At 67.0% G+C, this 53,409-nt stretch carries 41 protein-coding genes and 1 tRNA gene (1 of these 42 cut by a window edge); 16 read left to right on the forward strand and 26 right to left on the reverse strand.

Features of this window, described 5'->3' with window-relative positions; translation table 11 throughout:
• Positions 1–1,298: the final stretch of an aminopeptidase N gene (gene pepN, locus WFP78_RS11805; RefSeq protein WP_336962370.1), read on the forward strand. 1,303 nt of this gene lie to the left of the window's left edge; 1,298 of the gene's 2,601 nt are visible here — the last part of the coding sequence; its start codon lies beyond the left edge, outside the window; the stop codon is at positions 1,296–1,298.
• Positions 1,299–1,390: 92 nt separating this feature from the next.
• On the opposite strand, the gene WFP78_RS11810 is transcribed toward pepN, so the two are convergent.
• Genes WFP78_RS11810 through WFP78_RS11825 form a run of 4 tightly spaced genes read right to left on the reverse strand, consistent with a single transcriptional unit; the run spans position 1,391 to position 5,049 of the window.
• Positions 1,391–2,065: an ABC-type transport auxiliary lipoprotein family protein gene (locus WFP78_RS11810; protein ID WP_336962230.1), complete on the reverse strand. Its 675-nt coding sequence runs from the start codon at positions 2,063–2,065 to the stop codon at positions 1,391–1,393.
• Between the two features lie 11 nt (positions 2,066–2,076).
• Positions 2,077–3,039, reverse strand: a complete 963-nt coding sequence (locus WFP78_RS11815; protein WP_336962232.1) for an MlaD family protein — start codon at positions 3,037–3,039, stop codon at positions 2,077–2,079.
• Positions 3,040–3,046: 7 nt separating this feature from the next.
• The gene (locus WFP78_RS11820; RefSeq protein WP_336962235.1) at positions 3,047–3,922 is read right to left on the reverse strand and encodes an ABC transporter ATP-binding protein; all 876 of its coding nucleotides are present in this window, start codon (positions 3,920–3,922) and stop codon (positions 3,047–3,049) included.
• 14 nt (positions 3,923–3,936) lie between these two features.
• A complete protein-coding gene (locus WFP78_RS11825; RefSeq protein ID WP_336962237.1) occupies positions 3,937–5,049 on the reverse strand; it encodes an ABC transporter permease in 1,113 nt (370 codons plus the stop codon).
• Between the two features lie 99 nt (positions 5,050–5,148).
• Here WFP78_RS11825 and WFP78_RS11830 point away from each other — a divergent pair, with 99 nt between their 5' ends.
• A complete protein-coding gene (locus WFP78_RS11830) occupies positions 5,149–5,859 on the forward strand; it encodes an HAD family hydrolase (RefSeq protein ID WP_336962239.1) in 711 nt (236 codons plus the stop codon).
• A 194-nt stretch (positions 5,860–6,053) separates the two neighbouring features.
• Here WFP78_RS11830 and WFP78_RS11835 read toward each other — a convergent pair whose 3' ends face one another.
• The 10 genes from WFP78_RS11835 to WFP78_RS11880 form a co-directional block, all read right to left on the reverse strand.
• Positions 6,054–7,004, reverse strand: a complete 951-nt coding sequence (locus tag WFP78_RS11835) for an NAD(P)-dependent oxidoreductase (RefSeq protein WP_336962242.1) — start codon at positions 7,002–7,004, stop codon at positions 6,054–6,056.
• 4 nt (positions 7,005–7,008) lie between these two features.
• A complete protein-coding gene (locus WFP78_RS11840) occupies positions 7,009–8,325 on the reverse strand; it encodes a cystathionine gamma-synthase family protein (RefSeq protein ID WP_336962244.1) in 1,317 nt (438 codons plus the stop codon).
• A gap of 70 nt (positions 8,326–8,395) precedes the next feature.
• A complete protein-coding gene (pgeF, locus tag WFP78_RS11845; RefSeq protein ID WP_336962246.1) occupies positions 8,396–9,163 on the reverse strand; it encodes a peptidoglycan editing factor PgeF in 768 nt (255 codons plus the stop codon).
• Complete coding sequence (locus tag WFP78_RS11850; RefSeq protein WP_336962249.1) at positions 9,160–10,260, reverse strand: class I SAM-dependent methyltransferase; 1,101 nt, start codon at positions 10,258–10,260, stop codon at positions 9,160–9,162. The genes pgeF and WFP78_RS11850 overlap by 4 nt, the downstream gene beginning before the upstream one ends.
• Positions 10,250–11,137 (reverse strand): prolipoprotein diacylglyceryl transferase, encoded by an 888-nt coding sequence (gene lgt / locus WFP78_RS11855; protein ID WP_336962251.1) that lies wholly within the window; start codon positions 11,135–11,137, stop codon positions 10,250–10,252. Before lgt ends, WFP78_RS11850 begins: the two co-directional genes overlap by 11 nt.
• A 90-nt stretch (positions 11,138–11,227) precedes the next feature.
• On the reverse strand, positions 11,228–11,734 hold the full coding sequence (locus tag WFP78_RS11860) for a sterol desaturase family protein (RefSeq protein WP_336962254.1): 507 nt from the start codon (positions 11,732–11,734) through the stop codon (positions 11,228–11,230).
• Between the two features lie 438 nt (positions 11,735–12,172).
• The gene (locus WFP78_RS11865; protein WP_336962257.1) at positions 12,173–12,898 is read right to left on the reverse strand and encodes a TorF family putative porin; all 726 of its coding nucleotides are present in this window, start codon (positions 12,896–12,898) and stop codon (positions 12,173–12,175) included.
• Positions 12,899–13,228: 330 nt separating this feature from the next.
• On the reverse strand, positions 13,229–14,470 hold the full coding sequence (gene metC / locus WFP78_RS11870) for a cystathionine beta-lyase (protein WP_336962260.1): 1,242 nt from the start codon (positions 14,468–14,470) through the stop codon (positions 13,229–13,231).
• A complete protein-coding gene (locus WFP78_RS11875) occupies positions 14,467–15,312 on the reverse strand; it encodes a sulfurtransferase (RefSeq protein WP_336962263.1) in 846 nt (281 codons plus the stop codon). The genes metC and WFP78_RS11875 overlap by 4 nt, the downstream gene beginning before the upstream one ends.
• Positions 15,313–15,390: 78 nt before the next feature.
• Positions 15,391–16,665: a hypothetical protein gene (locus tag WFP78_RS11880; RefSeq protein ID WP_336962266.1), complete on the reverse strand. Its 1,275-nt coding sequence runs from the start codon at positions 16,663–16,665 to the stop codon at positions 15,391–15,393.
• Between the two features lie 99 nt (positions 16,666–16,764).
• On the opposite strand from WFP78_RS11880, the gene queF reads away from it, so the two are divergent.
• A complete protein-coding gene (queF, locus tag WFP78_RS11885) occupies positions 16,765–17,211 on the forward strand; it encodes a preQ(1) synthase (protein ID WP_336962270.1) in 447 nt (148 codons plus the stop codon).
• Positions 17,212–17,430: 219 nt separating this feature from the next.
• Positions 17,431–20,082: a M1 family metallopeptidase gene (locus WFP78_RS11890; RefSeq protein WP_336962273.1), complete on the forward strand. Its 2,652-nt coding sequence runs from the start codon at positions 17,431–17,433 to the stop codon at positions 20,080–20,082.
• 200 nt (positions 20,083–20,282) lie between these two features.
• Here the strand turns inward: WFP78_RS11890 and WFP78_RS11895 are convergent, their stop codons facing one another.
• Entirely contained in the window at positions 20,283–21,392 is a 1,110-nt protein-coding gene (locus WFP78_RS11895; RefSeq protein ID WP_336962275.1) for a phytase, read from the reverse strand.
• 208 nt (positions 21,393–21,600) lie between these two features.
• Between WFP78_RS11895 and WFP78_RS11900 the strand changes: the two genes are divergently transcribed.
• Complete coding sequence (locus WFP78_RS11900; RefSeq protein WP_336962278.1) at positions 21,601–23,952, forward strand: TonB-dependent receptor plug domain-containing protein; 2,352 nt, start codon at positions 21,601–21,603, stop codon at positions 23,950–23,952.
• 71 nt (positions 23,953–24,023) lie between these two features.
• Here the strand turns inward: WFP78_RS11900 and WFP78_RS11905 are convergent, their stop codons facing one another.
• Positions 24,024–25,991 carry an OPT family oligopeptide transporter gene (locus WFP78_RS11905; RefSeq protein ID WP_336962373.1) on the reverse strand — a complete coding sequence of 656 codons (1,968 nt, stop codon included), beginning with the start codon at positions 25,989–25,991 and terminating at the stop codon, positions 24,024–24,026.
• Between the two features lie 112 nt (positions 25,992–26,103).
• On the opposite strand from WFP78_RS11905, the gene WFP78_RS11910 reads away from it, so the two are divergent.
• A complete protein-coding gene (locus WFP78_RS11910; RefSeq protein WP_336962281.1) occupies positions 26,104–27,423 on the forward strand; it encodes a PAS domain-containing sensor histidine kinase in 1,320 nt (439 codons plus the stop codon).
• A gap of 124 nt (positions 27,424–27,547) precedes the next feature.
• On the opposite strand, the gene WFP78_RS11915 is transcribed toward WFP78_RS11910, so the two are convergent.
• The 4 genes from WFP78_RS11915 to hflK form a co-directional block, all read right to left on the reverse strand.
• Entirely contained in the window at positions 27,548–29,191 is a 1,644-nt protein-coding gene (locus tag WFP78_RS11915) for a helicase HerA-like domain-containing protein (protein ID WP_336962284.1), read from the reverse strand.
• 161 nt (positions 29,192–29,352) lie between these two features.
• Positions 29,353–30,870 carry a Do family serine endopeptidase gene (locus WFP78_RS11920; protein ID WP_336962288.1) on the reverse strand — a complete coding sequence of 506 codons (1,518 nt, stop codon included), beginning with the start codon at positions 30,868–30,870 and terminating at the stop codon, positions 29,353–29,355.
• A gap of 127 nt (positions 30,871–30,997) precedes the next feature.
• Positions 30,998–31,843 (reverse strand): protease modulator HflC, encoded by an 846-nt coding sequence (hflC, locus tag WFP78_RS11925; RefSeq protein ID WP_336962291.1) that lies wholly within the window; start codon positions 31,841–31,843, stop codon positions 30,998–31,000.
• Positions 31,843–32,997 carry an FtsH protease activity modulator HflK gene (hflK, locus tag WFP78_RS11930; protein ID WP_419722955.1) on the reverse strand — a complete coding sequence of 385 codons (1,155 nt, stop codon included), beginning with the start codon at positions 32,995–32,997 and terminating at the stop codon, positions 31,843–31,845. Before hflK ends, hflC begins: the two co-directional genes overlap by 1 nt.
• Before the next feature lie 280 nt (positions 32,998–33,277).
• Here hflK and WFP78_RS11935 point away from each other — a divergent pair, with 280 nt between their 5' ends.
• The 9 genes from WFP78_RS11935 (at position 33,278) to WFP78_RS11975 (ending at position 43,333) form a co-directional block, all read left to right on the forward strand.
• A complete protein-coding gene (locus tag WFP78_RS11935; protein ID WP_336962378.1) occupies positions 33,278–34,045 on the forward strand; it encodes an Mrp/NBP35 family ATP-binding protein in 768 nt (255 codons plus the stop codon).
• A 224-nt stretch (positions 34,046–34,269) separates the two neighbouring features.
• Positions 34,270–34,707: a CoA-binding protein gene (locus WFP78_RS11940; RefSeq protein ID WP_336962293.1), complete on the forward strand. Its 438-nt coding sequence runs from the start codon at positions 34,270–34,272 to the stop codon at positions 34,705–34,707.
• Between the two features lie 112 nt (positions 34,708–34,819).
• Positions 34,820–37,099, forward strand: coding sequence for a xanthine dehydrogenase family protein molybdopterin-binding subunit (locus WFP78_RS11945; protein WP_336962295.1), 2,280 nt, complete (start codon positions 34,820–34,822; stop codon positions 37,097–37,099).
• Positions 37,096–38,103, forward strand: coding sequence for a ferrochelatase (gene hemH, locus WFP78_RS11950; protein ID WP_336962298.1), 1,008 nt, complete (start codon positions 37,096–37,098; stop codon positions 38,101–38,103). Before WFP78_RS11945 ends, hemH begins: the two co-directional genes overlap by 4 nt.
• 26 nt (positions 38,104–38,129) lie before the next feature.
• Positions 38,130–38,852 (forward strand): acetoacetyl-CoA reductase, encoded by a 723-nt coding sequence (gene phbB / locus WFP78_RS11955; RefSeq protein ID WP_336962301.1) that lies wholly within the window; start codon positions 38,130–38,132, stop codon positions 38,850–38,852.
• Positions 38,853–38,879: 27 nt separating this feature from the next.
• Positions 38,880–39,149: a ribbon-helix-helix domain-containing protein gene (locus WFP78_RS11960; protein ID WP_336962304.1), complete on the forward strand. Its 270-nt coding sequence runs from the start codon at positions 38,880–38,882 to the stop codon at positions 39,147–39,149.
• A 103-nt stretch (positions 39,150–39,252) separates the two neighbouring features.
• Positions 39,253–41,607, forward strand: a complete 2,355-nt coding sequence (locus WFP78_RS11965; protein WP_336962307.1) for a TonB-dependent receptor — start codon at positions 39,253–39,255, stop codon at positions 41,605–41,607.
• A gap of 271 nt (positions 41,608–41,878) precedes the next feature.
• Entirely contained in the window at positions 41,879–42,637 is a 759-nt protein-coding gene (locus tag WFP78_RS11970; RefSeq protein WP_336962311.1) for an energy transducer TonB, read from the forward strand.
• A gap of 12 nt (positions 42,638–42,649) precedes the next feature.
• The gene (locus WFP78_RS11975) at positions 42,650–43,333 is read left to right on the forward strand and encodes a Fe2+-dependent dioxygenase (protein WP_336962314.1); all 684 of its coding nucleotides are present in this window, start codon (positions 42,650–42,652) and stop codon (positions 43,331–43,333) included.
• A gap of 53 nt (positions 43,334–43,386) precedes the next feature.
• Here WFP78_RS11975 and WFP78_RS11980 read toward each other — a convergent pair whose 3' ends face one another.
• The 6 genes from WFP78_RS11980 to WFP78_RS12005 form a co-directional block, all read right to left on the reverse strand.
• Complete coding sequence (locus WFP78_RS11980; protein ID WP_419722958.1) at positions 43,387–44,286, reverse strand: FAD:protein FMN transferase; 900 nt, start codon at positions 44,284–44,286, stop codon at positions 43,387–43,389.
• Between the two features lie 95 nt (positions 44,287–44,381).
• Positions 44,382–45,284 (reverse strand): DUF4198 domain-containing protein, encoded by a 903-nt coding sequence (locus WFP78_RS11985; protein ID WP_336962317.1) that lies wholly within the window; start codon positions 45,282–45,284, stop codon positions 44,382–44,384.
• Positions 45,285–45,316: 32 nt separating this feature from the next.
• Positions 45,317–45,850 carry a DUF2271 domain-containing protein gene (locus WFP78_RS11990; RefSeq protein WP_336962319.1) on the reverse strand — a complete coding sequence of 178 codons (534 nt, stop codon included), beginning with the start codon at positions 45,848–45,850 and terminating at the stop codon, positions 45,317–45,319.
• Between the two features lie 26 nt (positions 45,851–45,876).
• The gene (locus WFP78_RS11995) at positions 45,877–46,524 is read right to left on the reverse strand and encodes a PepSY-associated TM helix domain-containing protein (RefSeq protein ID WP_336962384.1); all 648 of its coding nucleotides are present in this window, start codon (positions 46,522–46,524) and stop codon (positions 45,877–45,879) included.
• Positions 46,525–46,632: 108 nt separating this feature from the next.
• The gene (locus WFP78_RS12000; RefSeq protein ID WP_336962322.1) at positions 46,633–51,288 is read right to left on the reverse strand and encodes an NAD-glutamate dehydrogenase; all 4,656 of its coding nucleotides are present in this window, start codon (positions 51,286–51,288) and stop codon (positions 46,633–46,635) included.
• Positions 51,289–51,580: 292 nt separating this feature from the next.
• The gene (locus tag WFP78_RS12005; protein WP_336962324.1) at positions 51,581–52,942 is read right to left on the reverse strand and encodes a PAS domain-containing protein; all 1,362 of its coding nucleotides are present in this window, start codon (positions 52,940–52,942) and stop codon (positions 51,581–51,583) included.
• A gap of 194 nt (positions 52,943–53,136) precedes the next feature.
• Here WFP78_RS12005 and WFP78_RS12010 point away from each other — a divergent pair.
• Positions 53,137–53,212 (forward strand) — tRNA-Thr (locus WFP78_RS12010).
• Positions 53,213–53,409: the final 197 nt, after the last annotated feature.

Below are 53,409 nucleotides of genomic sequence, written 5' to 3' on the forward strand. Positions count from 1 at the left end.
AGGATGGGGGGAAGATCGACCTCACGCAGTTCCGCCGCTGGTATGAACAGGCCGGCACGCCGCGCGTCTCCGCCACGCTCGCCCATGACGCGGCGAAGGGCGAGGCGGTGCTGACCCTGCGCCAGAGCGTGCCGGCGACGCCGGGGCAGGCCCACAAGCTGCCCATGGCGATCCCGCTGCGCACCGCTTTGTTCGACCGCGCCACCGGCACCCATGGCGGCGAGCAGTTGCTGATGCTGACGGAGGGGGAGCAGAGCTTTGCCTTCCCCGGCGTCGGGTCCGCGCCGGTGCTGTCGATCAACCGCGGCTTTTCCGCGCCTGTCGTCGTGGAAACGGACAGGAGCGCGGCGGACCTCGCCTTCCTTTCCGCCCATGATGACGACCCCTTTGCCCGTTATGAGGCGATCCAGCAGCTCATGGTCGACACGCTGGTCGGCACGATCGCGGGCCATGCAGTGGACGATGCGGCGGTGATCGAGGCCATCCGCCATACGGCCAGCGATCCCGCGCTCGACCCGGCCTTTGTCGCGGAGGCGATTCGCCTGCCGAGCGAGGCCTATATCGGCGACCAGATGCTGCTGGTGGACCCGGACGCGATCCACGCCGCGCGCGACAGGCTGCAGCGGGAGATCGGCCGGCAGCTGGAATCGCTGTGGCGCGATATCCATGCCCGCACCGTCGCCAATGGCTTTTCGCTGTCCCCCGCCGCGCGGGGCGCGCGCAAGCTGCGCAATGCGGCGCTCGTCTATCTCGCCGCATCGGGCGTGCCGGATGGTGACGCCATCGCCTTTGCCCAGTTCGACCGCGCCGACAATATGACGGAGCGACAGGCCGCGCTGGCGACGCTCGCCAATGGCAACAGCGACGAAAAGGTGGCGGCGCTCGACATCTTCTACAATCGCTATGCCGGCGATGCGCTGGTGCTGGACAAATGGTTCCAGACCCAGGCGCTGGCCTTCACCGACGATACGGTGGAGCTGGTGGAGGCGCTGGGCAGGCATCGCGACTTCACCCTCTCCAACCCCAATCGCGTGCGGGCGCTCTATGGCGCCTTCGCGGCGAACCAGTGGGCGTTCAATCGCGCCGACGGCAAGGGATACCGGCTGATCGCCGATCTCATCATCGCACTCGATCCCCTGAATCCGCAGACTGCCGCCCGCCTGGTGCCGCCGCTTGGCCGCTGGCGCCGCTTCGGCGAACAGCGCGGCGGGATGATGCGGGCGGAACTACAGCGCATCCTCGCCCATCCGGGCCTGTCGAAGGATGTGACCGAGCAGGTGACGAAGAGCCTGGCTTGAAGGGGAAGGGGAGAGTTACCCCTCCGCCGTTCGGCCTGAGCGTGTCGCAGCCCCTCCGCAAATATCGATCCGTGCCCCAGGGGTGAGCGCCCCTAATTCTGCGCCACCCATGCCGCCACGTCCGCCGCGACCTTGTTTGCCGCCCGGTTCAGCGGTTCGCCCACGGTTGCCGCATCGACCTCGCCGACCGGCACGCTGGCGGAGAAGCGCTTGCGGGTGATGGCGCTGCCGTCGGGCGAGGCGAGGGTCGCGTCATAGGTGACGGTGGCGGTGCGCGATCCTGCGTCCACGCCGAAATCGACCAGTTCGCCCAGCAGGCGGCGGCCCGGATCGGCGGAATATTGGCCGGGGTCGAGCACGATCATGTCGCCGCTCGCCGCAATCGTTTCCGCCAGCAGCTTGCGGAACAGGTGGCGGGGCGTGTCCACCCATTGCGTGCCGGTGAGATAGGCGACCGAAGTCGGCGTCACCTGAACGGGGATGCGCACGGTATCCAGCGTCCTGGGTGTTTCGGGGTCCGACACGGTGATGCTCTTGCCCTTGGCGGCGGTGCGGGTGGTGCCGGCGGCCACCTTGCTGTCCGCGCTCAGCGACAACAGGCTCTTGGGCGGCTTCGATCCGAAGGAGACGCAGCCGGAAAGGCCCAGCAGCAGCACAGGCAACAGCGGCAGGGCGCAGCGGGACAGCAGCGACGTGCGGCGAGCGCGGATTGGGCGGGCGCTGGCCGGGCGGATGGAGGCTGGGCGGGCGCGGGCGGGGGTCGTCATACGGGCGTCCTTCATGGCTTGTAGTCCGGCAGCTTGGGCGATCCGATCAGCGATCCCGCGCCCTGCTGGTCCAGCTTTTCCGCGACCGAGCGGAAGGACCGGGACATTTCACGCAGGTCGCGGAGCAGCTGGCCGACTTCCGGCATGGTCTGGTTGGAGAAAGCCTGCACGCCGGGGCGCGCATCGGCGATCGTCGCGTTCAGCGTGTCGATGCTCTGGTTGGCCGACTGGATCGACTTGCGCAGGTCCGACATCAGCGGTCGTCCCTCGCCATCCAGCAGGCTGTTGGTGGTGCCGGCGAGCTTGCCGATCTCTTCCGCCGCGATGCCGGCCTTCTGCACGGCCATGCGCGTTTCGGCGAGGGTGGCGGCGATTTCCGGCCCGCGATCGGCCAGCGCGCCCGACACCCGTTCGATATTGGAGAGGATGCTGGCAAAGGAGCGCTGGTTCTTGTCGTTGAGCAGTTCGGTCAGCCGCTCGGTCAGGGTCGACAGCCGTTCCAGCAGCTGCGGCGCATTGTTGAGCAGTTCGCCCAGCGCGCCCGGCTTGGTCGGGATCACGGGCACGCCGTCAGGACAGGAGGCGAGCATATTGTTTTCCGGGCAGGTGATGGGCGGCGCGCCCTTCACCGCGCCATCCAGCACGATTTCCGAAACGCCGGTAAAGCCGACGCCGGCGATGGTGGCGGTGGTGCCCTGCAGCACCGGCGTCCCATCCTTCACCGCGATGCGGACCTTCACGAAGCTGGGGTCTTGCTTCCACAGCGCGATCTCCTTCACCTGGCCCATCGGCACGCCGGAAAAGTTGACGCCGGACCCCTTGGCGAGGCCGTTCACCGACTGCTTGAAATAGATGTCGAACAGCTTGTCCTGCCCATCGGAAATGCGCGAGAACCAGAAGGCCGCCAGCATCACCGCCGCGAGCAGGATCAGCACGACGCTGCCGACCAGCACATGGTTGGATCGTGTCTCCATTGCGTTCCTACTGCCTTTCCGGCGCGTTGCCGTCCACCTGATCGCCCTTGCCGGGGCTGCGGGCGGCTGCAACCTTCTTTTGCGCCGCCGTTGCCGCCCGCCCGCGTGGGCCGTTGAAATATTCCTGAATCCACGGATGATCGAGCGCCAGCAGCTCGTCGATGGTGCCCACCGCGATCACGCGCCTGTCCGCCAGCACCGCCACCCTGTCGCAGATCGAATAGAGCGTATCGAGATCATGGGTGATGAGGAAGACGGTCAGCCCCAGAGTCTTCTGCAATTCCTGCGTCTGCTCGTCGAACGCCGCCGCGCCGATGGGGTCGAGCCCCGCGGTCGGCTCGTCGAGGAAGAGCAGGTCGGGATCGATGGCAAGCGCGCGGGCAAGGCCGGCGCGCTTGCGCATGCCGCCCGACAGTTCGGAAGGGAATTTCGGCCCGGCATCGGCGGGAAGGCCCGTCATCTGGATCTTGTAGGCGGCAATCTCGTCGCGCAGCTGGGCGTCGATATTGGGATAATATTCGCGCAGGGGCACCTCGACATTTTCCGCGACGGTCAATGTCGAAAACAGCGCGCCGCCCTGGAACAGCACGCCCCACCGCTTGCGGATGGCCAGTGCCTCGTCATCCAGGCGGCCGATCATCGATTCGCCAAAGACGGTGATCTCGCCATGGTCGGGCGTCTGCAGGCCGATGATGGACCGCATCAGCACCGACTTGCCCGTGCCCGATCCGCCGACCACGCCCAATATCTCGCCCTTGCGCACGTCCAGGTCGAGATGTTCGTGGACCACCTGATCGCCGAAGCTGTTGCGCAGGCCGCGCACGGAAATGGCGATGTCGGCATGCGCGACCGCTTCGTTCAGGCGCCGTTCCTCGGCAGCCATATGTTCCGGCCCGATCAATTCCAGCCTACCCAGGTGAAGAAGACCGCGAAAAAGGCGTCGATCACGATCACCAGGAAGATCGCCTGCACCACGGCCGATGTCGTGCGCAGGCCCACTTCCTCGGCATTCGCCTTCACCTGCATGCCCTGGTAGCAGCCGGAAATGCCGATGATGAGGCCGAAGACCGGCGCCTTGAGCAGGCCCACCCACAGGTCGGTGATCGGCACCACCTCACGCAATCGCTGCACGAAGGTGACGGGCGGGATGTCCAGCGCGACCGCGCACAGGAAGCCGCCGCCGATGACGGCGATGACCGAGGAATAGAAGCCCAGCAGCGGCATCATGACGACGCTGGCAAGCACGCGCGGCAGCACCAGCGCCTCCATGGGCGACACGCCGATGGTGCGCATGGCGTCGATTTCCTCGGTCAGCTTCATCGTGCCGAGCTGCGCGGCGAAGGCGGAACCGGAACGGCCCGCGACCATGATCGCGGTCATCAGCACGCCCAGTTCGCGAAATGTCAGCCGGCCGACAAGGTTGATGGTCAGCATTTCCATGCCGAACTGGCGCAGCTGCACCGACCCCTGCTGGGCGATGACGATGCCGATCAGGAAGCTCATGAGGCCGATGATGCCGAGCGCGGAGACGCCCACGACCTCGAACCGCTGGATCACGGCGTTGATGCGGAAGCGGCCGGGGTGGCGGATCAGCATCCATGCCGCCACCAGCACGCCGCCGAAAAAGCCGAGCAGGCCGAGCAGGGTTTCGCCCGCAATCGCCGTCGCCGCGCCGATCTCGCCCAGCACGCGCCGCATCGGGCTGGTCATTTCCGGCCGGATGGCCACGGGGCCGCTGGCCTTGCCGACCACCCCGATCAGCCGTTCCGCATCCGCGCTCGCGCCGATGATGGTCGCGCCATGGCGATCGGCGAATCGATGCACCAGCCAGGCGCCGACCGTGTCGATATGCGCCACGGCCGAAAGATCGACGCTGCGCACCGCGCCCGCCACGGCGTCAAGCCGCGCGGGCATGTCTCCCAGGCAGATGAGTGACAGATTCCCCGAAAGGCGCACGATCGTGCCGCCGTCGTCGCTCGGCGTTTCGGTGATATCGGCTTGCCGGTTCATGAGGGGGGAATAAGTGGTCCATTATCGGTTGCACGGCAAGCCGAAACGGCCCATCCGCGAGACAGAACGGCAAGTGAGCGGAAAAGTTTCGAATCCGGCATGACAGGCAAGCAGGAACAGGCCCCCGGCGCACATGCGCCCATCCGCCTCGCCATCTACGACATGGACCGCACGATCACCGTGCGGGGCACCTATACGCCCTTCCTGCTGCATGTCGCGCGGGCGATGGCGCCCTGGCGGCTCATCCTCGCGCCGTTCGTGCTGCTGGCGATGCTCGCCTATGTCATCAAGCTGATCAGCCGAAAGACGCTGAAGGAAGTCAACCAGTCGCTGATGATGGGACACAAGGTCAGCATGGCCCGCCTGACCCCGCATCTGGAAAGCTATGCCGACACGGTGATGCGGGGCAATGTCAGGGCCGGCGCGCTGGAGCGGATCGCGGCCGACCGGGCGGAGGGCTATACGCTCGTCCTCGCGACCGCATCCTACCGGCTGTATGTGGAGGCGATTGCGCGGCGGCTCGGCTTCGACGCGGTGATCGCGACCGATCATCTGACGCAGGGCCTGCCCTATGTGCGCGCGAAGATCGCGGGCGAGAATTGCTACGACACCGGCAAGTTGCGGATGATCCAGGCGTGGATGCGCGGGCAGGGGATCGCGCGGGCCGACGCCCATATCCGTGCCTATTCCGACCATGTGTCGGACGCGCCGATGCTGGAATTCGCCGACGAACCCTATGCCGCCAATCCCCACCCGCCCCTTGCCCGGATGGCGAGCGCGCTGGGGTGGACGCGGGTCGACTGGGGTTAGGGCGGGAACCCCGCAGACCGGGCAATCGCAATAGAACAAACCCATGATATTATGCGTTTAATCTGATCCGTTTGGGCTGAGCTTGTCGAAGCCTTGTCCTTACTTCGGAAGAGAAGCACGGCCCTTCGACAAGCTCAGAGCCTGCCCTGGACCCGATCCGGGGGGCGAACGGGGATATGTAATCCACAGATATTTCACGGCACCGGGCTGGGGAGCGCCTCGCCGGCGAAATGCGCGGCGAGGTTGGCGAGCAGCATCTGCGTCATGCGCCCCACTGCCTTGTCCGTCGCGCCGCCGCCATGGGGAGCAAGGACGGTGCCGGGCACATCGGCCCAGCGGGCGGGCGGCGTCGGTTCCTGCGCGAAGACATCCAGCGCCGCGCCGCCCAGGCGGCCTTCCTTCAGCGCCGCGATCAGTGCGTCCTCATCCACCAGCTGCCCGCGCGCGACATTGACCAGCAGGCCCTCCGGGCCCAGCGCGTCGATGATCGCGTGGGAGATGAGGCGGCGATTGGCATCCTGCGCCCGCGCCGCGACGACCAGGATTTCGCTGTCGCGCGCTAGCGCCTCCAGACTGGGCGCACGGGGGAAGGGGGCGTCGGCCTTGTCCCTTGGCCCCCACCAGCCGACCGCCATGGTCATCGCCTGCGCGCGCCGGGCGATGGCCATGCCGATCCCGCCAAGGCCGACGATGCCGATCGCCGCGCCGCCGAGCGACCGGGTCAGCCGCTTGTTACCCACGCCCCAGCTGCCCTCGCGCACCATGCGGTCGCCGCTGACGATCCCCCGGCGATGCGCGATGATGAGGCCGATCGCCTGATCCGCCACATCGTCGGCATTGGCTTCCCGCCCATGGGTGACGGCGATGCCGCGTGCGCGCATGGCGGGCACGTCCACGCCGTCATAACCCACGGTGAAGCAGGCGATGAGGGCGAGGCGCGGCATCGCCTCGACCAGTGCCGGCTCCAGCCGGGCCTCGCCCGCCCAGACGAGCGCCCCGGCCTGCGCCAGCCGCTGCTTACCCCGCTCCTCCCACAGCGGCAGGGCGTCATAGCCCTGCGCCGCCAGCAGCGGGATCAGCGGCGCAAGCAGCGGCTGGCCCACCAGAACCGGCGGGCGCACGGCGCCGTCTTCCCTGCCCGCCATCGCGTCAGCCGATCGCCGCCAGCGCCTGCGCGAAGTCGGCGATCAGGTCGTCGGCATCCTCGCAGCCGATGGAGATGCGCACCATATTGTCGCCGATGTCGAGGGCCCGCTTGCGTTCTGCCGGCACGGACAGATGCGTCATCGCCGCCGGGTGGCTGGCCAGCGTCTCTGTGCCGCCCAGGCTGACGGCGAGCTTGGCGATCTTCAGCGCGTCGAGAAAGGCGAAGCTCTCCTTCTCCCCGCCCTTGAGATAGAGCGAGAAGGTGGAGCCGGCGCCGGTGCAGTGCCGGGCATAGATGTCGCGCTGCCGCGCGCTTTCCAGGAAGCCCAGATAGACGATTCGCTCGACCTGCGGCTGGTCCTTCAGCCATGCGCAGACCTTCGCGGCGCTCTCGCCCGCGCGCGTCATCCGCAGTTCCAGCGTCTCCAGACTGCGCAGCAGCATCCAGGCGCTGTGCGGATCGAGGATGGTGCCGATGGTGTTGCGCATCATCCGGATGCTGTTGATCAGCGCGTTGGAGCCCAGCACGCCTCCCGCCACCAGATCGCTGTGCCCGCCGGCATATTTGGTGAGGCTGTAGATGACGAGGTCGGCGCCATGGGCCAGCGGCTTCAGCCATAATGGCCCGAGGAAGGTATTGTCGATGGCGATGGGCGGCATCTTCTCCGCGCCTGCGAACAGAAAGTCGCGCCGCGCGACTACGGCGTCGATATCCACCAGCACATTGGTGGGGTTGGCGGGGCTTTCGAGGTAGATGAGCGCGACCCGGCCCAGCCCCTTCGCCTTCTCCAGCACCGCGCCGATCTCCTCCTGCGTCGCGCCCGCCGGGAAATCGAGCCACTGCACGCCGAAGCTGCCCAGGATGCGGCCGATCAGCGATTCGGTCGCGGCATAGAGCGGGGCGGAATGCACGATCACGTCGCCCGGCCGCACCAGCGCCAGCAATGTCGTGGCGATGGCGGACATGCCGCTGGAAAAGATCAACGCGTCCTCCGCATCCTCCCACAGGGCCAGGCGATCCTCGGCGATCTCCTGATTGGGGCCGTTGAAGCGGGAATAGACAAGCCCCTCCGACCCGCCGGGCCGAATGCCTGTCACCCCCTCGAAATGCCGCTTGCCCGCCGCCGCGCTTTCGAAGGCGAAGGTGGAGGTGAGGAAGATCGGCGGTTTCAGCGATCCTTCCGACAGCGCGGGGTCATAGCCATGGCCCATCATCAGGGTCGCGGGCTTCAGCCGCCGTCCGCCAATCTCCATGATGTCGGCGCGGGGGCGGCGGCGCGGGGTGACGCCGGTCAGCTCGGCTTCGGTTTCGCCAGTCATGTCTTCATCCTCATGTTCTTGTGCCGCGATGCGCGGGTGATGAGGAGAAGCTAGGGCGGGGCGGCGGACGCTACAAGCCGGGCAGGCCGATCAGCGAAATCTGCCGGCCATAGCCGGGCTCGCCCCGCAGGCAGGAGCGGCGATAGCTGTAGAAACGATCGGACTGGGCGCAGGTGTCCTCGCCCAGCAGGTCGACCCGCGCGATGCCCGCGCCGGCAAGCCTTGCGGCGACATAGGCGGCGATGTCGAACATGCGATGGCCGGGGCGCCCGCCGGCGAAGAAGCGCTCATTGGCCGGGTCGTCCGCCTCGAAGCGTTCGGCGAAATCTTCGCCCACCTCATAGGAGGCGCGGCCGATGCACGGGCCGATGGCGGCGCTGATGCGCGCCCGGTCGGCGCCCAATGCTTCCATTGCCGCGATGGTCGCATCGGTGACGCCGGTGATCGCGCCCTTCCATCCGGCATGGGCCGCGCCCACGACGCCGGCCTGCGCATCGGCCAGCAGCACGGGCACGCAATCGGCGGTGAGGATGCCCAGAAGCAGCCCCGGCGTCGCGGTGACGAGGGCGTCAGCGGCGGGGCGATCCTCTTCCTCGATGGGTGCGGAGACGGTGACGACATCGGGCGAATGCATCTGCCGCACCGTCACCAGCGTCGCGCCGGGCAGCACCGCGTCGCGCGCGATGTCGCGGTTGCGCAGGATGGCGCTGCGGTCATCGTCCGATCCGAGGCCGACATTCAGGCCCGCATAGAGCCTGGTCGAAACCCCGCCCCTGCGGCCCAGAAAGCCATGCGGCACGCCCGCCAGCGCGGCGCTCTGGAGCTTCTCGACGGTCATGCAAATCCTTCCGGGGCAAATCCTTCGGGTGTCGTCCAGTCCGGGTGGACGAAGGCCATTACCTTGAACAATGTGCCCATCTGCGCGGGGGCGACCAGTCGTGCCCGCGCCGCTTCCACATCGGCGGCGCGCTGGGGCTGTGCGCGGGCAAGACTGGCTGCGCGCGCGTCGATGCCCAGCGCCGTCAGGAACGCGCCCTGTCCCACGGGGCCGAGCACGGTCAGTCCTTCCTGCCGGCCGATATTGCCGATGGTGCCGAAGTCGACATGGGCGGTCAGGTCGCTGTCGCCGACATCGGCGAAGGGATCGCTCACCCGATGGTTGCGCACGGCCTGCAGCGTGTCGCCGACCGCCGGGCCTGCATAGGCATAGTCGATGAACAGGGCGCCGCCGCCCTGCTTTTTTATCCGGTGCGCAATGGTGAAGGCCACCGTGGCGCAGGCGGGCGATGTTTCGAGGATGGACCCTTCCGGCGCCCCGGCCAGATGGGCGGGGACGGCCGCATCCATCACGCGATAGCCGGGCATCGCCTCGAACCGTTCGCCCGGTTCGCCCTCGCCGCCGATGACGACCCGCTCGCGCCAGCCCGCCTGCGTGCGCACCAGCTGGCGTACGGGCAGCGCATCGAAAAACTCGTTGGCGACGATCAGCAGCGGGCCCTGCTCCGGCACGCTGTCGAAATCGTCATGATGGGTGGCATGGGACAGCAGGGCCGATTGCCGCTCGCGCAGCGTGGGGCTGGTTTCCACCAGATGCACCTGGGGGGCGAGCGCCGCGGCCTCCATCGCCCGCAAGGCGTCGGCGGCCAAGGTGCCGCGCCCCGGCCCCAGCTCGACATAAAGCGGATGGGGGCGCCGGCCCGATCGCATCCAGAGATCGGCCAGGCACAGGCCGACCAGCTCGCCGAACATCTGGCTGATCTCCGGCGCGGTGGTGAAGTCGCCCGCCGCGCCCAGCGGATCGCGCGTGCCGTAATAATAAGCGTTCGCCTCCGCCATATAATGGGCGATGGAAATCGGCCCGCCCGCCTCGATCTGCCGCGCCAGCCGCTGGCCCAGCGTCAGGCCGGCGGCATGGCCAAGCGGATCAGCTGACACTCGCGCTTCCGGCAATCGGCTCCACACGCACCCGGCGGCCCTTCGCCGTCGCGATCAGGTACAGCCCGCCCGCGATCATCGGCAAGGTCAGCCACTGGCCCATGTGCAGGCCGGTGCGCTGCGCGAATTCCATCAGCTGCGCGTCGGATTCGCGGAAGAATTCGACGGCGAAGCGCGACAGGCCATAGCCCAGCAGGAAGATGCCGACGAGCATGCCGGGATAATAGCGGGCCTTCGTCTTCCAGAAGGCGAACCACAGCACGGCGAACAGCACGATGCCCTCCAGCCCTGCCTCATACAGCTGGCTGGGGTGGCGCGGTTCGCCCAGCACGGCGATGCCGCCGACATATTCGGGAAAGCGGATCGCCCAAGGCACGTCCGTCACCTTGCCCCACAGCTCGCCGTTCACGAAATTGGCGAGCCGGCCGAAGAACAGGCCGAAGGGCACGCAACAGGCGATGAAATCATGCACGCGCAGCCAGTTCAGCCCTTCCTTGCGGGAAAGCCAGATGATGCCCAGCGTCACGCCGATCACCCCGCCATGGAAGGACATGCCGCCATTCCACAGCTTGAAGATGTCCAGCGGATGGCGCAGGATTTCGGGCTGGTAGAACAGCACATAGGCAAGTCTGCCGCCCAGGATGATGCCCAGCGTCGCATAGAAGATCATGTCGTCGGCATGGCGGCGGGCCAGGGGCGATCCGGGCTGCGCGATCAGCTTGAGCAGATACCAGTAGCCGATGAGGATGCCGGCCAGATAGGCGAGGCTGTACCATTTGATGGTGAAGACGCCCAGGTCCAGCGCGACCGGATTGAGGCCGAGGCTGTCGAACCGCAGATAGGATGATGCCGCGGCGGCGGCGAGTGAAAGGATCAAGGCAATTCCCCGGAGATTTTCGCCTGCATAGAGGATCGGGATCGCAGGGCCAAGGGGCGGTTGCTGCCGGCCCGGATCTGCGTTCGCGCGTCAGGCCGAAGGCGCGCGCACGCCCGCGCGGCCATTGGCGGCCAGCTGCGCCTTCAGCACCTCGGGCGGCGGTGCGACGAGGAAACCGAAGCTGACATTGCCCTTACGCGTTTCCACGACATGGTGCAGGCGATGGGCCTGCATGATGCGCTTGAGATAGGGGGAGCGCGGCACATGGCGGTGCTTCACCCGCTGGTGGACGAGGATGTCGTGAAAGCCCAGGTAGATCGCGCCATAGGCCGCGATGCCCGCGCCGACGACCGTCGCCCAGCTGCCCCAGCCCCATTGCACCCCGCCCAGCAGCAGCAGGATGGAAGGCCCGGCGAAGATCACGAAATAAAGGTCGTTCGCTTCCCACAGGCCGGTGCGCGGGCGGTGGTGGCTGGCGTGCAGGAACCATCCCGGCCCATGCATCACCCAGCGATGCATCACATAGGCAAAACCCTCCATCGCCGCGACCGTGGCGAGGAACAGCAGGGTGAGCAGCAGGAAGGCAATGCCGGTCATGCCGCCCCTATAGGCGTGATGACGGACAATGGAAATGGATGGCGCGGGCGATAGGGGGCGTGACGAGAGGCTGGTTTTCATCCTGCCATCCTTTCGTGATCTCCCCCTCCCTGTCGTCATGCCGGACGTGATCCGGCATCCAGAATATCGTGCTGTAAATCGGGACCATCCAGCCCCGTCCTTCCCTTCAGGAAAGAACGACCCCTCGACAGGCTCGGGGCCTGCCCCGGACCTGATCTGGGGGCGAACGGGTCAGATTAACGGCGCGATGCTCTTGGGAGCGCAAAGGCAGGCGCTGTCCTGCGACATATGCGCTGATCGTGCTTTGAAAATCGTGGAAATGTCGCGCCTGCCCAATCCGCGCCCTTCCCCAAAGCAAAGGGGCCGCGACCCCAAGGATCGCGGCCCCCCGCTTATGTCATGCCGTAGTGGCGTCGATCAGAAGGCGGCGCCGATCGAGAACACCACCGCGCCGTCGGCGCCGAGCGGCTCCTTGGCAGCCTTGATGTCGGTGTTCACATAGGACACGCCGAAGGTCAGCATCTTGTAGGTCGCGGTGGCGCCGACCGAAAAGTCGAAATAATCGCCATCGGTGCCGCCCAGGAAGCTGTCGCTCTTGGCATAGCCGCCATGGGCGTTCAGGCCCAGCGGGGTGTTGGGGATCGGCAGCGACCATTCGGTGTGCAGGTAGACCGACGAATAGTCACCGATGGCCGACTGCTTCCAGGCATAGTTGGCGCCGACCTTGGCGGTCAGCGGGCCGACGGTGCCCGACAGATTCACATAGGGTTCGAAATAGTCGGTGTTGACCGAGGTCTTGTTGGGATAGAGATAATAGAGCAGGCCGACGTCCAGGGTGACGCCGGGCGTCACTTCCTTGCTGTAGCCGGCGAACAGGTCGACTTCGGTTTCGCCCAGCGTGCCGAAATTGACGCTCGACGCCCAGGTGCCGACATAAAGGCCGGTGGACGAGGTGGCCGTGATGCCGCCCTGAACCGCTGCGTTCTCGCTGTTCTGGGTGATGCCGCGGAAGCGGTAGTCGGAAACCAGGCCGACGGTGCCGGTGATCTTGACGGGTTCGACTTCCGCGTCCTGCGCCATGGCGGGCGCGGCGACCAGCATTGTTGAAAGGACGGCCGAAAGGCCGAGAATGGACTTACGCATGATATTCCCCTTGGATGGTTCTGTGCGATCGTCCCACCTGCGTTATGGTCCCTGCCTCTGTAGCCCCCTGGGGGTCGGGTCGGGTCGCCAATAACAGGGCCCTGATGCGCTGGCCTGCCGCAGCGCACAAGAGCGTTTGTAAACGGACTGTGTCGATTGTCTCTGAATTGTTGCTACTGTGCAACAAGAGCGTCTTTTAGTTCCCGGGTGCCTTAAAAAAGAACGGGCGATTGTAATGAAATGTCCAACGGCGACGGTTTTTCACATGCCGGGCGCATATGGACGGGATTGCGCCTGCGCGCATCATCCAGGGCATCGAGACGGGCGGGTTCAGCCGCGGGCGGCGCGGAAACGGTCCAGACCGGCGGCAAGGTCGGCGATCAGGTCGGCGGGATCTTCCAGGCCGATATTCAGGCGCACCAGCGGCCCTTCGGCCTCCCATCGGGTGGCCGTGCGGTAGCAGGCCGGGTCCACGGGCAGCGCCAGGCTCTCATAGCCGCCCCAACTGTAACCGATGCCGAAATGCGCAAGGCCGTCGATCAGGGCGGCGCGGGCGCGCTCGTTGCCGCCGTTAAGGACGAAGCTGAACAGGCCGCTCGCGCCCTTGAAGTCGCGCCGCCACAGGTCATGGCCGGGGCAGCCGGGCAAGGCCGGGTGCAGCACCCGCGCCACTTCCGGCCGGCTTTCCAGCCAGCGCGCGATGTCCAGCGCGCTCGCCTGATGCTGGGCCAGCCGGACGCCCAGCGTCCGCAGGCCGCGCGACGCGAGCCAGGCATCGTCCGGGCTGGTCATCTGGCCATAGAGATAGGCGGTCTGGCGCACCGCCTCCCAATATTCCGGCACGGCGGAGACGGAGCCCATCATCACGTCGCTGTGGCCGACGATATATTTGGTGCAGGCAAGGATGGTGATGTCCACCCCAAGCGCCAGCGTGGGCAGGAACAGTGGCGTCGCCCAGGTATTGTCGATCAGGGTCACGATGCCGCGCGCGCGGGCAAGGGCGGTGATCGCGGGCACGTCCTGCACCTCGAAGGTCAGGCTGCCGGGCGATTCCATGAAGATCGCGCGCACGTCTTCGGTCAACAGCGCCTCGATGCCGGCGCCGATGGTCGGATCGTAATAGGTGGTCGCGATGCCCAGCGGCGCCAGCATCTTTTCGCAGAAGGCGCGGGTGGGATCATAGGCGGCGTCCACCATCAGCAGCCGGTCGCCGGGCCGGAGCACCGCCATCAGCGCGCAGGCGATCGCCGCCACGCCTGAAGGGAACAGCATCGTGCCCTCGGCGCCCGGCTCCAGCGATGTCAGCGCATCGGCGAGCGACCAGGCGGTCGGCGTGCCCTTGCGGCCATAGAACAGCCGCTCATGGGTGTTGGTGGTCGCCGCGCGCAGATGCGCGACATCGTCATAAAGAATGGTGGAGGCGCGCCAGACCGGCGGGTTGACGATGCCGCCGGGCTGGCCGGGCAGGCTGGTCCATTCCGCCCGCCGCCCGGCTTGCGCCAGCCGGGTCAGCGGCCGCAGCGCTGCGTCGCCCTGCTGCTCCTTGCCTTCGCTGCCGTCCCTGTCGCTCATGCCGCGCCGGTCGCCTTGGGCGTTTCGGGGTCGATGCCCCATTCCGACCAGCTGCCGTCATATAGCGCGACGTCGCTCTTCCCCAGCAGTTGCGCGCCGGCCAGCAGGATCGCGGCCGTCACGCCGCTGCCGCAGGTGGTGACGAGCGGCTTGTTCCAGTCGATGCCGGCTTTGTCGAACGCGGCGCGCAACGCCTCGCCCCGCAGCATCCGGTTGTCCGGCCCGAACAGGCTGCTCGACGGCAGATTCCTGGAGCCGGGGATATGGCCCGAAGCCATGCCCGCGCGCGGTTCCTTTTCTGCGCCGGTGAAACGGCCGCTGGCGCGCGCGTCCAGCACCTGTTCGGCGGCGCTTGCGACATTGGCGATCATCTGCGCCTTGGTGCGGACGGTGGATGCATCCTTCTTTGCCACGGCATCGCCGCGCGGGAAGGCCGGGGCGCCGCTTTCGGTGGGGCGGCCTTCCGCGATCCAGGCCGACATGCCACCATCGAGGATGGCGACGGCCCGGCCCACGCCGGAGATGGTCAACATCCACCAGGCGCGCGCGGCGCTGTGGGTGGGGCTGTTGTCATAGACGATGATGCGGCTGTCGGCATCGCCGCCCAGCGCCTGCAACCGGTCGGTGAACATCGCGTCGGGCGGCAACATGCCGGGCGCGGGATGATCGGGGTCGGACAGGGTCGGCAGGTCCAGGAAGCCCGCGCTGGGGATATGGGCGGCGGCATATTCCGCCGCCTCGTCCCGGCCCGATCCGGGCAGGAACAAGGTCGCGTCCAGGATGCGCAGATCGGGCGCGCCGATCTGGTCGGCCAGCCACTGGGTGGAAACGAGCAGGTCCATGGCTCGTGCCTTTACGCCGTCCTCCCCGCTCTGTCGAGCGACCGTGCTTAGGTAGGTGTGGGCTCAGGCGGGTATGACTCAGGCATGCGCAGGCTCGGGCAGGACCACGGGACGACTGCCGACCGCGCGATACTGGCGCAGGCCCTGGTCGAGCCAGAAGGGCGCCATGCGCGTGCCGGGCGTCGCATGTTCCTGCCCGATCACGAACGCTGCCATATCCTGCCCGGCAGGATGCTCGACCAGGATCGCCACCAGCGGGATCAGCACCGCGCGCCCGGCCACGTCCAGCGGCTTCAATGCCTGATGGTCGATCCGCACTTCGCCCCCCAGCTCCGCCGTCTCGCCGGCAGCCAGATGCGGGAGCCGGTGCGCCGGATCGGTGACGGGCGCGGCGCGGAAGGCGGCCAGCCGCGCCGGCTGTTCATGGTCGGCATTGGCCATCATCATCGCGATGCGGACATCGTAGATCGCCGCCCCGCCAGGGTTGCGCAAGATCAGGCGATAACCGACCGTCCAGCCGATCAGGGTCGCGCGCACGCTGGTGGGCGTCAGGGCGATCTCGATCCGCCCGGCCCGGATCGGCGTTGCGGGGGCGGGGGGCGTCGGCCTAGGCGAGGGGGCGGGGGATGGGCGTTGTGCCGGAGCCATGCGTTCCGGCGCGGCTTTTGCCGGTGCCGATGGAGGCGCTGCGACAGGCACGGTTTCCGCCTCCGCTTCCGGCCACTCCGCCTCTGCCTCCGGGACGCTGCGGCGGCGACGCAGCATCAGCCATGACGCCAGGCCAAGCCCCAGTAGGCCGGCGGCCAGCCAGAGGGGCCACCAGGGCGATCGGGCGCCGCTTTCGTTGGCCCTGTCATCGCCCGCAGATGGCGTGGGTGACGGCGTTGCCGCTGGCTGGGCCTGGGGCGTCGTTGTGACGACGGGGGCAGAGGCGGCCGGTGCCGGGGCGTTGCCGATGGAGCCGCCGCCCTCCAAGCTATCGGGCACGGCCGGGCGTGCGCGCTGCGGCGTTGCGGCGGTGCGCGCCTGCGGCACTGGCCGGGCGGCGGGCGAGGGCGCCACCGTCGGCTGGATGCGCGGTGGCACGACCACGGGCGTGGCGCTGTTGGTGGCTGGCGGTGCGGCGGCGCTGTCGGGCGTCTGCGCCGGGAGGCGGCTGTCGATCTCCGGCCCGGCGCGTTCGGGGCGGGGCGGGCGCTGGACCGGGGAGGGCGGCAGGCTGAACGTGCCAAGGCTGCCTTGCGGCGGCGGCGTGGCATCATCCTGCGCGGCGGCGGCCCCCGGCGCGCCACAGGCCAGCATGATTGCGGTCGCCAGAACGCCGCGTCCCGATTGCGTTGCGAAGAACCCCATGTCCATGCCCCAAGCGGTCCGGTCGCTGAACCGCGGCTGAATCATACGCCTTCCGGCCGGGGAATGACATCAGCCGTGCGATCGGCTAGACGGACCGCCATGACTCCGATCCATCTCGGCCAGACGAGCGCCCTTCCCGCCAGCCCGGAAGAGGCGCTGCTCGACTATGTGCCCAATCCCCGCCCCGGCAAACCCTATCTGGTGCGCTTCACCGCGCCGGAATTCACCTCGCTCTGCCCCGTGACCGGCCAGCCGGACTTCGCCCATCTCGTCATCGACTATGCGCCCGGCGAGACGATCGTCGAATCCAAGTCGCTCAAGCTGTTTCTCGGCGCCTTCCGCAACCATGCCGCTTTCCACGAGGATTGCACCGTGGGCATCGGCGAGCGGCTGTTTGCCGAGATGAAGCCCGTCTGGCTGCGCATCGGCGGCTATTGGTATCCGCGCGGGGGCATCCCCATCGACGTGTTCTGGCAGTCGGGCGAGCCGCCGGCCGGCATGTGGCTGCCGCCGCAGGATGTGCCGGGCTATCGCGGGCGGGGCTGAGGCAGGGCGAGGTCAAGGTCGGGCGAGGTCAAGGCGGGGCGACACGACGCCTCGCCGTGCCGGAAATGGCGCGCCGGGCCGGGCGCCGACGAACCACCGGCGGTTTTCGACAAACGACATCGGCGGGCCCGGCCCATGGTTGACCCGTGGGGGAAAAGGGCCGAACCGGGGGCATTACGGGCGCAAAGCCGCCTGTTGGTGCTTGTCGGAGTACGCTTAATGTCGATCAAGAAATCCCTGCTTCTCCTTTCCATGGCGGCTGCGCCATTCGCCATCGCCGCGCCGGCCATGGCCCAGGGCCAGGCGGCTTCCGGCCCCGCGCCGACCGTGACGACCCAGTTGCCGCGCGGCGCGGCGCCCAGCCATTATGCGATCAGCATCACGCCGGATGCGAAAGCGCTCAGCTTCACCGGCACGGTCGCGATCGACATCACCGTCAGCCAGGCCATGCCCAGCCTGACCCTGAATGCCGCCGACCTCAGCATCTCGTCCGTCACGATCACGCCGGCCAAGGGCAAGGCATGGCAGGGCACGGCGAAAGTCGATGCCGATGCGCAGACCGTCACCTTCACCTTTGCCAAGCCGCTGGCGCCGGGCAGCTATCGCCTCGACATCGGCTATGCCGGCATCATCAACACGCAGGCCAACGGCCTCTTCGCGCTCGACTACAAGGACAGCGCCGGCGCGGACAAGCGCGCGCTGTTCACCCAGTTCGAGGCGCCGGACGCCCGCCGCTTCGTCCCCAGCTTCGACGAGCCGAGCTACAAGGCGACTTTCGATCTGGCCGCCACCGTCCCCACCGGCGAGCTGGCCATCGGCAACATGCCGATCAAGACCAGCAAGGACCTGGGCAATGGCAAGAGCCTGGTGACATTCGGCACCACGCCGAAAATGTCTTCCTACCTGCTGTTCTTCGGCCTTGGCGAGCTTGAGCGCGCCACGAAGATGGCCGGGGCCACGCAAGTCGGCGTGATCGCCAGCAAGGGCAATGTCGCCAAGGCGCAGATGGCGCTGGACGCTTCGGCCGCGATCCTGCCCTGGTATAACGACTATTTCGGCGTGCCCTTCCCGCTGCCCAAGCTCGACAATGTCGCCGGCCCCGGCCAGAGCCAGTTCTTCGGCGCGATGGAGAATTGGGGCGCGATCTTCACCTTCGAGCGGGTGCTGCTGGTCGATCCCCGCTTCACCTCCGAAGGGTTGAAGCGCGGCATCTACAGCACCGTCGCGCATGAAATGGCGCATCAATGGTTCGGCGACCTCGTCACCATGGCCTGGTGGGACGATCTGTGGCTGAACGAGGGTTTCGCCAGCTGGATGGCGACCAAGGTCACGGACAAGCTCAACCCGCAGTGGGAAATGCTGCTGAGCCGTGTCGACGGCCGTGAATCGGCGATGGGCCTCGACGCGCTCAAGACCACGCACCCGGTCGTGCAGAAGATCAAGACCGTCGAGCAGGTGAACCAGGCGTTCGACAACATCACCTATGAAAAGGGTGAAGCCGTCATCACCATGCTGGAAGGCTTTGCCGGCGAGGATGTGTGGCGGGACGGCATTCGCGCCTATATGAAGGCGCACGCCCATGGCAACACCGTCACGCAAGACCTGTGGACGGCGGTCGAGGGCGCCGGGGCCAGGGGCCTTGTCTCCATCGCCAATGACTTCACCAGCCAGCCGGGCATTCCGCTGGTCAAGGTCGACAGCGCCCAGTGCAGCGGCGGCAACACCATGCTGACGCTGAGCCAGGGTGAATTCAGCCGCGACGCGAAGGACAAGGCGCCGCTGCGCTGGCATGTGCCCGTCAGCGCCCGCATCGTGGGCGGCGCGACGCGGCAGATCATCCTCGACGGCACCGGCACGGTCACGCTGCCGGGCTGCGGCGCCTATGTGCTCAACGCCGGCCAGTCGGGCTATTATCGCTCGCTCTATCCGGCCGCGAATGTGGCAGCGCTGGCGAAGGATTTCACCAAGCTCGACAGCATCGACCAGCTCGGCATGATGGCGGATAATTTCCAGCTTTCGCTGGGCGGCTATCAGCCCATGGGCCTGGCGCTCGACCTGATGAACGCGGTGCCGGCGAGCGCCAGCCCGGCGGTGTTCGCGGGGCTGCCCTCCTATCTCTCCAGCGTCTATTCCATGCTGGAAAGCGACCCCGCTTCGCAGGCGAAGGCCGCCGCCTTCACCTCGGCCAAGCTGCTGCCGGTGCTGGCCTCGGTCGGTTATGATGCAAAGCCGGGCGAAGGGCCGCAGATCCCGATCCTGCGCCAGAGCCTGTTCAGCGCGCTGGGCGCGGTGGGCGACAAGACGCTGGTGGCCGAAGCCAATCGCCGCTTCGCGCTGCTGGACAGCAAGCCCGACATCATCGACGGTTCGCTGAAGAACAGCTGGCTGGCGCTGATCGCCCGCAATGCCGATCAGGCGACGTGGGACAGACTGCGCAAGATGGCGAACGGCGCCGACACCCAGCTTGAGAAGATCCAGCTCTTCACCCTGCTGGGCGCGACCAGGGACAAGGCGCTGGCGCAGAAGGCGCTGGACCTTGCGCTGACCGACGAGCCGGGCAAGACGACCAGCGCGGGCATCATCGGCGCGGTCGGGCGCGAGCATCCCGAAATGGCGCTCGACTTCGTGCTGGCGCACCTGCCGCAATATGAAGCGATGATCGACGTGTCGGCGCGCTCGCAGGCGGTCGGCCGCATCGCCTCCGCCTCGGCCGATCCGGCGACGATCGCCAGGCTGGAAGCCTATGCAAAAGAGCATCTGACGCCGGAATCGCGGGCGGTGATCGACCGGACGATCTCCAGCATCCAGACCCGCATCGAAACCCGCACGCGGCTGAAGCCCGAACTGCAGGCCTGGCTCGCCGGGCATTGATCAGGGCGGTGAACGATTGGATTGTATCGTTCACCGCCCCGATTGTCTTTTGTTTTCCGCATTCTGCGAGCCGCCGGCTGTTCCGCCGACTTCAGAATGCTCCAAGGGCGGGGGCTCGCTTCCGCCTGTCCCGGACGAAAGAAGGGGTGGCCTTATCAGCCGCCCCTTTTCCTTTGCGTCATGGGAAGCGTGCCGGCGGATCAGTCCCTGATGCCCAGCGCCGCCGCGATATCGGCCCAGGCGACCAGCTTGAAATTCTGGGCATGCAGGCCGTTATGCCCGTCCTGCGCCACGAACAGCCCGCCGGGATAGGCCGGGCCGAAATCGCCCGGCACCAGCTCGATACCATCGGTCTCCTCGCTGCCGCCGATCGTGCCGTCCACCACGCGGAAGCGACCGACATAGCTGTCGTCGGCAATGCGATAGACCGCATAGGCATTGTCGCCCTGGCTGGAGACGAGCACATAGCCGCCCTTCTCGCCGATGGCCGCGATGGCGACGCCCTCGGCATCGGCGACGATATGTTTGCCGTCCGCCGCCGCGATCTTCACCGGCGTCGTCGCGCCATTGGCCGCCGCGTCGAAGCGCCACAGGCCGACATCCTCCTCCGCCACGTAAAGCCGCCCGGTCCGCTCATCCGCCGCGCAGCCTTCCGACTGGGTGCCGAGCTTCATCGTCCGCACGATCCGCGCGGCGGGCGTCGCGCCCGCGACATCCAGCGCCACCTGATGGATCGTCCCGTCCTTCAGCACGATGAAGGCATAGGTGGCCGCCGCGTCGCGGTACAGGCACACGCCATAAGCCTCGCCCGTGCCGGCCGGCACCGTGCCCAGCGCCGTCAGCTTCGCGCTGGCGGGGTCGAGCCGGAACAGCGCCAGCCTGGCATTGGCCACGTCGTTGCGGTCGCTCGCGACGACCAGGATGCCCTTGCCGCCCGCCATCGGCACGTCGTCGCGCAGGTCGACATTGTTGACCCGGCCCGCGTCCAGGAAATCGCGGACCTTGCCGTCGAGGCCGTAGACATAGAGCCCGGCCTTCTTGTCCGTCCCCACGATCAGGCTGGCGGCGGGATCGGCGGCATTGCGCCAGATCGCCGGATCGTCCGCCGCATCGGCATTGTTCGTGCCCACCGGCGCCGTCTCGCCCCGCGCCGTCACGGTGACGGCGGGAGCGGCGTTGGCGATGCGGGTGGCGACGGGAATTTCCCTCTCGGCGGCGGCGCAGGCGGAAAGGGCCGGGGCCAGGGACAGGATGAGCGCACAGGCCGGGACAGGGCTCAGGCGGCCGCGCAGGCGCGAGGATGACGTCATGATGCTTTCCCCCTGTGAAGGGACGGGTCGATCCCGCCAGTGCCGCTCCCGACCATCATTTCATGACATCCAAATGACATGGCACCGATGCAACGGTCGAGAAGCTTCTGCGCGATTCATCAAAATGCAACACGCACGTCACTTTGGCGTAAGGTAGAGCCCGTAGGCGGCCCCCGTTCAGAACGAAAAGTTCCAAAAGGGGGTTTGCATGAAAAGAATGGATATCGCGCGCCGCGCCGGCCGTTTCCTGGCGGGTGTGTGCCTTGCCGCCACCGCTGCCTCGGTCGCCTATGCGCAGGACCAGGCGGACGAGGGCGACGGGCAGATCAAGACCTCTCAGGAGATCGTGGTGATCGGCGGCATCGGCTATCGCAACCGCACCGATACGCCGGAGCCGATCCTGCAATATGGCACCGAATATTTCCAGCGCTTCGAACCGCTGACCGCCGGTGACGCACTCAAGCGGGTGCCCTCCGTCACCTTCCTGTCCGACGTCATCGAAAGCGACGCCCCCCGGCTGCGCGGCCTGCCGCCCGGCTACACCCAGATCCTGATCAACGGCGAGCGCGTGCCCGGCGCCAGCGCCGACCGCTCCTTCTTCCTCGACCGCATCCCCGCCGAGCTGATCTCCAGCGTGGAAATCGTGCGTTCGTCCTCTGCCCGCCGCACCGGCGATGCGGTGGCCGGATCGCTCAACATCGTGCTGCGCGACGGCTATCAGCTGGATGGCGGCTATGTGCGGGCGGGCGGCCTGCTCTACAATGACGATGAACTCGAACCGAGCCTTGGCCTGGTCTATGGCGGCCAGGTCGGCCCCGGCCGCCTGCTACTGGGCGCGAACCTGCAGGGCCGCCACAATCCCAAGCTCAAGGAGAGCCTGCGCTACGGCGATTCGCCCGAGAACAACCCGGACTATGCCACCGAGGAATTCGACAATCGCGAGGACCAGACGGACACCCGCGACGGCAAGGATTATTCGTTCAACGGCAGCTATCAGATCGACGCGGACACGACGAAGTTCCAGCTCAACGGCTTCTATGTCCGCACCGACCGCACCGAAACCGAGCGCTCCTTCGAATATGACGATGCCACCGCCGTCAACGGGCCGGTGCCGACCGGCAACCTGCTGAGCGACAATGCCAATGTCGCCGACATCGACCAGGAAAACTACACGATCGACGGCAAGATCTCGCACGAATGGTCGCTGGGCAAGACGTCCATCCGCGTGGGCTATGCGAAGTTCGATGAAGACCGCAAGGAAACCGAATATCAGCTGGATTTCGACGTGGACGAGGGCGACGATCCCGAATTCGAGGGTTCGCTGACCCAGACCAACATCGTCGACGAAGAATTTTCGGTGAAGCTGGAGCATGAGGTCAAGCTGACCGACAGCGTCAATTTTGTCGTCGGCGGCTTCCTGCAGAACAAGACCCGCCGGACCGGCATTTTCGAAGCCGATCAGGATGACGGCGCGCCCGGCACGCAGAACTGGAACCAGTTCTCACGCAACCCGACCGAACTGGCCGGCGCCTTTGGCGACCTGGAGGCGGCCCTGGGCGGCGACAACCGGATCAGGGAAGACCGGCGCGACGTCTTCGCCCTGATCGAGGGCAAGCAGGAGGGCTTTTCCTGGGAAGCGGGCCTGCGCTACGAAACGACCGACGTGAAGATCAACGACTATACCGTCGATCCGGAAGATGCGCGCCAGCACAACACATATCAAAAGCTGCTGCCGTCCGCGTCGTTCAAATTCTCGCTGACCGATCGCGACCGGATCATCGGCTCGGTCGCGCGCACCAATCGGCGGCCGGAATTCAACTATATCTCGCCGGCCTTGCTGGAAGAGGAAGTGGGCGACAGCGATCTGCTGGGCAATCCGCGGCTCGACCCCGAAACCGCCTGGGGCTTCGACCTTGGCTATGAGCACCGCATCGGCACCAGCGGGATCATGGGCGTCAATGTCTTCTATCGCGACGTCAAGAACCTGATCGAGCTGACCAACACCGGATTGCCCGGTTCGGAGGACGATCCCGATGGCGATCGCACCTTCATCTTCCAGCCGCAGAATGTCGGCGACGGCAAGGTCTATGGCGTGGAGTTCGACCTTTCGGCCAGCCTGAGCTTCATCGGCCTGCCCAATACCGGCGTCTTCGGCAATATGTCCTGGCTGGACAGCGAAATCACCGATTTCATGGGCAAGCGCCGGTTCAACGACCAGTCGAAATATGTCTATAATTTCGGCTTCATCCAGGACATCCCGACTTATGGCGCGGCCTTCGGCGCGACCTACCGCAAGCAGGGCGCGGCCTTTGGGCGCGTGATCGCCGAGGAGGTGACGACGACCTATGGCGCCGAACTGGAGGTCTTCGTGGAAAAGCGCTTCGGCAAATCCTTCACGATCCGCGCCGTCGGCTCCAACCTGCTGAACGGCAGGAAGCGCGAGGCGTTCAACAAGTTCGACAATATCGACGAACAGATCGACCGCGACTTTGACGAATATGAGGTGGAAAGCGAAAAGGCCGGCCCGGTCTTCCAGCTGATCGCGCGCTACGCTTTCTGATCGCCGCCATGTTCCGATAAACGAAGGGGGGCGTGCCATAGCGGCATCGCCCCCCCTCTTGTGCGTGCTGCTCAGATGAGCGGCGTGGCCGACATCCGCCGCAGCCGCGCATAAAGGCCGCCGATGACGGCCGCGAACAGGATCACCGCCAGCGGCACGGCCCAGGTATTCTCCGCCACGATCGCGAGCGGCGCGTCGCTGTCCGTCGCCGCGACGATGCCGGCAAAGGCGACGCCGAACAGGCTTTCGCCCACGATGAAGCCGGTCGCCATCAGCACGCCCATGCGTTCGGCGAATTCCGGATTGTCCTGCCGCATCGCCCAGCGATTGTAGACATGGCCGATGACGGCGCCGACCGGGATCAGCAGGGTCAGCGCCATCGGCAGGTAGATGCCCATGCCCACGGCGAGCGGGGGCAGGCGCATCCTGCCGGTCTTGCCCAACAGCTCGTCCACCGCGACGACGGCCACGCCGATGGCCGCGCCGATGCCGATCAGCCCCCAGTCGAGGTCGCCGCCCAGCACGCCCTTGGCCAGCGCCGAGATCAGCGCTGCCTGCGGGGCGGGCAGGGCATTGGCGCCCGCGCCCGCAGCGCCCGCAAAGCCGAAGGCGCTGTTGAGCAGGTCGAGCACCGGCGGGATCACCAGCGATCCGAAGATGACGCCCAGCACCAGCGCGATCTGCTGCTTCCACGGCGTCGCGCCCACCAGCTGGCCGGTCTTCAGATCCTGCAGATTGTCGTTGGAGATGGTGGCGACGCCAAAGACGATGGCGGTGGTGAACAGCGCATAGGCGACCAGCGCCCGCGCCTGCGCCGGGTCCGCGCCCGATCCGTAAATGGCGGCGAGCAGCAGCGAGGCGCCCAGCACGGCCAGGATGCCGACGCCCGAAATGGGGCTGTTCGACGCCCCGATCAGGCCCGCCATATAGCCGCAGACCGATGCGATCACGATGCCCGCGACCAGGATGTAGACCAGCGTGCCGGCGATCACGATGCCGGCATGATCGGCAATCGGCCCACCCTGCGCGAACGACCACAGCAGGATGCCGATGGGCAGCAGCGAGGCGAGGATGACGCCGCCGACAATGCCGATCGGCAGGTCACGCTCGGTCAGTTCGAGCAGGCCGCCATGGCCGGATTTGCGGACCTTTGCCGCCGCCATGGCGCTGCGGATGCCGGCGACGATCGGCCCCAGGATCTTGAGCAGCGTCCAGATCGCGGCGACGCCGATGGTGCCCGCGCCGATGAACCGTGCCTTCATGCGGAAGGTCGTGCCGACCAGATCGGCGAGTTCGGTGCCGGACGGCAGCGGGCTGGTGAGCCAGGGGACAATGCCGACCCAGCTGATCAGCAGCCCGACGAACATCGCCGCGCCGACGGACAGGCCCACCAGATGGCCGACCCCGATCAGTGCCATGGAAAAGCTGGTCGACACGCTGCTCGCGCCGCCGCCGAAGCGGAAGAAGGTCGCCGCTTCCTCGGCGATCAGGCGCGTCTTGGCGATGATGGCGAAAAGCGCGGAGGCGACCGTGCTCTGGACGATGGCGGCAAGTCCGCGGCTATTCTCTTCCGCGCCCTCGGCCGACCCCGCGCCGACTTTCAGCACCTCGGCGGCGGCGACGCCTTCGGGATAGGGCAGGTCGCTGCCCGTCACCAGCGCGCGGCGCAGCGGCACCGAATACATGACGCCCAATATGCCGCCCAGCGCGCAGACCGCGACGCTGGTCCAATAGGGAAAGCCGCTCCACCAGCCCACGATGATGAGGCCCGGCAGCACGAAGATGATGGCCGATAACGTGCCCGCCGCCGAGGCGATGGTCTGGACGATGTTGTTTTCCAGGATCGTGCCGCCGGAAAAGGCGCGCAGCACCGCCATGGAGATGACCGCGGCGGGAATGGAGGTGGCGAAGGTGAGCCCGATCTTCAGCCCCAGATAGACATTGGCGGCCGTGAACAGCAGCGTGATGAGCGCGCCTAGGATGACCGAACGGATCGTCAGCTCGCGGACCGGCATGCTCACCGCCATGGTCGCGGGCATGGTCGCTGGGTTGCCAGAGGATGATGCCATGTCCGCTTTGCTTTCCTGAATATTCGTTCGAGACATCTTGTTGCCAGACTCCGCATCATTCGGAAAGCCCCTTGGCCGCTGCATGGCAATTGCCGCGGTGGACCGCCCCGAAGCCCTTTTCCGTGGCTGTGTCGATAAGGACCACAAGCGCATTTCGTCGTGCGTGAGAGGCGTTCCGGCGCGGCATTCGGGATTTTTTTCGCAGGTGCAGCATTGTTTGCCGGGCATCGCGGGGGAGGGGCTTTTCGTGACGGCATCGACCGCAAATCCATATGCTTCCTTGCTGACGACAGCGTTGGAAAGCAGTGGGAATCTTGTTTGCATCAAGGATGAGACCCTCGACATCCTCTATGCGAATCGCGCGATGCTGGACCTTTATGCCCCCGAAATGCGCGGGAGCGTGGTTGGCGGAAGCGGATGCGACATCTTTACCGAAGAAGACGCGGCCCGGTGCGAGGCGCAGGATCGCGAGGCGCTGGATCAGGGCTCCAGCCAGGGGATCGTGGATTTCGCCGATCATCGCGGTCGTCGCTTCACGCTGGCGCTGAAGAAAAGCCGCTTTGTCGACGCTGAGGGCAATATCCGGCTGCTGTGCATCGGGACGGATATTTCCGACCTGAAGGAACAGAATGAGCGGGTGGCGCAGAGCAATCAGACATTGGAAAAATTTGCCGCCCTGACCGCCCATGACCTCGCGTCGCCGCTGGGAACGGCCAGCCTGATGCTCCAGATGCTGCAGCTGAGGCCCGGCATCCGCGAGCAGGACCATGTCCGGGCGTCGATCGACGAGATCGGCGGCGTCATCGAAAGCGCGACGCGGAAGATATCGTCCGTCCTGATCCTGCAAAAGGCCATTCTGACGCAGGACCTGCACCGCCAGTTCGTCAGCCTGGGGGATGTCGTCATCCGTGTCGAAGCGTCGTTGAAGGCGCAACTGGCCGCGTCCTCGGCGCGGATCGTCTTCGATCGCCTACCACGGATCGAATGCGAACCGCTCCTTGCCGAAACGCTGCTGCAGAACCTGATCGAGAACAGCCTGAAATACCGTTCGATGGACGATCCGGTGATCCGCGTCACCCATATCCTCATGGGCGCGCATATGGTCATTTCCGTGGCGGACAATGGCATCGGCATGGGATCGCTGGATGGCGCCCGCATCTTCCAGCTGTTCGAGCAGGGCGATCGCAGGGAACGGGGGCTGGGGGTGGGCCTTGGCCTGTGCAAGAATATTGTCGATGCCCATGGCGGGGTGATCTGGGTCGACCCCAATTATCGTGGCGGAACCAGGATCAATTTCACGCTGGCCGGCGGCGTCGACCGGGATGCCGAGCGCGACGGCGGTCTGTCGTCTATCCGCCGCGCGCCGGATTTCTGGGATGAGGAACCCGGCCTGCCCCTGTGATCGGATATGCCGTGATCGGATATGCCGTGAGCCGATAGGCTGTGATCCGATCTTCGCCCCGGCCAGCGGATGGCCGGGGGTACGCGCCCTGCATCACGGCATCTCCAGCGATGCGGCGCCGGGCCTATTTGAACAGGCTGCCCAATATCCCCCGCACCAGCTGGCCCGCGATGCCGCCCGACGATTTGCGGCTCGATCCGCCGAAGACGGCGCGGCCCAGTTCATTGGCGACCTGACGGCCGACCGACGATCCGGCGGCGCGGGTGGCGGACTGGATCGCCTTGTCGATCGCGCTCGGCTTTTCCGCCTCGCGGGCTTCGGCGGCCTGGCGGCGGGCCTGTTCCTTCAGCTCCGCCTCGCGCTGTTTCGCCTCGACCTTGGCCTGCACGGCGGCGGCCTTGTCGGCTTCGGCCTGTGCCTTTTGCGCCTGCGCGGCAGCGGCGGCGGCCTGGCCGCGCGCGGCCAAAATCTCCTCGGCGGATTCGCGGTCGATGGCGGTGTCGTACTTGCCCGCGACCGGAGAGATGGACTGGATGATCGCCCGTTCCTTCGCATCCACCGGCCCCAGCCGCGAGCGCGGCGGCACGATCAGCGTGCGCTGCACGATGCTGGGCGATCCATCCTCCTGCAGCACGGAGACCAGCGCCTCGCCGGTCTTGAGTTCGGTGATCGCGGTCTCGACATTCAGGTCGGGGTTGACGCGGAAGGTCTCGGCCGCCGCCTTGATCGCCTTCTGGTCGCGGGGCGTGAAGGCGCGCAGGGCGTGCTGCACCCGGTTGCCGAGCTGGCCGGCGATATCCTCCGGAATGTCGATGGGGTTCTGGGTGATGAAATAGACGCCCACGCCCTTCGAGCGGATCAGGCGCACGACCTGCTCGATCTTGTCGTGCAGCGCCTTGGGCGCGTCGTCGAACAGCAGGTGCGCCTCGTCGAAGAAGAAGACCAGCTTGGGCTTTTCCGGGTCGCCGACTTCCGGCAGCGTCTCGAACAGTTCGGCCAGCAGCCACAGCAGGAAGGTGGCGTAGAGCTTGGGGCTCTGCATCAGCTTGTCGGCGGCCAGGATGTTCACATAGCCCCGGCCCTTTTCATCGGTCCGGATGAAGTCGTTGATGTCGAGCGCGGGCTCGCCGAAGAAGGCCGCGCCGCCCTGGCTGTCGAGCTGCAGCAACTGCCGCTGGATGGTGCCGACGCTGGCCTTGGTCACATTGCCGTAGCGGGCGCTCAGCATGTCGGCATTTTCGGCGCAATAAGCGAGCATCGCCTGCAGATCGCCCAGGTCGAGCAGCAGCAGCCCTTCCTCGTCGGCATAGCGGAAGGCGATGTTGAGCACGCCCTCCTGCGTTTCGTTGAGGTCCATCAGCCGTGCGAGCAGCAACGGCCCCATTTCGCTGACGGTCGTGCGGATCGGATGGCCCTGCTGCCCGTAAAGATCCCAGAACACCGCCGGATTATCGGCATAGCTATAGTCGGTCAGGCCGATTTCCTGCGCCCGCGCCACCAGCTTGTCGGCATTTTTGAACGTCGGCGATCCCGCCATGGCGATGCCCGAAAGGTCGCCCTTCACGTCCGCCACGAATACCGGCACGCCGACGGCCGAAAACCCCTCGGCAATGCCCTGCAGCGTCACCGTTTTGCCGGTGCCGGTCGCGCCTGCGACCAGGCCATGGCGGTTGGCGCGCTTCAGGTTCAGATATTGCGGCGTGCCCGCCCCGCCGGTTTCGCCCCCGCCGGTTTCGCCAAGGCCCAGGAAAATGCCTTCACCGCTCATCCACATGCTCCCGCTCACAGCCGGGCGAAACCCGGTTTCGATCTGCCCTGTCTATCCTTGCCATCGGCCAAGGAAAAGGCCCGCGCCATCACGATGGACGGCGCGGGCCTCATTCATCTTTTCGTCGTCGGCATTCTTTGCATCATCGGCAGGGCCGGCGATTACTTGTCACGCACCCGGATCGCGACGAAGGCGGCCGGCTGGCCGCGACGCAGAACCTGCAGCAGCACGGCATTGCGGCCCGCGCCGGTCGCGGCCTTCACCGCATTGTTGAGGTCCGCCTCGCTCAGCGTCGGCTGATTATTGGCCGTCAGGATGATGTCGCCCCGGCGCAGGCCCTTGGCGGCTGCGTCCGTCGACTGGTCGATGGAGTTGATGACCACGCCGCGCGTTTCCGGCGCGACGCCCAGCTGGCGCGCGATGGATGCCGTCATCGGCAGCACCGCAAGGCCCAGCGACTGCTGGCTGGCCGCCTGGCTGCCGGTGCCCTGATCGTCCTGGTTGGAGAAATCATCGTCCGAAGGCTGGTTGAAGCTGGCCAGCTTGTCCTCGGCCGGGCGTTCGCCGACCGTGGCCGTCACCGTCATGCGCTTGCCGCCACGGATCAGTTCGATCGGCACCTTCCCGCCGATCGGCAGGCCCGCGACGATGAAGGACAGGCTTTCGTCCGGCGTCACTTCGCGATCGTTCACCTTCACGATGACATCGCCGGCCTTGATGCCGGCCTTTTCCGCGCCCTGGGCGGGCTCGACACCCTGCACGAACTCGCCGCGATTCTTGGCGAGGCCCAGCGAGTCGGCGATGTCCTCCGACAGCGCGCTGATCTGCACGCCCAGATAGCCGCGCTTGACCGCCTGGCCCTTGCGCAGCGTTTCGATCACCGGGATCGCCTGTTCGGCGGGAATGGCGAAGCCGATGCCGACATTGCCGCCCGAGGGCGACAGGATCTGCGAGTTGATGCCGATCACATTGCCGTTCATGTCGAACATCGGGCCACCGGAGTTGCCCTGGTTGATCGACGCGTCGGTCTGGATGAAGCGGTCGCCGGCACCCAGGCCGGTGTTCCGATGCACGGCCGAGATGATGCCCGCCGTCACCGTGCCGCTGAGCGCGAAGGGATTGCCGATCGCCACCACCCAGTCGCCCACGCGGGCATGGGTGCTGTCGCCGAACTTCACGAAGGGCAGCGGCTTGGACGATTCGACCTTCAGCACCGCAAGGTCGCTGGCCGGATCGGCGCCGACCAGCTTGGCCGGAAATTCCTCGCCATTGGTCAGCGTCACGGTGATACTGTCCACCGTCGCGCCCTGCGCGCCGGCCGACACCACATGGTTGTTGGTGACGATATAGCCGTCAGCCGAGATGATGAAGCCGGACCCGAGCGACTGCGCCTGGCGGGTCTGCGGCTGGCCGCCACCGCCCGGTGCGCCGAACAGGTCGCCAAAGGGCGTGTTGGCAAAGGGGTTCTGCACCTTCACGCGCTGGCGGGTGGAAATATTGACGACGGCTGGCTGCAGCTTTTCGACCATGTCGGCAAGGCTGGCGGGCGCGCCGCGCGGGGCCGCCGCCTGCATGCCTTCATTCTGGGCCGTCTGTGCGCCGAGCGGCTGGTTGGACGTAACGGCGATGGCCGTGCCGCCGAGCAGCAGGGCCGCGGTAAGGGCATAAGCGTAACGCACTCTGGAAGATCCTCTCAGTCTCTAAGACCATGGAAAGGGACGGGGGAAGACAAGCGATGCCCCGTCTTCCCTTAACCCATATTGAATGGCCGCCATTCCCGCATATCGGAAAAGCCGCATTTTCACATCACCGGCCGCGGAATTCGCGCAGGAAGTCGTTGTCCGGCGACAGGATGACATTGGTCTGACCTGTGTTCTGCGGATTGAACGTCCGGCGATAGGCCTGCATCGCCCGGTAGAAATCATAGAATTGGGGGTCCTTGCCAAAGCTTTCGGCATAGACCTTGGCCGCGCCCGCATCGGCTTCGGCGCGGATGATCTGCGCCTGCTTGGCGCCCTGCGCGCGGATGGTGTTCGCCTCCTGCTCGCGCGCGGTGCGCATCCGCTGGAACGCGCTCTGCAGCGGCGCGCCGTCGGGCAGGTCGGCGCGCTTGATCCGCACGTCGATGATCTGCGCGCCATATTGGCGGGCGACGCGGTTGAGCCCGGCCTCGATATTGTCCATCACCTGGCCCCGCTCGGGGCTGAGCAGCGCGGCGAAGGGCCGCTTGCCCAGTTCGTTGCGCAGCGCCGAGCCCAGGATCGGGCGCAGCGCATCCGACACGCGTTCCTCATTGCCCGCCGAGATATACATGCGCAGCGGATCGACGATGCGATAGCGCGCAAAGGCATCGACCTGCAGCCGCAGCTGGTCGGTCGAGAGCACCTGCTGGCGCTCCATCTCGACAGAGAGCACGCGCTTGTCGATCCAGACGATCTGGTCGGCAAAGGGGATGCGCGCGATGATGCCCGCGCCGGTCGCGCCGAACTGTTCGCCGGGGCGGTAGCGGTTCACCACCTTCACCGGCTCGCCGAAGCGCACGATCACCGCCTGCCGGGTTTCCGGCACGATGGAAATGGTACTGCCCACCAGGATGATGAAGGCGATGGCGATCAGCGCCAGCGCGACGGGATTGCGCATGAGGGGCGGCATCAGCGGACGGCCTCCACGGAGTTCGTCGGCGTTTCCACCGGCGCCGGTGTCGCACGGCGCTTCATTTCCGGCAGCGGCAGATAGGGCGTCACATTGCCCGTCTCCACGATCGTCTTGTCGATGCCGGGCAGGATTTCCTCCATCGTCTCATAATACATGCGTCGCCGCGTCACGTCCGGCGCCAGGCGATATTGCTCATAGGTCTTGTCGAACGCGGCGGCCTCGCCCTGCGCGCGGGCGGTCTGCTGCTGGGCATAGGCGCGCGCTTCGTTGAGGTAGGTCTGCGCCGTCTGCTGCGCGGCGGACACGTCCTTGAACGCGTCGTTCACCGCCGATGGCGGGTCCGCCTGCTTGATGGCGACGCCCTGCACGCGCACGCCGGCGCGATAGCCGTCCAGGATTTCCTGCATCCGCTGCTCGACCTGCTGCTCGATGCCGGTGCGGCCCGCGCCCAGCGCATCGTCCAGCGAGACGCTGGCGATCACGGCGCGCATCGCCGATTCGGCGACCTCGCGGATGGTGGCGTCCGGATCGACCAGCTGGAACTTATACTGTTCGGGATTGCGGATGTTCCAGCGCACCGAATAGGCAAGGTCGATGATGTTCTGGTCACCCGTCAGCATCAGGTTCTCGGCGCCTTCGCCCGCAGAGCCGATGTCGATGGTGCGAATTTCCTCGACATCCACCGTCTCCATGCTTTCCAGCGGAGAGGGCAGGGTGAGCCCGATGCCGGGGCTGAGCGTGCGGCTGTATTTGCCCAGCATCAGCACCACGCCGCGTTCCTGCGGGCCGACCCGGTGGACGCAGGTCAGCGCCAGCCAGATGACGAGCAGCACGCCGATGGCGAGCGGCCACAGCGGCTTGCCGTCGGGCCGCTGTGGCAGGTTGAACCCGCCGCCGCCCAGGCCCGCACGGCCACGCCGCAGCAGTTCTTCGATGGCGGAAGGATTGCGCTTGTCGCCGGGGCGGCCGCCGCGCGGCTGCGTCCACGGATTGCGCGGGCCATTGGAGCCGCCGTCGCCGGAGCCGCTGCCAGAGCCGCCGCCCGTGCCGCCACCTTCGCCGCCGTCTCCGTCACTGCCGCCCTTGTTGCCCCACGGGCCCTGGCTCATGGCCGACACGATCCGCGGCATCCACCCAAAAAATTCTTTCATCCGGTCTCTATAGGAAGCCGCCGCCGGGAAAAACAGTGCCTTTGCCACGATATTCCACTATGCGCCCGCCATGACCGAGCCCCAGCCCCCTCTCGATGCGCTGACGGAGCGCCTTTCCACCCTGTCGCAGGGCCGCGCCAGCGCTCCGCGCCTGAAAGACGGCATCCTCAGCATCGTCCTCGACGTGACCGGCCTTTCGCCCGACGAGCGCGCGGCGATGGAGGCGGGGATCAAGGGCGGCCTGCGCGGCGAACCGGGGATCGGCGAGATTCGCGTCGCGATGACCAGCGAGCGACGGACGATCCGCATCATCGCCGTGGGCTCCGGCAAGGGCGGCGTCGGCAAGTCTACCCTGTCGGCCAATCTCGCCGTTGCATTGAAGCGCCTTGGCCACAAGGTCGGGCTGGTGGATGCCGACATCTACGGCCCGTCGCAGCCGCGACTGATGGGCAATGAAGGCGTGCGCCCGCAGGCGCAGGACAGCAAGATGATCCCGGTGATGAGCCAGTGGGGCGTGCCGATGCTCTCCATGGGGCATCTGGTGCAGCCGGGGCAGGCGATCGCCTGGCGCGGGCCGATGGCGGGCAATGCGCTGGGCCAGCTGATCGACGCGCATTGGGGCGATGTCGACACGCTGATCGTCGACCTGCCGCCCGGCACCGGCGATGTGCAGCTCACCATGATCCAGAAGCACAAGCCGGCGGGCGCGGTGATCGTCTCCACCCCGCAGGACCTGGCGCTGATCGACGCGACCCGCGCCGTCAGCCTGTTCGATCAGGCGGGCGTGCCGATGATCGGGCTGGTCGAGAACATGGCCGGCTATGTCTGCCCGCATTGCGGCGAGGTCTCCGACCCCTTCGGCAGCGGCGGCGCGCAGGCGGCGGCCGCGCAGATGGAAATGCCCTTCCTCGGCCGCGTGCCCCTCACCATCGGCATCCGCACGGCGTCCGACGCGGGCACGCCGCCTGCGGCCGGCGACATGCCGGAGGCGCGCGCCTTCATGGATATCGCGAAGAAGGTGGCGGCATGGCTGGAGGCGGGGCGCTGACGGTTCGCCAGCTTGCGGCCAGAGGCGGACGTCTAGTCATCGTCACCCTGAACGTGTTTCAGGGTCCATTTCTCCGAATTGCGCGAAGGCGTGTGTGGCGCGATGGATGCTGAAACACGTTCAGCATGACGAAAAATGAACGTCCGCACCACCCTTTGCCGGCATTGCGCTGCGCCCCCGCAGCCCTATCTCTTCCTTGTCCCATGGACGCAGGAGAACAGGCCATGCCGCTGACCACCCCCGAAGAGATCGCGACCCTGCTGGGCGAAACCCGCACCATCGCGCTGGTCGGCATTTCCGATCGGCCCGATCGCCCCAGCTATGGCGTCATGAAGCAGCTGCAGGAGCATGGCTATCGCGTGCTGCCGGTCAATCCGCAGCTGGCGGGCGAGCATGTGCATGGGGAATTCGTCTGGAACGGCCTGCACGACATCGGCGTGCCGATCGACATGGTCGACATCTTCCGCAATAGCGCGGCGGCGGGCGAGGCCGTGGATCAGGCGATTGCCGCCGGCGCAAAGGCGGTGTGGATGCAGTTGGGCGTCGTCAATGAAGCGGCGGCCGCCCGCGCCGAGGCGGCGGGGCTGAAGGTGGTGATGGACCGCTGCCCCGTCATCGACATCCGTTGCCTGGGCCTCGCTCCTGTGGGCGCGCCGCAATAGGGCATGCGGATCGCGCCCGTCCCGGTCGCACTCGCCGCGGACTTTGATCGGATTGCAGGCGGATCGGATCAATCGCCTTCCCTCGCGCGCTGCTCCTCTCTATCAGCATGGCATGCGCGTAAGAGGGTACAGGGATAAGACGGCCGCGGCTTCCAGGGGCGCTCCGGCCCTGACCCGGCGAACATTGCTGGTGGGCGGTGGCGCGGCGGCGGGGCTGCTGGTCGCCTGGGGGCTCTGGCCGCGCAGCTACAGGCCCAATCTCAATGTCGCGCCGGGCGAGCAGGCGCTGGGCGCCTTCCTGAAGATCGACCGTTCGGGCCAGGTCGTCGTCATCGTGCCGCAGACGGAAATGGGCCAGGGCGTTTCGACCCTGCTGCCCCAGATCCTTGCCGACGAGCTGGGCGCCGACTGGCGCACCGTGGGCGTGCAGCCCGCGCCGATCAGCCCGCTCTATGCCAACACCCTGCTTGCCGGCGAATGGCTGGACAGCGACTGGACGCGGATGATCGGCGGCGCGGGCGACTGGGCGCTGCGCGAATATGCGCAGCGCGGCGCGATGATGCTGACCGGCGGCTCCACCTCCGTCCGCATGTTCCATGATGCCTATCGCGATGCCGGCGCGGCCGCCCGCATCCTGCTGTGCAAGGCCGCCGCCGCCCGCTGGGACATCGCCTGGGAAGCCTGCGACATTCAGGACGGGCTGGTGACGGACGGCCAGCGCACCCTGCGCCTTGGCGACCTGGCGGAAGAGGCGGCGAAGTTCGACCTGCCCGATATCCTCCCCTTGCGGCAGGGCGGCGACAATCGCCTGGCCGGGCAGGATCTGCCGCGCATAGACTTGCCTGCGAAGATCGACGGATCGGTCAACTATGCCGCCGACATCCGCCTGCCCGACATGGTCTTCGCCTCGATCCGGCAGGGCCCGATCGGCGACGCCACGCTGAAGTCGGTGGACGAGGCGGCGGCGCGCAAGGTCACAGGCGTGATCGGCATCGTCAGGCGCGATCGCTGGGTGGCGGTCGCCGCGACCAACTGGTGGGCGGCGAACAAGGCGCTGGACCGGCTCGATCCGGTCTTCACCCTGGCCGGGCCGCCGCTGTCGACGGGCGCCGTCGATGACGCGCTGGAGGCCGCCTTTGGGGAAAAGCGCGGCCAGCGCTTCTACGCTGTGGGATCGCTCGCCCCGGTGTTCGAGGGCGCGACCCTGTACGGCAGCGCATATCGCGCCGCGCCCGCGCTGCATCTGGCGATGGAGCCGATGGCGGCGACGGCGCGGGTGCATGATGGCCGCGCGGAAATCTGGATGGCGACACAGGCCCCCGCCTTTGCCCGCGCCACCATCGCCGATGCGCTGGGCATGCGCGAAAGCGCCGTCATGCTCTATCCGTTGCAGGCGGGCGGCTCCTTCGGCCGGAAGATGGATTTCGAGCCGGGCGTGCAGGCCGCGCTCATCGCGCAGGAACTGCGGCGGCCGGTGCAACTGCTGTGGTCGCGGCTGGAGGATGTGATCCATGACCGCCCGCGCGCGCCGGCCCATGCGCGGATGACGGCAAAGCTCAACCGCAACGGCACCATCGACGGCTGGCTGGCAAAGGTCGCCGCGCCTTCGGCGCTGGCGGAGACATGGGCGCGGATTGCCGATGGCGCCATGCCGCATGAGGCCGCCCAGGGGGCTGGGGCACGCGCCAGCCGCCTTGCCGTGTCGGGCATGATGCCGCCCTACAAGATGGGGGCGCTCGCCATAGATCATTATCCCGCCGCCATCGCCCTGCCGACCGGGCGCTGGCGCAGCAATGCCGATCATTATGCATCCTTCTTCAACGAAAGCTTCATCGACGAACTGGCCTATCGCGCCGGCATAGAGCCCCTGTCCTTCCGTATGCAGATGCTGGGCGATCAGCCGCGTCTTGCCCATTGCCTCGCCACGGTGACGGCCATGGGCGGATGGCAGGGGGCGATCGGCGGCAGCGGCCAGGGCCTTGCCTGCCACATGATGAACGGCTCCTGTGCCGCCGTCATGGTGCAGGCGGGGATCAGCGGGCGCCGGCTGCGGGTGGAGCGGATCGTCGCGGCGGTGGATGTCGGGGATCAGGTGAACCCCGACATCGCCCGGCAGCAGATAGAGGGCGGCCTGATCTTCGGCCTTGCCTCGGCCATGGGCGGCACGGTGGATTATCATGGCGGCCTGCCCATGCGGGCGATCCTGGGGCGCATGGGCCTGCCCCGGCTTGCGGACATAGGGGATGTGACGGTGGAACTCATTCGCAGCAAGGCGCCGGCCGGCGGTGTCGGGGAAGTGGCGGTGCCCCCGGTCGCGCCGGCGATCGCCAATGCGCTGTTCACCACCACCGGCCATCGCTTTCGCAGCCTGCCGCTGGTGCCCGCCGCATGAGCGCAGCCCCCGCTTCCGGCGCGGCCCCGCGGCGCATCGGCGTGCTGATCGTCAATCTCGGCACGCCCGATGCGCCGGAGCCTGCCGCGGTCAGGCGCTATCTTGGCGAGTTCCTTTCCGACCGGCGCGTGGTGGAAATCCCGCCCATCCTCTGGCAGCCGATTTTGCGCGGCATCATCCTCAACGTCCGCCCGCGCAAATCCGCCCGCGCCTATAAGGAGGTGTGGATGGCGGACGGTTCGCCGCTTGCCGTCCACACGCGCGACACCGCGCGGGCGCTGGCCGGCAAATTGGGGGACGATGTCATCGTCGACTGGGCGATGCGCTATGGCAATCCCGCGCTGGGAGAGCGGATCAGGGCGTTGCAGGCGGCCGGTTGCGACCGCATCCTGATCGCGCCGCTCTATCCGCAATATTGCGCGGCGACGACGGCTACGGCCAATGATGCCGCCTTCGCCACGCTGGCCACGATGCGCGAGCAGCCGACGCTGCGCATCCTGCCGCCCTATTATGACGATCCCGCCTATATCGGCGCGCTCGCCGTGCTGGTGGAGCGGCAACTCGCCGCGCTCGATTTCACGCCCGACCTGCTGATCGCCAGCTTCCACGGCATGCCGCAGCGCACCAGAAGACAGGGCGACCCCTATTACGACCAGTGCATGGCGACGACGCATCTGCTGGCGCAGGCACTGGGTCGTCCGGTGCAGGCCAGCTTCCAATCGCGCTTCGGGACGGAGAAGTGGCTGGAGCCTGCAACCGATTCGGTGCTGCGTGAACTGCCCGGGAAAGATGTCCGTTCCGTTGCTGTTTTCACGCCCGGCTTCTCCGCCGATTGCCTGGAGACGCTGGAGGAGATCGCCATGCGCGGACGAGACGAATTTATGGCCGCAATGGGCGAAAAATTCGCCTTTCTACCCTGTCTTAACGCGGAGGCTGAGGCTATCACTCTCTATACGGCTTTGCTGCGCCGGGAACTTGCCGGATGGTGCAACACGGCCGTTTGACTCGATGCATAAGAGAGGATTTTTCCATGGCCAAAGTCGCTGTCGTCACAGGTGGAACGCGGGGCATCGGTGAGGCTGTGAGCCTCGCTCTCCAGGCGGGCGGGTATCGCGTTGCAGCAAATTATGCGGGCAACGATGAAAAGGCGAAGCGCTTTGCCGACGAGACCGGCATCGGCGTGTATAAATGGGATGTCGGCGACCATCAGGCCTGCCTTGACGGGTGCGCGGCGATCGAGGCGGATATCGGCCCCATCGACATCGTCGTGAACAATGCCGGCATCACCCGCGACGGCGTGCTGGCGCGGATGAGCTTCGATGACTGGAATGAAGTGATGCGCGTCAACCTGGGCGGGTGCTTCAACATGGCCAAGGCGACCTTCCAGGGCATGCGCGACCGGGGCTGGGGCCGCATCGTCAATATCGGTTCGGTCAACGGTCAGTCCGGCCAATATGGACAGGTGAACTATGCTGCGGCGAAATCCGGCATTCACGGCTTCACCAAGGCGCTGGCGCAGGAAGGCGCGCGCTACGGCATCACCGTCAATGCGCTGGCGCCCGGCTATATCGACACCGACATGGTCGCCGCCGTGCCGCCGGCCGTGCTGGAAAAGATCGTTGCCAAGATTCCGGTGGGCCGGCTTGGCCATGCGCCGGAGATCGCGCGCGGCGTTGCCTTCCTCGTCAGCGAGGAGGCCGGCTTCGTCACCGGCGCCACGCTCTCGATCAATGGTGGCCAGCATATGTATTGATCGGCCGGCAGGGGCGGGCGGGCGCGGATGACCGCGTCCGATCCGCCCCTGCCCGGCCCGCCTCTGCCTGGTACTGGCCCGGTCAAGCGCAGCGTGACCATTGCGGGGCACCAGACGTCGATCAGTCTGGAACCGTTGTTCTGGGATGCGCTGCGCGAGGCGGCGCATGCCCGCGACCTGCCCCTGAACGCGCTTGTCGCGCGCATCGATGCGGCGCGCATCGCCCTGCCCGATCCCCCCAATCTTGCCAGCGCCATCCGCCTGTGGCTGTTCGCCCTGGCGCGCGGGGATGGCTGACGCTAACCGCTGCTATTTGAAATGAAAATCATTCGCAACAGTGGTTGACTCTGCGACTTACTCGCAATAACAGGCCCTCAAATCCACAAAGGGGGCTTGATTAATGAGCACGAAAAATGGCGCCATCGCACCGGCGTTTCTTGCGCTGTCCTGTGTCGGCAGCTTCAGCAGCGCGGCGATGGCGCAGGACGCCGCCCAGGCTCCTCCCAGGCTCGGCGGCATGACCGTCACCGACACCGCGGTCGATGAGAGCGCGGTCAAGGTCGAGAAGGTGGAATCGCCCAAATATGTGCGGCCGCTGCTCGACACGCCGCAGACCGTCACCGTCCTCAGCAACCAGACGATCAGCAAGCAGAACCTGCTGACCCTGCGCGACATCCTCTCGACCGTGCCGGGCATCACCTTTGGCGCCGGCGAAGGCGGCGGCGGCTATGGCGACAGCATCAACCTGCGCGGGCAGAGCGCCAATACCGACATCACCATCGACGGTGTCCGCGACAGCGCGCAGTACAGCCGCACCGATCCGTTCAATATCGAGCAGATCGAAGTCATCAACGGCGCCAACTCGGTCTATGGCGGATCGGGTTCGGTCGGCGGCACCATCAACCTCGTCACGAAGCGCCCGAAGGCCGATGACGAGACGCTGCTGTCCGCCGGCATCGGCACCGACAATTATTATCGCGCCACCGTGGACAGCAATGTGCGGCTGTCCGATTTCGTCGCCGTCCGCTTGAACGCCATGTATCATGAAAATGACGTGCCGCGCCGCGACGTCGATCATTACAAGCGCTGGGGCGTTGCGCCGTCCGTGAAGCTGGGTGTGGACGGGCCGACCTCGCTGACCTTGATGTACACCCATCAGGAAGACAACAACACGCCGCTCTATGGCGTGCCCTATTACAAGAACGCCGTGTATGATGGCCCGCTGCCCGGCGTCCCTTATAGCGGGTATTTCGGCTACAGGAATATCGATCGGCAGGACCAGACCGTCGACCAGGCGACGGCCATCTTCGAGCATGAATTCAGCGATCTTGTGAGCGTGCGCAACCTGGCGCGCTGGCAGCGTGTCGAGCAGGACCTGGTGGTCGATCCGCCGCAGGGCGGCACCTATTGCCTGGCGGATCGCACCACGCAGACGGGCGCGGCCTGCGCGGCGGGGCAGCTGGCGAACACCTATTATCCCGGTGGCCCGCGCGGCAATTACCGTTTCTCCGAAAATCAGGCGCTCTACGATCAGGTCGACCTGACCTTCCACATTCCGGGCGGGCATGTGCTGGTGCTGGGCGCATCCTATCTGCAGGAAGATTATGACCTCGCCAGCGGCAATGTGTTCCGCAATGCCGGCGGTGCGACGCCCAACCCCACGCTCGATCCCATCACCATCGGCACTCCCGGCGTCTACACCGGCCCGGTCAACCAGATCCAGACGAGCGCACAGACCGGCGACCTGCGCAACATTGCCGCCTATGCCTTCACCGCGATCAAGCTGGGCGCGGGCTTCGAGCTGAATGGCGGCGTCCGCTATGAGAACAACCGCGCGAAATTCCGTTCGGACACGATCGCCACGCCGGCGGCCGGCGGCGCCTATACGGTTGGGGCGATGCAGGAGAACGAGGACAATCTCTTCTCCTATCGCGTCGGCCTCGTCTACAAGCCGGTCGAAAATGCCAGCCTGTATGTCGCCTATGGCAATTCGAAGAATCCGACCAGCACGACCGTCCGCTCGGGTTGCGGTCTGGCGGCGGCGAACAACCTCAATGTCGATCCATGCGGCCTCAATCCGGAGCAGGCCGTCAACATGGAAATCGGCGGCAAGGTCGACCTGTTCGACAGCAAGCTGCAGCTGACCGCCGCGCTCTTCCACAACAAGCGCAAGAATTTCCGCGTCACCGCCAACGATCCGTTCGTGGGCAGCCTGCCGGTCAATGACGGCCGCAACCGGGTGGACGGCATCACCCTGGGCGCCTCCGGCAATATCACGAAGAACTGGACGATCTTCGCCAACTACACCTATCTGAAGACCAAGGTGCTCCAGAGCATCACCGATTACTGCCTCGCCAATCCTGGCCAGTCGGACGTCGTTGGCGGCACCACCTATACCTGCGCGCTGTCCGATCCCCAGGCCGGCAACCCGATGACCAACACGCCCAAGCATTCGGGCAGCCTGTGGACGACCTACACCCTGCCATTCGGCCTGCAGCTGGGCTATGGGCTGAGCTATCAGGGCAGTTTCTGGCTGAACAATGCGCTGACGGCGACGGTCACGGATTATTACAAGTCGGACAGCTACCTGACCCACCGCGCCTTCCTGTCCTATCCGTTCACGGAAAACCTGTCGGCGCAGGTCAATGTGCAGAACTTCACGAACAAGAAATATTATACCAGCATCCGCAACAATGGCTGGGCCAACCCGGGTGAGGGCCGCTCGGCGGTGCTGACCATCGGCTACAAGTTCTAAAACAGCTCCCCGGCGGATGGCGATCCACCCGCCGGGATCGATCGACGGACTATGGCTCCGGCTAGAGGTGACTACCCTCCTGCCGGGGCCATTTTTTGTTCACGATGGCATTGCCCGGCGCGCGCCGGGCCGATGATCCGTCCCGCCCTGCCGCTTATGATCGGGGCAATGACGGGTGTGTCGGGATAGCGAATTATCTGCAATTGATTCGCATTACACTATTCGCTAAGGCAGCGGCATGGTCCAACCGGCCGGGGAAGCGGGACTCAGCATGTTCGACGCTAGCGTAACAAGTGACAGGGAGTTCGGCGGCGAAACCTATGTGCCGCCCGTCGCCCTCCCGCCGCGCCGGGCCGCAGCGGCCCCATCGGTTGCCGGCGGCGATCGCTATGGCGCCAGCCGGATGCCGAGCCTGCCCGCGCTGCTGATCGTGCTTGCGCTGCACGCGGTGGCCATCGTCGCGCTGGTCCACATGCGGACGGTCTATGTCCACAGGAAATCGGCCGAGCTGGTGACGGTCAACCTGACGCCGTCGGCGCCGCCGCCGCCCAGCCAGGAAGAACCGACGCCGCCATCCCGGCCGGAGGTCGTCGTGCCGCCGGCGCTTGTGCAGACGCCGCCGCCGGTCGCGCCGTCGATCGCGGTCGCGAGCGAGCCCGCGCCCGTGTCTCCCCCGGTCGTCGGCCAGCCCTCTGCCGTGCCCGGGCCGCCGTCGCCGCCCGTTGTGGCTGCCGGACCGGCGACAGTGCAGGGCGGCGACCTGATGGCCCGCATGATCGCCGGCAAGCCGCCGCGCTATCCCATCGAATGCCGCCGCAAGCGGGAGCAGGGCACCGTGGTCCTGTCGCTCACGCTTGGGACCGACGGGCGCGTGGCGACGATCTCCATCGCGCAGAGCAGCGGCCACGGCCGGCTGGACGATGCCGCGCGCGACGCCGTGCGCAACTGGCGGTGGGAGCCGATGATCCGCAACGGCCAGCCGGTGCAGGTGCGCGGCCTTGTCGAAATTCCCTTTGTCCTTCAAGGTTGAACGCAGCGTTCCATGTTGATCCCCATTCCAGCCCTTCTGGATCGCGACGCCGTCATCGCGGTGCGCGACCTTGTCGACGCAGCGCCATGGGTGGATGGCAATGTCACCTCCGGCCATCAGTCCGCGCTTGCCAAGCGCAACATGCAATTGCCCGAAGAGGCGCCCCAGGCGCGGGCTGCCGGCCGGATGATCCTTGACGCGCTGGGCGGGAACTCCCTGTTCATCGCCGCCGCGCTGCCGCTCAAAATCTATCCGCCGCTGTTCAACAGCTATGCCGGGGGGCAGGCCTTCGGCACGCATGTCGACAATGCCATCCGCATCCAGCGCGGCAGCGAATTCCGCATCCGTTCCGACCTGTCGATGACGGTGTTCCTGGAAGCGCCGGAGGACTATGACGGCGGCGAGCTGACGATCGAGACACAGTTCGGCGTGCAGCAGGTGAAGCTGCCCGCCGGCCATGCCGTGCTCTACCCGTCATCCTCGCTGCACCGGGTGGAGCCGATCACGCGCGGGCGGCGCACCGCCAGCTTCTTCTGGATACAGTCGATGATCCGGGAGGATGCCGCGCGGCAGATGCTGTTCGACCTCGATTGCAGCGTCCAGGCGCTGGCCGGCGACCGTGGGCATGGCGATGCGGAGGTCATCCGCCTGACCGGCATCTATCACAATCTGCTGCGGCGCTGGGCCGACGCCTGAACCGGCGCGACCGCGCGCCTATCAGCGCCGATCCTCGCGCTCGCCGCGCGTCATCAGTCGAGCATCGCGGCGAAGCCGGGCGACAGCATCTCCCGCACGGCGCCTCCCGTGCGCGCGATCATCATCATGGCAAGCCCCTCCCGCGCGGCGAGTGCCAGCCCCTCGTCCGGGCCGAGCACGGTCAGCGCCGTCGCCCAGGCATCCGCCATCATGGCGCTTTGGTGGAGCACGGTGACGGAGGCCACGCCGTTGGCGATGGGCCGGCCCGTGCGCGGATCGATGCTGTGGCTGTAGCGCCGCCCGTCCGCTTCGAACCAGCGGCGATAATCGCCCGATGTCGCGACGGAGAGGCCGCAGAGTGCGACGCGGACGGGGCCGAGGGCGATGCCGGGCGGCATCTCCAGCTCCACCCACCAGGGCTGGCCATCGGGCCTGACGCCCGCGCCGCGCAGCTCGCCGCCGATCTCGACCAGGAAATGGCGCAGGCCCTGCGCGATGAGCAGTTCGGCCAGCCGGTCGACCGCATGGCCCTTGGCGATGCCGGAAAAATCCAGCGCAACATCGGCCAGCCGCCGTGCGCCGCCATCCTCCGCCACGATCGCGCGCCAGTTGCCCGATGTGGGGGGCGTGGCGGACAGGATGGCGGCGCGGCCGGCGGGGCCGAAGCCCCAGCGGTCGACCGCATGGCCGATCGCCGGATCGAATGCCCCGCCGCTCCGCCCGGCGATATCGAGCCCCGCGCGCAGCACGGTCATGAAGGCATCGGGCAACGGGATGCGCCGGTCCAGCGGGGCATGGTTGAAGCGGCTGATGTCCGACGCCGCCTCCCAGTTGCTCATCTGCGCGATGACCGTGGCGAGCATGTCCGCGATGCCGTGATCGAGCGCCTTGGCGCGCTCCCCCGGCATGCCGCCGCGCGGCACGGCGATGCGCGCCGACCAGGTCGTGCCCATGGTATCCCCGCCCAGCGCCAGCACCTGCCCCAGCCGGTCGCGGCCGGCGAAATCGTCGGGCGATAGGCCGGGCGGGATGGCGATGCGTGGGACGATCAGGGCGCCAGCACCTCAAGCGTTGTCACATAGCTGGCGCGGTTCTGCGGCGGGCCTGCAGGAGCGGCACCGGCCGGAGGACCGCCTGCGCCCGCGCCGCCGCCCATGCCGGGGCCGCCCGGACCACCAGGGCCACCGGGACCACCTTCACGCCCGCCGCCGACCGTGGCGTTCAGCCAGTACATGCCCGCCGCCGGCCAGGTCACGGTCAGCTTGCCCTGCGCGTCGGTCTTGAGGTCCATCTGGTTGAGCGCATCGCGATAGCGGATGCCGCCGGGCACGATCGTCACCGGCAGGTTCGCCGCGGGCTTGCCGTCCTGCAGGAAGGCGAAGGTCGCCGCCTCGCCCGCCACCAGATCATTGGGATGGGTTTCGGGCACCATCTCGATGCCGGCGCCGGTCGGCTTGAAGACTGTGACCGTCGGCTCCCCGACCGTCACGAAGATTTCGTTGCGGTTGGCCATCCGGGCGGTACGCACATTGGTGGCGCCCGCCGGGATGGCGGCGGCGAGGGTCGCGGGGGTGGTGCCGCGCGGCAGCCGTTCTTCCTTGCCGTTGAGGGTATAACTGCCCATGACGCCGGTCGTCGCCGAAACGATCTTGTACGTGCCCTTCTGCGTCAGGTGGACGTCGAAGGTGCTGCGGTAGCGGCCGGTATTGGCATGTTCGATCGGCACGTCCGTGCCATCGGGCGCGATCGCCTTCACCGCATCCACGCGCATGGGCTGATGCTCGAAATAGAACAGGTCGTTGGACACGGCGGCATCCACCGTCACCCACACGTCGTCGCCGGACAGCACGGTGGCGGACGGCATCATCCACTGCCGATGCGCGGCGGCGGGGGCGGAGAGCATGGCGATCGCGGCCAGGGCGGTCATGCCGCGCAACATTGTCTTGGTCATGGGACGGACTCCTCTTTGAAAGCGTTGTTCGGTCAGGGCCTGAAGCCGAGGGTGACGGCGCCAAGCTCGGCCTTGCCCTCGGCGTGGACGGTGGCGCCGGGCTTCGGCGGCCAGGCGAAGGGCAGGCGCAGCGCCTCGCGGCCGCCCACCTCGCGCGCGGCCTCGATCACCAGCGTGTAGTGGCCCGGCGTCATCGCGCCCAGCGGGCCCTTGCCGGCGGTGAAGGATATCTTCTGCGGGCCCGGCGCGCGGGTCGCCCCGGTGATGCCGTCCGCCGGGAACTTCATCGACCGGCCGGAGGCGCGCCACCATTGCCGCACCTCGCCCAGCCATTTGGTGCCCTCGCCGTTCCGCATGTCATAATCATACCAGACCGCGATGGTGCGCGGCGCCGTGCCCTGCTTCTCCACCCACATCGCCACATAGGGGCGATGATATTCGGCGACGGTCAGCCGGGGGATGGCGACGGTGACGTCCATCGTCTGCGCCATGACGGGCGAGAAGGCTGCGCCGCCGGCGCCGAAGACCGCCGTGCCGGTAAGGAGGAGGCGATGACTGATCTGCATGTCGGGCATTCCCTTGCGATAAAGGATCAATGGATGAACCAGGCGGCGAGCAGCGCCGGAATGGCGAGGCCCAGCGCCACGAGCGGCCAGGTGGACGGGCGCTTGGCGGCATGGAGCTGCAGCAGCAGCACGCCGGTCAGCGCGAAGATGAGGCAGGCCCCGGCGAAGATGTCGATGAACCATTTCCACACGGTGCCGGCGTTGCGGCCCTTGTGGAGATCGTTGAGATAGGAGATCCAGCCGCGGTCGGTGATCTCCGCCGACACCGCGCCGCTCGCGCGGTCGATGGAGACCCAGCCGTCGCCGCCGGGCCGGGGCAGGGGCAGGTAGACCTCGGCGGCGGACCATTCCGCCTCGCCCCCGCTGCCGAGCGACAGCGATTTTTCGACCCATGCCGCGATGGCCGGCGGCAGCGGCTTCTTCGCGTCCGGCCTGTCGTCGGGCGCGACCAGCGCGCGCAACCCGGCGGGCAGGGTGCCGCTCTTCTGGGACACGACCGGCGCGCCCTCGATATCGGCGGCATGGTTCAGCGTGATGCCGGTGGCGGCGAACAGCAGCAGGCCGATCAGGCTGACGGCCGAACTCATCCAGTGCCAGCTGTGCAGCTGCTTCAGCCAGAAGGGGCTAAGCCTTTTCTTCTTTTTCGGGCGCAGGCCATTCGCGCTGGATGTGATGTTCGGCACCGGCGGCGCGAATCCTCTTCAAGAGATGATCCTGCCCGATAACGCGAACGATTCGCATTTACAACTGAAGGAGTGGTTTTTTATTATCCCGCGCCGGGATCACCGCCCCAGCAGCCCGCGCGCCTGCCCTGCAATCTCCGCCAGCATCGCCACATTGGGCGCGGCCGCGGAACGTGCGCGCTGGACCAGCGTGCGGAACTGGGCGATGCGGTTCGCCTTGCCGGCCAGCCACTCCTCGACAAAGGCGGCGATGTCCGTGCCCGCCGATTGGGCGAGCAGGTCGAGCCGCACCTGCTGCATGTCGCGCGCGACGCCGGAGATCAGCAGCCGTTCCCACGGATCGGAAGGCTCCATGCGCGCCGCCGCCGATTGCACCCAGTCGATGCCCACCGCTTCGCCCAGCCGGGTGAAGGCGCGGGTGGTCGCGACCACATCGACATTCAGCCGCGCGGCCAGCCGGGCGATGCCGACGGCGCCGTCCAGCTTGAAGAGCGCGGCGGTGCGCAGCACCAGCGGCTCGGGTGCGCCCAGCCCCGTGAGCGTTTCCACGATCGCGCCCGAACGGCGGATCGCCTCATGCGTCAGCAGCGTGTCGACCTGTTCGGCCAGGGTGCTAAAGCCGGCGGAAAGATCGGCCACGCCCGCCTGCGGCAGGGTGCCGGAGGGCAGGCTGCGCAGGATGTCGGCGATCTGCGCGCGCATGCCGCTGGCGATATCGCCCAGCAGGGAGAGGCGCGCCGCCTCCGACATCTCCGCCGCGTCGATATCCTCCCACAGCTGATGCACGCCAAAGAGCCGCTCGGCGACGACGAAGGCGCTGGCAAGATCGCCCAGCGAGCAGCCTTCCTCCTCCGCCAGCTCGAACGGATGGATCAGGCCCAGCCGGTTGATGATGCGGTTGGCGATCTTGGTCGCGATGATCTCGCCGCGCAGCTGGTGCGCCGCAATGGCATCGGCCTCGCGCGCCTGCATCGCGGGCGGGAAGGCCGATGCCAGTTCCGCGCCCATGCTCTCGTCGCTTGCCAGCGCGCCATGCTCGATTTCATCCTGCAGGGCGAGCTTGGCGGTGGAGAGCAGCACGGCCAGCTCCGGCCGGGTCAGCCCCTTGCCGTCCTGCCCGCGGCGCAGCAGCTGGTCGTTGCTCGCAAGCCCTTCGACCGCGCGGTCCAGCCGGCCGCTTTCCTCGAACGTCTCGATCAGGCGGACATAGCTGGCAAGGTCGGTCGCGCCGCCCGCCTCGGCGATGGACAGGCCCAGCGCCTGCAGCCGGTTGTCCTCCAGCACGATGTCGGCAACGGCATCGGTCATCGACACCAGCAGCGTGTTGCGATCCTCGAACGAGAGGCGCCCTTCTGCCATTTCCTTGTTCAGCGCGATCTTGATGTTCACTTCATTGTCGGAACAGTCGACGCCGGCGCTGTTGTCGATGAAGTCGGTATTGATGCGCCCGCCGTTCAGCGCAAAGGCGATGCGCGCGGCCTGGGTGGTGCCCAGGTTCGCGCCCTCGCCCACCACCTTCACCCGCAGCTGCTCGGCATTGACGCGCAGGCGGTCATTGGCCGGGTCGCCGACATCGCCATGGCTCTGCGCGGCGGCCTTCACATAGGTGCCGATGCCGCCGAACCATAGCAGGTCGGCCGGCGCCTTCAGGATCGCGGAAATGAGCGCCGCCGGCTCCATCTCGCTGTCCCCGACCCCCAGGATCGCCTGCATCTGCGGCGTCAGGGGGATGCTCTTGAGCGCGCGCGAGAAGACGCCGCCGCCCGCCGAGATCAGCGCCTTGTCATAATCGTCCCAGCTGGATCGGGGCAGGGCGAACATGCGGTTGCGTTCTTCCCAGCTCCTTGCCGGATCGGGATCGGGATCGAAGAAGATGTGGCGATGGTCGAAGGCAGCGACCAGCCTGATCGCCTTGCTCAGCAGCATGCCGTTGCCGAACACGTCGCCCGACATGTCGCCGCATCCCACGACGCTCACCGGCTCCTTCTGCACGTCGACGCCCATTTCGGCGAAATGGCGCTGCACGGAAATCCATGCGCCCTTGGCGGTAATGCCCATCGCCTTGTGGTCATAGCCGTGGGAGCCGCCGCTGGCGAAGGCGTCGCCCAGCCAGAATTTGCGGTCGAGCGCGATGGCGTTGGCGACATCGCTGAAGGTCGCGGTGCCCTTGTCGGCGGCGACCACGAAATAGGGATCGTCGCTGTCATGGATGACGACGTCGGCAGGATGCTTCACCTTGCCCTTCACCAGGTTGTCGGTGACGGAGAGCAGCGAGCGGATGAAGATGCGATAGCTCTCCGTCCCCTCGGCCAGCCAGGCGTCGCGGTCGACCTGGGGGCTGGGCAGCTGCTTGGGGTAGAAGCCGCCCTTGGCGCCGGTCGGCACGATGACGGCGTTCTTCACCCGCTGCGCCTTCATCAGGCCAAGGATCTCGGTGCGGAAGTCGTCCCGCCGGTCGGACCAGCGCAGGCCGCCGCGCGCCACCGGGCCGGCGCGCAGGTGGATGCCCTCGACACGGGGCGAATAGACCCAGATTTCGCGCCAGGGCAGCGGCGCGGGCAGGCCCGGCACCTTCGCGCTGTCGAGCTTGAACGCCAGGGCCTCGGCCGCGGCGGGCGCGAAGAAATTGGTGCGCAGCGTCGCCTGGATGACGGCGCGGAGCAGCCGCAGGATGCGATCCTCGTCGATCGCGGACACCGTGTTGAGGCCGGCGTCGATCGCCTCCTGCGCGGCGGCGACGCGGGCGTCGCGATCCTGCGTGGATGCCGGATCGTGCAGGGCGTTGAACAGCTGCACCAGCGCCCGCGCAATCCCTTCCTCGCGCCGCAGCGTGGCGGCGACATTGGCCAGCCCATAGGCAAGGCCGGTCTGCCGCAGATAGCGGAACAGCGCGCGGAACAGCACGACATCGCGCGGGTCGAGCCCAGCGGTGACGATCAGTTCGTTGAAATGGTCGTTTTCCGCAACGCCTTCCATCACCATGGCGATGGCGGTCTGCACGATGGCGGCGCGGCCGATGACGGCGACGGCATCGCCGCCCGGCAGGTCCAGCACATAGCGCTGGATATGGCCGAGCGCGCCCTGGTCCAGGGGAGTGCTGATCTCGTCCACCGCGCGGAAGCCGAAATTCTCCAGCACCGGCACGGTATCGGACAGAGCGACCGATTCCATGCTGTAGAGCTTCAGGCGCAGGCGCGACGGCCCGTCCTCTGCATTGCGGTACAGCCGCACATTGCGCGCGCCGGGCCGGGAAAGCTGGTGCAGCCGGCCGATGTCGAGCGCCGCCTCGGCAGGTTCGGAGCCGTTGCGATAGCCCATGGGGAAGCCCGGCGCATAACGCTGCGCCAGCGCCGCCGCCCGGCCCGCTTCCTCATGCTCGGCCAGCGCCGCCTCGACGGCGGGCAACCAGCCGCGCACCATCTGCTTGATCTGGATGTCCAGCGGCTCCGCGTCGGGCACCACGCCGCCATCGCGCAGGTCCAGCGTGATGCGCAGCAGCGCAAGGCCACCTTCCTCCAGCGCGATCGACCAGCTGAGCATGCGGGAATGCGCGGCATTGGCGAGCATGGTCTGGATGGCGACGCGCCGTGCCGTGGACACTTCGTCGCGCGGCAGCCAGACAAAGGCATAGAGATGCCGGTCGAGTGCGCTGGTCGCCAGCGCCAGCTTGGGCCGGGGCCGGTCGGAGAGCGACATGAAGGTCAGCGCCAGATGCTCCAGCGTCTCGCGGTCGAAGCCGATCAGCAGGTCATGGGGCAGGGCGGCCAGCGCATGGACCAGCGTCTTGCCGGCATGGCCGCTCGGGTCGAAGCCGAATTTCTCCATCAGCGCGTGCAGGCTGGCGCGCAGCATCGGCACCTTGTCCGGCGCGGCGGCCAGCGCGGCGCTGGTCCACATGCCGGCGTGGATGGAAAGCGCGACGATGTCCTTCCCCTCGCGCACGGGCAGGATGATGAGGTCGACCAGGACATGGCGGTGTACCTTCGCCATGCGGTTCGACTTGATGATCAGCGGCACGCGCCGCCCTTCCTCGAACCAGGCGAAGGCCGCCTCGACCGTCGCCGGCGCAAGCAAGGCCGTGTCGGGCAGCGTGCAGATGCCGAGCGCCTTGCTGGCCTTGCCCGACCGGCTGCGATGTTCATGGCCGATCTGCGTCAGATTGCCACCCAGGAACCAGCGCAGCAACGCGGCGCCCTCCTCGTCGGTCACGCCTTCGGCATCCTCGCGCAGCGCCGTCTGCATCGCCGGCCAGTCGCGCACGGCGGCCCGCACATGCTCCAGCGTCGCGTCCAGCTCGCGCTCCAGCGCGCGGCGGACCTTCGCATCGGCCCGGTCCGCCTCGATATAGATCATGGATTCGCGCCGCGCGCCGGGGGTGTCGGCGGGCAATATCGCCTTCAGCGTGCCCGTGGCATCCCGTTCCACCGACAGCACCGGGTGGATCAGGCGATGGATCACAAGATCGGCGGCGGACAGGCAGTTGGCGATCGAATCGACCAGGAAGGGCATGTCGTCATTGACGATGGCGATGCGCATCAGCCGGCCGGCGAGCGCGTCGCCCTCGCCCATCGTCTCGATGGCGATGCAGGCGGTGCCGCTTTGCCGCTCCGCGCCGGTGCGGGCGACGAAATCGGCGGCGGCATCGGCGGCCTTCGTGTCGAACCCGTCATTCTCGCCGGGCAGGGCGCCTTGCGTCATCACGGCGCGGAGCGCCTCCACGGCCGTCTTCGCGGGTTTCGCCACCGTTGTCGTCATCGCCTCACCTCGCCAGTCTTCGTTTCGCGGGCATTTTGTCTCGGACCGGCGGCGTGCAGGGTAAGGGACGACGCCGGGGGCGCCCTATATGCCTCTGCTCTGCGCCGTGCTCAACCTCTATCTGGAAAGAAAATTGCAGGGTGAAGTAAGGAAATAACAAGCAATTCCGGGCGTCGGCGGCCCTGCCCGCAACGCTGGCGGGATGTGCCGATGCCCGTGATCGGTGCGGCGATCCGAAGGCGTCGGATCAGGGGCTCGATGCCCCGATGACCCCGGCCCAATGACCCTAGCCTTAATGGCCCAGGATGGTGACGATGCGGCGGGCCGGGTCGGCATCCGCCGGCAGGGCGGCAACGATGGCCATGCTGCCGTCGGCCTCCCGCCGGGCGATGACGACGGCCAGCCCCTGCGCATCGGTGGAGATCGCATCGGCCTGCAGCGCCTGCGCCGTCTGCAGGCGCATCCGCGCGGCGATGATTGGGTCCGGGCGGGTCGGGCGCTCGGCCCGGCGTACGGCGCGTTCGTCACGCACCAGCCCCTTCAGGCCGCCCTCATAGCCTTCCAGATAGGCGGCCATGCTGCCGCGTTCCATGCCCCGTGCCCAGCCATGGTCCAGCGCCGTGGCATATTCGGTCAGGCGGGTCTTGTCATAAGTGGCGCCGAAGACGAGCTTGGCGATCGCCGTCATCGGGCTGCGTGCCTGCACCTTGATGCCGCTATCTTCCAGCAGCTCGGCATAGGCTTCGGGCGCATCCTGCGCCGCCAGCGCAAAATCATAGGCCAGGCCGATGGCGCGATAGAGGGCGCCGCGGCTGCGCGCGTCGCTGCCCTGCGCATGCTCCGCGCAATCGCGGGCCAGCGCCAGCCAGTCGCCCAGCGACGCCTCGGCATCCAGCGTGACCGGTTCCGGCGGCGCGCCGTCTTCGACGTCCGGCTCGGGCATTTCCAGCCCGGCGAGATCCAGCACGGGCAGGGGCGATTCGCTCATGGGTCGGGCGGTGTCGGCCTCGTCCTGCTGGCGGGACGGGCCATCCGCCCAGATCGGCGCCACATTCTTCACCGCAGGCGCGCCGCGCAGGGCGCGACCGACTTCCTGGGTCAGTTCGGCGGTCAGGTCGCGCCCGGCCACTTCCTTCCAGTTGATCACGCCATAGACGAAGTCGATCGTGTCATCGTCCGATGAAAAGGGCATCAGGATGCCGCGATACATGATCTCGGCATTGCGCTGGTTGGTGAATTCGGCCTCGAAGCCGATCGGCGCGGCATTGGCGATGATCTGCAGATAATGGTCGGTCAGGCGCGTCAGCAGCGACCGGGCCGGCACATCGTTGATCGTTTCGATATGCCCCTCGATATCGCATTCGCGCCGCAACTCGGTGCCAAGATAGACGATGGCCGGGTTTTCCACCCCAAGGCTGAAATCCAGCAGCACGCTATAGGGGCCGAAATCGCCCAGGTCCTGGGGGTTCAGATCCTCGATGGAGGGCAGCGCCCGGCCGTGCAGCAGCGACGCCCAGTAATTATAGGCGCGCACATGCATGCGACGTTCGCCCGTGCCGATGGCGGGCGGTGGCGCTTCGTCCACCATGTCGTCCGCCGCATAGTCGAAATCGTCCTGCCCGCTGGCAGAATCCTGACCCCGAAGAGTGTCCATGTCCGCTTGCCTCTGAAACCCTGTTCCGCCCTGCATCGCATGGCCATGGTAAATGCGCGGTAAATGGCAGGGCAAGCCCGTTCCTCCATCTCGGCAGGGATCGGACGAAGAGCAGGGCATCCTCTTTCGCGCACGCCCCCGCTTGCCAGCCGCCCCCGCTGCTGGTAAGCGCGCCCCCACGGCCACGCCGGAACGCCGCTTTAGCTCAGTTGGTAGAGCATCGCATTCGTAATGCGGGGGTCACAGGTTCGAGTCCTGTAAGCGGCACCAGCGGTAAGTGGTTGGTTATCCTGACATTTTTTTGACCTTCCGGCTTTGGGGCGATTTTCTCTCTCCGGTGTGGACGCGGTGCAGGGTGCCTGGTGCGCGGGTTTCGATCTCGTCGATGATTCTGTGGATCGGCGTGCAAAAAGGACCCCGTTAGCGGGGTGATCGGCGTCTAAAAGGGACCCCTCATTTCGATGGTT

The organism is Sphingobium aquiterrae (assembly GCF_037154135.1).
In the GTDB taxonomy this organism is placed as follows: domain Bacteria; phylum Pseudomonadota; class Alphaproteobacteria; order Sphingomonadales; family Sphingomonadaceae; genus Sphingobium; species Sphingobium aquiterrae.

What these genes read in the sequence shown, in the direction of transcription:
- WFP78_RS11810 (WP_336962230.1), bottom strand. Translation starts at nt 2,065, where the DNA reads ATGACGACCCCCGCCCGCGCCCGCCCAGCCTCCATCCGCCCGGCCAGC.
- WFP78_RS11815 (WP_336962232.1), bottom strand. Translation starts at nt 3,039, where the DNA reads ATGGAGACACGATCCAACCATGTGCTGGTCGGCAGCGTCGTGCTGATC.
- WFP78_RS11820 (WP_336962235.1), bottom strand. Translation starts at nt 3,922, where the DNA reads ATGGCTGCCGAGGAACGGCGCCTGAACGAAGCGGTCGCGCATGCCGAC.
- WFP78_RS11825 (WP_336962237.1), bottom strand. Translation starts at nt 5,049, where the DNA reads ATGAACCGGCAAGCCGATATCACCGAAACGCCGAGCGACGACGGCGGC.
- WFP78_RS11830 (WP_336962239.1), top strand. Translation starts at nt 5,149, where the DNA reads ATGACAGGCAAGCAGGAACAGGCCCCCGGCGCACATGCGCCCATCCGC.
- WFP78_RS11835 (WP_336962242.1), bottom strand. Translation starts at nt 7,004, where the DNA reads ATGGCGGGCAGGGAAGACGGCGCCGTGCGCCCGCCGGTTCTGGTGGGC.
- WFP78_RS11840 (WP_336962244.1), bottom strand. Translation starts at nt 8,325, where the DNA reads ATGACTGGCGAAACCGAAGCCGAGCTGACCGGCGTCACCCCGCGCCGC.
- pgeF (WP_336962246.1), bottom strand. Translation starts at nt 9,163, where the DNA reads ATGACCGTCGAGAAGCTCCAGAGCGCCGCGCTGGCGGGCGTGCCGCAT.
- WFP78_RS11860 (WP_336962254.1), bottom strand. Translation starts at nt 11,734, where the DNA reads ATGACCGGCATTGCCTTCCTGCTGCTCACCCTGCTGTTCCTCGCCACG.
- WFP78_RS11865 (WP_336962257.1), bottom strand. Translation starts at nt 12,898, where the DNA reads ATGCGTAAGTCCATTCTCGGCCTTTCGGCCGTCCTTTCAACAATGCTG.
- metC (WP_336962260.1), bottom strand. Translation starts at nt 14,470, where the DNA reads ATGAGCGACAGGGACGGCAGCGAAGGCAAGGAGCAGCAGGGCGACGCA.
- WFP78_RS11875 (WP_336962263.1), bottom strand. Translation starts at nt 15,312, where the DNA reads ATGGACCTGCTCGTTTCCACCCAGTGGCTGGCCGACCAGATCGGCGCG.
- WFP78_RS11880 (WP_336962266.1), bottom strand. Translation starts at nt 16,665, where the DNA reads ATGGGGTTCTTCGCAACGCAATCGGGACGCGGCGTTCTGGCGACCGCA.
- queF (WP_336962270.1), top strand. Translation starts at nt 16,765, where the DNA reads ATGACTCCGATCCATCTCGGCCAGACGAGCGCCCTTCCCGCCAGCCCG.
- WFP78_RS11890 (WP_336962273.1), top strand. Translation starts at nt 17,431, where the DNA reads ATGTCGATCAAGAAATCCCTGCTTCTCCTTTCCATGGCGGCTGCGCCA.
- WFP78_RS11895 (WP_336962275.1), bottom strand. Translation starts at nt 21,392, where the DNA reads ATGACGTCATCCTCGCGCCTGCGCGGCCGCCTGAGCCCTGTCCCGGCC.
- WFP78_RS11900 (WP_336962278.1), top strand. Translation starts at nt 21,601, where the DNA reads ATGAAAAGAATGGATATCGCGCGCCGCGCCGGCCGTTTCCTGGCGGGT.
- WFP78_RS11905 (WP_336962373.1), bottom strand. Translation starts at nt 25,991, where the DNA reads ATGCCCGCGACCATGGCGGTGAGCATGCCGGTCCGCGAGCTGACGATC.
- WFP78_RS11910 (WP_336962281.1), top strand. Translation starts at nt 26,104, where the DNA reads ATGGCAATTGCCGCGGTGGACCGCCCCGAAGCCCTTTTCCGTGGCTGT.
- WFP78_RS11915 (WP_336962284.1), bottom strand. Translation starts at nt 29,191, where the DNA reads ATGAGCGGTGAAGGCATTTTCCTGGGCCTTGGCGAAACCGGCGGGGGC.
- hflC (WP_336962291.1), bottom strand. Translation starts at nt 31,843, where the DNA reads ATGCCGCCCCTCATGCGCAATCCCGTCGCGCTGGCGCTGATCGCCATC.
- hflK (WP_419722955.1), bottom strand. Translation starts at nt 32,997, where the DNA reads ATGAAAGAATTTTTTGGGTGGATGCCGCGGATCGTGTCGGCCATGAGC.
- WFP78_RS11935 (WP_336962378.1), top strand. Translation starts at nt 33,278, where the DNA reads ATGACCAGCGAGCGACGGACGATCCGCATCATCGCCGTGGGCTCCGGC.
- WFP78_RS11940 (WP_336962293.1), top strand. Translation starts at nt 34,270, where the DNA reads ATGCCGCTGACCACCCCCGAAGAGATCGCGACCCTGCTGGGCGAAACC.
- WFP78_RS11945 (WP_336962295.1), top strand. Translation starts at nt 34,820, where the DNA reads ATGCGCGTAAGAGGGTACAGGGATAAGACGGCCGCGGCTTCCAGGGGC.
- hemH (WP_336962298.1), top strand. Translation starts at nt 37,096, where the DNA reads ATGAGCGCAGCCCCCGCTTCCGGCGCGGCCCCGCGGCGCATCGGCGTG.
- phbB (WP_336962301.1), top strand. Translation starts at nt 38,130, where the DNA reads ATGGCCAAAGTCGCTGTCGTCACAGGTGGAACGCGGGGCATCGGTGAG.
- WFP78_RS11960 (WP_336962304.1), top strand. Translation starts at nt 38,880, where the DNA reads ATGACCGCGTCCGATCCGCCCCTGCCCGGCCCGCCTCTGCCTGGTACT.
- WFP78_RS11965 (WP_336962307.1), top strand. Translation starts at nt 39,253, where the DNA reads ATGAGCACGAAAAATGGCGCCATCGCACCGGCGTTTCTTGCGCTGTCC.
- WFP78_RS11970 (WP_336962311.1), top strand. Translation starts at nt 41,879, where the DNA reads ATGTTCGACGCTAGCGTAACAAGTGACAGGGAGTTCGGCGGCGAAACC.
- WFP78_RS11975 (WP_336962314.1), top strand. Translation starts at nt 42,650, where the DNA reads ATGTTGATCCCCATTCCAGCCCTTCTGGATCGCGACGCCGTCATCGCG.
- WFP78_RS11980 (WP_419722958.1), bottom strand. Translation starts at nt 44,286, where the DNA reads ATGGGCACGACCTGGTCGGCGCGCATCGCCGTGCCGCGCGGCGGCATG.
- WFP78_RS11985 (WP_336962317.1), bottom strand. Translation starts at nt 45,284, where the DNA reads ATGACCAAGACAATGTTGCGCGGCATGACCGCCCTGGCCGCGATCGCC.
- WFP78_RS11990 (WP_336962319.1), bottom strand. Translation starts at nt 45,850, where the DNA reads ATGCAGATCAGTCATCGCCTCCTCCTTACCGGCACGGCGGTCTTCGGC.
- WFP78_RS12000 (WP_336962322.1), bottom strand. Translation starts at nt 51,288, where the DNA reads ATGACGACAACGGTGGCGAAACCCGCGAAGACGGCCGTGGAGGCGCTC.
- WFP78_RS12005 (WP_336962324.1), bottom strand. Translation starts at nt 52,942, where the DNA reads ATGGACACTCTTCGGGGTCAGGATTCTGCCAGCGGGCAGGACGATTTC.